General features: G+C 71.9%; 57 protein-coding genes (2 of these 57 only partly in view). 33 read left to right on the forward strand and 24 right to left on the reverse strand.

All coding sequences use genetic code 11. The annotated features are described in order from the left end of the window. Nucleotides 1–776, forward strand: the end of a protein-coding gene (locus tag AB0C02_RS07015) for a BTAD domain-containing putative transcriptional regulator (RefSeq protein WP_357542032.1). 2,353 nt of this gene lie to the left of the window's left edge; the window shows 776 of its 3,129 coding nt (coding positions 2,354–3,129); its start codon lies beyond the left edge, outside the window; its stop codon occupies nt 774–776. Nucleotides 777–790: 14 nt separating this feature from the next. Here AB0C02_RS07015 and AB0C02_RS07020 read toward each other — a convergent pair whose 3' ends face one another. Both AB0C02_RS07020 and AB0C02_RS07025 read right to left on the reverse strand, forming a co-directional pair. Next, nucleotides 791–1,621: an ABC transporter permease gene (locus AB0C02_RS07020; RefSeq protein WP_357542033.1), complete on the reverse strand. Its 831-nt coding sequence runs from the start codon at nt 1,619–1,621 to the stop codon at nt 791–793. After that, entirely contained in the window at nt 1,618–2,574 is a 957-nt protein-coding gene (locus AB0C02_RS07025) for an ATP-binding cassette domain-containing protein (RefSeq protein WP_357542035.1), read from the reverse strand. Before AB0C02_RS07025 ends, AB0C02_RS07020 begins: the two co-directional genes overlap by 4 nt. A gap of 135 nt (nt 2,575–2,709) precedes the next feature. Here AB0C02_RS07025 and AB0C02_RS07030 point away from each other — a divergent pair, with 135 nt between their 5' ends. After that, nucleotides 2,710–3,228 carry a sigma-70 family RNA polymerase sigma factor gene (locus AB0C02_RS07030; RefSeq protein ID WP_357542037.1) on the forward strand — a complete coding sequence of 173 codons (519 nt, stop codon included), beginning with the start codon at nt 2,710–2,712 and terminating at the stop codon, nt 3,226–3,228. Then, the gene (locus AB0C02_RS07035) at nt 3,225–3,680 is read left to right on the forward strand and encodes a hypothetical protein (protein ID WP_357542039.1); all 456 of its coding nucleotides are present in this window, start codon (nt 3,225–3,227) and stop codon (nt 3,678–3,680) included. Before AB0C02_RS07030 ends, AB0C02_RS07035 begins: the two co-directional genes overlap by 4 nt. Before the next feature lie 57 nt (nt 3,681–3,737). On the opposite strand, the gene AB0C02_RS07040 is transcribed toward AB0C02_RS07035, so the two are convergent. From AB0C02_RS07040 to mgrA, 4 genes are all read right to left on the reverse strand, one after another. Beyond that, nucleotides 3,738–5,312 (reverse strand): MFS transporter, encoded by a 1,575-nt coding sequence (locus AB0C02_RS07040; protein ID WP_357542041.1) that lies wholly within the window; start codon nt 5,310–5,312, stop codon nt 3,738–3,740. 170 nt (nt 5,313–5,482) lie between these two features. Then, a complete protein-coding gene (locus tag AB0C02_RS07045; protein ID WP_357542043.1) occupies nt 5,483–5,986 on the reverse strand; it encodes a hypothetical protein in 504 nt (167 codons plus the stop codon). Between the two features lie 146 nt (nt 5,987–6,132). After that, nucleotides 6,133–8,163, reverse strand: coding sequence for a DUF4173 domain-containing protein (locus AB0C02_RS07050; RefSeq protein ID WP_357542045.1), 2,031 nt, complete (start codon nt 8,161–8,163; stop codon nt 6,133–6,135). 52 nt (nt 8,164–8,215) lie between these two features. Beyond that, on the reverse strand, nt 8,216–9,259 hold the full coding sequence (gene mgrA / locus AB0C02_RS07055) for an L-glyceraldehyde 3-phosphate reductase (protein ID WP_357542047.1): 1,044 nt from the start codon (nt 9,257–9,259) through the stop codon (nt 8,216–8,218). Nucleotides 9,260–9,310: 51 nt separating this feature from the next. Here mgrA and AB0C02_RS07060 point away from each other — a divergent pair, with 51 nt between their 5' ends. The 5 genes from AB0C02_RS07060 (at nt 9,311) to AB0C02_RS07080 (ending at nt 13,139) form a co-directional block, all read left to right on the forward strand. Continuing rightward, nucleotides 9,311–9,997, forward strand: coding sequence for a flavin reductase family protein (locus AB0C02_RS07060; RefSeq protein WP_357542049.1), 687 nt, complete (start codon nt 9,311–9,313; stop codon nt 9,995–9,997). A gap of 47 nt (nt 9,998–10,044) precedes the next feature. After that, entirely contained in the window at nt 10,045–10,542 is a 498-nt protein-coding gene (locus AB0C02_RS07065) for a hemerythrin domain-containing protein (protein WP_357542051.1), read from the forward strand. A gap of 55 nt (nt 10,543–10,597) precedes the next feature. Next, nucleotides 10,598–11,872 (forward strand): histidine kinase, encoded by a 1,275-nt coding sequence (locus tag AB0C02_RS07070; protein ID WP_357542053.1) that lies wholly within the window; start codon nt 10,598–10,600, stop codon nt 11,870–11,872. Next, on the forward strand, nt 11,869–12,564 hold the full coding sequence (locus AB0C02_RS07075; protein WP_357542055.1) for a response regulator transcription factor: 696 nt from the start codon (nt 11,869–11,871) through the stop codon (nt 12,562–12,564). The genes AB0C02_RS07070 and AB0C02_RS07075 overlap by 4 nt, the downstream gene beginning before the upstream one ends. A gap of 98 nt (nt 12,565–12,662) precedes the next feature. Then, a complete protein-coding gene (locus AB0C02_RS07080) occupies nt 12,663–13,139 on the forward strand; it encodes a hypothetical protein (RefSeq protein ID WP_357542374.1) in 477 nt (158 codons plus the stop codon). An 8-nt stretch (nt 13,140–13,147) separates the two neighbouring features. On the opposite strand, the gene AB0C02_RS07085 is transcribed toward AB0C02_RS07080, so the two are convergent. After that, on the reverse strand, nt 13,148–14,137 hold the full coding sequence (locus tag AB0C02_RS07085; RefSeq protein ID WP_357542057.1) for a helix-turn-helix domain-containing protein: 990 nt from the start codon (nt 14,135–14,137) through the stop codon (nt 13,148–13,150). Nucleotides 14,138–14,189: 52 nt separating this feature from the next. On the opposite strand from AB0C02_RS07085, the gene AB0C02_RS07090 reads away from it, so the two are divergent. Further along, entirely contained in the window at nt 14,190–15,485 is a 1,296-nt protein-coding gene (locus AB0C02_RS07090; protein WP_357542059.1) for an MFS transporter, read from the forward strand. 19 nt (nt 15,486–15,504) lie between these two features. Here the strand turns inward: AB0C02_RS07090 and AB0C02_RS07095 are convergent, their stop codons facing one another. Next, a complete protein-coding gene (locus AB0C02_RS07095; protein WP_357542061.1) occupies nt 15,505–16,218 on the reverse strand; it encodes an RICIN domain-containing protein in 714 nt (237 codons plus the stop codon). Between the two features lie 72 nt (nt 16,219–16,290). After that, a complete protein-coding gene (locus AB0C02_RS07100) occupies nt 16,291–16,761 on the reverse strand; it encodes a YbaK/EbsC family protein (RefSeq protein ID WP_357542063.1) in 471 nt (156 codons plus the stop codon). Nucleotides 16,762–16,854: 93 nt separating this feature from the next. Between AB0C02_RS07100 and AB0C02_RS07105 the strand changes: the two genes are divergently transcribed. The 5 genes from AB0C02_RS07105 to AB0C02_RS07125 all read left to right on the forward strand — a co-directional run bounded on the left by AB0C02_RS07105 (nt 16,855) and on the right by AB0C02_RS07125 (nt 22,075). Then, nucleotides 16,855–18,258 carry an FAD-binding oxidoreductase gene (locus tag AB0C02_RS07105; protein WP_357542065.1) on the forward strand — a complete coding sequence of 468 codons (1,404 nt, stop codon included), beginning with the start codon at nt 16,855–16,857 and terminating at the stop codon, nt 18,256–18,258. Beyond that, the gene (locus AB0C02_RS07110; RefSeq protein ID WP_357542067.1) at nt 18,255–19,598 is read left to right on the forward strand and encodes a class I SAM-dependent methyltransferase; all 1,344 of its coding nucleotides are present in this window, start codon (nt 18,255–18,257) and stop codon (nt 19,596–19,598) included. Before AB0C02_RS07105 ends, AB0C02_RS07110 begins: the two co-directional genes overlap by 4 nt. Before the next feature lie 138 nt (nt 19,599–19,736). After that, nucleotides 19,737–20,588 (forward strand): hypothetical protein, encoded by an 852-nt coding sequence (locus AB0C02_RS07115; RefSeq protein WP_357542069.1) that lies wholly within the window; start codon nt 19,737–19,739, stop codon nt 20,586–20,588. Between the two features lie 82 nt (nt 20,589–20,670). Continuing rightward, a complete protein-coding gene (locus tag AB0C02_RS07120; protein WP_357542071.1) occupies nt 20,671–21,231 on the forward strand; it encodes a helix-turn-helix domain-containing protein in 561 nt (186 codons plus the stop codon). Then, nucleotides 21,224–22,075: an SRPBCC family protein gene (locus tag AB0C02_RS07125; protein ID WP_357542073.1), complete on the forward strand. Its 852-nt coding sequence runs from the start codon at nt 21,224–21,226 to the stop codon at nt 22,073–22,075. The genes AB0C02_RS07120 and AB0C02_RS07125 overlap by 8 nt, the downstream gene beginning before the upstream one ends. 33 nt (nt 22,076–22,108) lie before the next feature. Here the strand turns inward: AB0C02_RS07125 and AB0C02_RS07130 are convergent, their stop codons facing one another. From AB0C02_RS07130 to AB0C02_RS07150, 5 genes are all read right to left on the reverse strand, one after another. Then, a complete protein-coding gene (locus tag AB0C02_RS07130; protein WP_357542075.1) occupies nt 22,109–22,627 on the reverse strand; it encodes a hypothetical protein in 519 nt (172 codons plus the stop codon). Nucleotides 22,628–22,697: 70 nt separating this feature from the next. Then, the gene (locus AB0C02_RS07135) at nt 22,698–24,197 is read right to left on the reverse strand and encodes an alkaline phosphatase (protein WP_357542077.1); all 1,500 of its coding nucleotides are present in this window, start codon (nt 24,195–24,197) and stop codon (nt 22,698–22,700) included. Nucleotides 24,198–24,381: 184 nt separating this feature from the next. Further along, complete coding sequence (locus AB0C02_RS07140) at nt 24,382–25,584, reverse strand: sigma-70 family RNA polymerase sigma factor (RefSeq protein ID WP_357542079.1); 1,203 nt, start codon at nt 25,582–25,584, stop codon at nt 24,382–24,384. Nucleotides 25,585–25,588: 4 nt separating this feature from the next. Continuing rightward, nucleotides 25,589–25,918, reverse strand: a complete 330-nt coding sequence (locus tag AB0C02_RS07145) for a YciI family protein (RefSeq protein ID WP_357542081.1) — start codon at nt 25,916–25,918, stop codon at nt 25,589–25,591. Nucleotides 25,919–26,034: 116 nt separating this feature from the next. Beyond that, entirely contained in the window at nt 26,035–29,040 is a 3,006-nt protein-coding gene (locus AB0C02_RS07150) for a BTAD domain-containing putative transcriptional regulator (RefSeq protein WP_357542083.1), read from the reverse strand. Nucleotides 29,041–29,519: 479 nt separating this feature from the next. On the opposite strand from AB0C02_RS07150, the gene AB0C02_RS07155 reads away from it, so the two are divergent. From AB0C02_RS07155 to AB0C02_RS07165, 3 genes are all read left to right on the forward strand, one after another. After that, a complete protein-coding gene (locus AB0C02_RS07155) occupies nt 29,520–29,993 on the forward strand; it encodes a hypothetical protein (RefSeq protein WP_357542085.1) in 474 nt (157 codons plus the stop codon). Nucleotides 29,994–30,084: 91 nt separating this feature from the next. Then, nucleotides 30,085–31,164: a hypothetical protein gene (locus AB0C02_RS07160; RefSeq protein ID WP_357542087.1), complete on the forward strand. Its 1,080-nt coding sequence runs from the start codon at nt 30,085–30,087 to the stop codon at nt 31,162–31,164. Between the two features lie 46 nt (nt 31,165–31,210). Next, nucleotides 31,211–32,725, forward strand: coding sequence for a hypothetical protein (locus AB0C02_RS07165; protein ID WP_357542089.1), 1,515 nt, complete (start codon nt 31,211–31,213; stop codon nt 32,723–32,725). A gap of 1 nt (nt 32,726) precedes the next feature. On the opposite strand, the gene AB0C02_RS07170 is transcribed toward AB0C02_RS07165, so the two are convergent. From AB0C02_RS07170 to AB0C02_RS07180, 3 genes are read right to left on the reverse strand one after another with little or no spacing between them, the layout of a single operon-like run. Further along, entirely contained in the window at nt 32,727–33,161 is a 435-nt protein-coding gene (locus tag AB0C02_RS07170) for a hypothetical protein (RefSeq protein ID WP_357542091.1), read from the reverse strand. 13 nt (nt 33,162–33,174) lie between these two features. Then, nucleotides 33,175–33,384, reverse strand: coding sequence for a hypothetical protein (locus AB0C02_RS07175; RefSeq protein ID WP_357542093.1), 210 nt, complete (start codon nt 33,382–33,384; stop codon nt 33,175–33,177). 47 nt (nt 33,385–33,431) lie between these two features. Continuing rightward, entirely contained in the window at nt 33,432–33,818 is a 387-nt protein-coding gene (locus AB0C02_RS07180) for a DUF2089 domain-containing protein (RefSeq protein WP_357542095.1), read from the reverse strand. A gap of 193 nt (nt 33,819–34,011) precedes the next feature. Between AB0C02_RS07180 and AB0C02_RS07185 the strand changes: the two genes are divergently transcribed. From AB0C02_RS07185 to AB0C02_RS07205, 5 genes are all read left to right on the forward strand, one after another. Then, nucleotides 34,012–36,333: an EAL domain-containing protein gene (locus AB0C02_RS07185; protein WP_357542097.1), complete on the forward strand. Its 2,322-nt coding sequence runs from the start codon at nt 34,012–34,014 to the stop codon at nt 36,331–36,333. 127 nt (nt 36,334–36,460) lie between these two features. Beyond that, a complete protein-coding gene (locus AB0C02_RS07190) occupies nt 36,461–37,099 on the forward strand; it encodes a hypothetical protein (RefSeq protein ID WP_357542099.1) in 639 nt (212 codons plus the stop codon). Between the two features lie 143 nt (nt 37,100–37,242). After that, nucleotides 37,243–38,001: a MerR family transcriptional regulator gene (locus AB0C02_RS07195; RefSeq protein ID WP_357542101.1), complete on the forward strand. Its 759-nt coding sequence runs from the start codon at nt 37,243–37,245 to the stop codon at nt 37,999–38,001. Between the two features lie 90 nt (nt 38,002–38,091). Beyond that, entirely contained in the window at nt 38,092–38,706 is a 615-nt protein-coding gene (locus tag AB0C02_RS07200; protein WP_357542103.1) for an IS607 family transposase, read from the forward strand. 71 nt (nt 38,707–38,777) lie between these two features. Further along, nucleotides 38,778–40,676, forward strand: a complete 1,899-nt coding sequence (locus AB0C02_RS07205; protein ID WP_357542105.1) for a zinc ribbon domain-containing protein — start codon at nt 38,778–38,780, stop codon at nt 40,674–40,676. Here the strand turns inward: AB0C02_RS07205 and AB0C02_RS07210 are convergent, their stop codons facing one another. Next, nucleotides 40,677–42,191, reverse strand: coding sequence for a gluconokinase (locus AB0C02_RS07210; protein WP_357542107.1), 1,515 nt, complete (start codon nt 42,189–42,191; stop codon nt 40,677–40,679). A 168-nt stretch (nt 42,192–42,359) separates the two neighbouring features. On the opposite strand from AB0C02_RS07210, the gene AB0C02_RS07215 reads away from it, so the two are divergent. After that, nucleotides 42,360–43,514: a hypothetical protein gene (locus tag AB0C02_RS07215; protein WP_357542109.1), complete on the forward strand. Its 1,155-nt coding sequence runs from the start codon at nt 42,360–42,362 to the stop codon at nt 43,512–43,514. Between the two features lie 4 nt (nt 43,515–43,518). Here the strand turns inward: AB0C02_RS07215 and AB0C02_RS07220 are convergent, their stop codons facing one another. After that, nucleotides 43,519–44,091 carry a hypothetical protein gene (locus AB0C02_RS07220; RefSeq protein ID WP_357542111.1) on the reverse strand — a complete coding sequence of 191 codons (573 nt, stop codon included), beginning with the start codon at nt 44,089–44,091 and terminating at the stop codon, nt 43,519–43,521. Nucleotides 44,092–44,211: 120 nt separating this feature from the next. Here AB0C02_RS07220 and AB0C02_RS07225 point away from each other — a divergent pair, with 120 nt between their 5' ends. The 3 genes from AB0C02_RS07225 (at nt 44,212) to AB0C02_RS07235 (ending at nt 46,733) form a co-directional block, all read left to right on the forward strand. Beyond that, a complete protein-coding gene (locus AB0C02_RS07225) occupies nt 44,212–45,393 on the forward strand; it encodes an aminoglycoside phosphotransferase family protein (RefSeq protein WP_357542376.1) in 1,182 nt (393 codons plus the stop codon). Between the two features lie 87 nt (nt 45,394–45,480). Next, nucleotides 45,481–46,350 (forward strand): hypothetical protein, encoded by an 870-nt coding sequence (locus AB0C02_RS07230; protein ID WP_357542113.1) that lies wholly within the window; start codon nt 45,481–45,483, stop codon nt 46,348–46,350. Continuing rightward, nucleotides 46,347–46,733: a GntR family transcriptional regulator gene (locus tag AB0C02_RS07235; protein ID WP_357542115.1), complete on the forward strand. Its 387-nt coding sequence runs from the start codon at nt 46,347–46,349 to the stop codon at nt 46,731–46,733. The genes AB0C02_RS07230 and AB0C02_RS07235 overlap by 4 nt, the downstream gene beginning before the upstream one ends. Before the next feature lie 3 nt (nt 46,734–46,736). On the opposite strand, the gene AB0C02_RS07240 is transcribed toward AB0C02_RS07235, so the two are convergent. Beyond that, nucleotides 46,737–47,597, reverse strand: a complete 861-nt coding sequence (locus tag AB0C02_RS07240) for an AraC family transcriptional regulator (RefSeq protein WP_357542117.1) — start codon at nt 47,595–47,597, stop codon at nt 46,737–46,739. A gap of 204 nt (nt 47,598–47,801) precedes the next feature. Between AB0C02_RS07240 and yidD the strand changes: the two genes are divergently transcribed. Then, a complete protein-coding gene (gene yidD / locus AB0C02_RS07245) occupies nt 47,802–48,179 on the forward strand; it encodes a membrane protein insertion efficiency factor YidD (protein ID WP_357542119.1) in 378 nt (125 codons plus the stop codon). Nucleotides 48,180–48,201: 22 nt separating this feature from the next. Here yidD and AB0C02_RS07250 read toward each other — a convergent pair whose 3' ends face one another. Beyond that, complete coding sequence (locus tag AB0C02_RS07250) at nt 48,202–48,567, reverse strand: VOC family protein (protein ID WP_357542121.1); 366 nt, start codon at nt 48,565–48,567, stop codon at nt 48,202–48,204. Nucleotides 48,568–48,840: 273 nt separating this feature from the next. Between AB0C02_RS07250 and AB0C02_RS07255 the strand changes: the two genes are divergently transcribed. From AB0C02_RS07255 to AB0C02_RS07275, 5 genes are all read left to right on the forward strand, one after another. Further along, nucleotides 48,841–49,359 (forward strand): SigE family RNA polymerase sigma factor, encoded by a 519-nt coding sequence (locus AB0C02_RS07255; RefSeq protein WP_357542123.1) that lies wholly within the window; start codon nt 48,841–48,843, stop codon nt 49,357–49,359. Then, complete coding sequence (locus AB0C02_RS07260) at nt 49,356–50,453, forward strand: hypothetical protein (RefSeq protein WP_357542125.1); 1,098 nt, start codon at nt 49,356–49,358, stop codon at nt 50,451–50,453. The genes AB0C02_RS07255 and AB0C02_RS07260 overlap by 4 nt, the downstream gene beginning before the upstream one ends. 125 nt (nt 50,454–50,578) lie before the next feature. Continuing rightward, nucleotides 50,579–51,829 carry an RNA polymerase sigma factor gene (locus AB0C02_RS07265; RefSeq protein WP_357542127.1) on the forward strand — a complete coding sequence of 417 codons (1,251 nt, stop codon included), beginning with the start codon at nt 50,579–50,581 and terminating at the stop codon, nt 51,827–51,829. Between the two features lie 77 nt (nt 51,830–51,906). Beyond that, on the forward strand, nt 51,907–52,569 hold the full coding sequence (locus tag AB0C02_RS07270; RefSeq protein WP_357542129.1) for a DUF998 domain-containing protein: 663 nt from the start codon (nt 51,907–51,909) through the stop codon (nt 52,567–52,569). Between the two features lies 1 nt (nt 52,570). Further along, a complete protein-coding gene (locus tag AB0C02_RS07275) occupies nt 52,571–52,945 on the forward strand; it encodes a YciI family protein (protein ID WP_357542131.1) in 375 nt (124 codons plus the stop codon). Nucleotides 52,946–52,982: 37 nt separating this feature from the next. On the opposite strand, the gene AB0C02_RS07280 is transcribed toward AB0C02_RS07275, so the two are convergent. From AB0C02_RS07280 to AB0C02_RS07290, 3 genes are all read right to left on the reverse strand, one after another. Continuing rightward, nucleotides 52,983–53,597, reverse strand: coding sequence for a TMEM175 family protein (locus tag AB0C02_RS07280; RefSeq protein WP_357542133.1), 615 nt, complete (start codon nt 53,595–53,597; stop codon nt 52,983–52,985). 77 nt (nt 53,598–53,674) lie between these two features. After that, entirely contained in the window at nt 53,675–54,997 is a 1,323-nt protein-coding gene (locus tag AB0C02_RS07285; protein WP_357542135.1) for a hypothetical protein, read from the reverse strand. Further along, a complete protein-coding gene (locus AB0C02_RS07290; RefSeq protein WP_357542137.1) occupies nt 54,994–55,500 on the reverse strand; it encodes a SigE family RNA polymerase sigma factor in 507 nt (168 codons plus the stop codon). Before AB0C02_RS07290 ends, AB0C02_RS07285 begins: the two co-directional genes overlap by 4 nt. A 131-nt stretch (nt 55,501–55,631) precedes the next feature. On the opposite strand from AB0C02_RS07290, the gene AB0C02_RS07295 reads away from it, so the two are divergent. After that, a protein-coding gene (locus AB0C02_RS07295; RefSeq protein WP_357542139.1) for a PadR family transcriptional regulator crosses the window boundary here: on the forward strand, nt 55,632–55,741 show its 5' end (the start). The gene runs 415 nt beyond the window's last position; 110 of the gene's 525 nt are visible here — the first part of the coding sequence; the start codon lies at nt 55,632–55,634; its stop codon lies beyond the right edge, outside the window.

The following is a 55,741-nucleotide window of genomic DNA, read 5'->3' on the forward strand; positions in this document are numbered from 1 at the left end:
CCACGAAGGAGCTGCGCGTGGTCGGCGAGCGGTGGAGCCTGTCGGCGGCCCTGGCAACGTACGCCGATGCGCTCATCAAGCGTGGCGACTTCGAGGCGGCGACGGCCGCGCTCGAGGAATCGGCGCGACTCTCGCGCGAGCTGAACCCCGCGCAGGAGCCGGGGTTCCAGGTGATCCTGCTGGCGACCATGCGCGCCCGGTCGGGTGACGTGGCGGGGGCCAAGGAAAGTCTGCGCCGGTTCGTCGCCGACCAGGTGACCGACCGGGCCGTCCAGGACGCCGCGTTCGGGCTGATGATGCTCGGCGACATGGCCCGGCTGGAGGGCTCGCTGGACGAGGCGCGGGAATGCTTCGCCGAGGCGACGCGCCGCCTGGAGGGGGTGCCGATGCTCGCACCGCAGGTGCGCGGGTTGCTGCTGGCCGGGATGGCGCATCTCGCGCTCGCCCTCGGCGACGCGGCAACCGCGCGCCAGCGCGTGTCCGAGGCCGTTGACTGTGGTGTCGCCGCCCATGACATGCCGGTCGTCGCGGTCGTCACGGTCGGGTGGGTCGCCATCGCCGCCGCCGAGGGCCGGTTCGAGCTGGCCGCCCAGCTGCTCGGCACGTCCGACTCGCTGCGCGGCCGGCCCGACCGGTCCAACATCGACGCGCAGCGGCTCACCGAGCAACTGCGCGCGGAGTTGGGCGACGAGGCGTACGCCGCCTCGTACGCCCGTGGGTACGGCCTGAGCCGAGCCGATGCCCTCGCGCTGGTGGGCACCGACCCGGTTCGTTGAGCCGTCCGGGTGGCTCAGGCTCGGCGTCGGTACGCCCGCACCGCGAGCGGCGCGAACACCGCGATGATCGCCACGATCCAGATGAGCGACTGGGTCACCGGCTTGGCGACGGGGCCGCCGATGATCAGGCCGCGGGCCGCTTCCATCAGGTCGGTCACCGGGTTGATCTTGACCCACGCCTGCAACCAGCCGGGCAGCGTGCTCGTCGGGACCATCATGTTGGTGCCGAACGTCAGCGGGAAGAACACCAGGAAGGCGGTGCCCTGCACGGCGCCCGGGCTGCGCATCAGCACGCCCAGCAGCACGCCGATCCAGCTGACGGCGAACGCGAACGCCATCGCCAGCAGGCAGGCCGCGATGGTCGACAACGGATTGGTGCCGATCCGGAAGCCGATGGCGTAGCCGAACGCGAACAGCACCACGATCGAGACCACGAACCGGATGAGGTCGCCCACCACCGAGCCGACCAGCGGCGCGGACCGGGCGATCGGCAGGCTGCGGAACCGGTCGAAGACGCCCTTCTCGACGTCGGTGTTGAGGCTGACGCCGGTCGCGATCGACGCGAACATCAGGGTCTGCACCATGATCGCCGGCAGCAGGTACTGCAGGTAGGCGTGCTGCGAGCCGGAGATCGCACCGCCGAGCAGATAGACGAAGATCACCACGAACATGATCGGCTGCAGGGTCACGTCCAGCAGCTGCTCGGGCGTACGAATGGTTTTGATCAGGCTGCGGACGGCGAGCGCGAGGCTGTGCCGGACCAGCCCGAAGGGGCGCTTCTGGCCGGCGGCCCTGGGGGTACGGGTCTGCTGCGGCGGCCCGGCCGGGCGGGTCATCGTCGTCATGCCGCCACCTCCTGACGGTCGTCGGCACCGTGGCCGGTCAACGTGAAGAACACCTCGTCGAGGCTGGGCAGTCGCAGCGCCAACTCCATCACCCCGATGCCGGCCTCGTCGAGCCGGCGGACCACCGCGGTGAACGGCGCGTCGCTCTCGACCGGCACGGTGAGCAGGCCCGGCTGGGGCAGTTCAGGCTCGTTTCCGGTCGAGGTGCGCAGGATGTCGGCGACGTCGCCGACCCGGGCGGGGTCGGTCGGCCGGACCGCGATCGTCTGGCTGCCGGCGATCCGCTTCAGCTCGGCCGGCGTACCGTGCGCGATCACCCGGCCGTGGTCGATCACCGAGATCTCGTCGGCCAGCGCGTCGGCCTCTTCCAGGTACTGCGTGGTGAGCAGCACGGTCGAGCCGTCGTTGACCAGCGAGCGGACGACGCCCCACATGTCCTCACGCTTGGCCGGGTCGAGACCGGTCGTCGGCTCGTCCAGGTAGATCACCTCCGGCCGGCCGACCAGGCTGGCCGCAAGGTCCAAGCGGCGGCGCATGCCCCCGGAGTACGTCTTGGCCGGCCGCCCGGCCGCGTCCGTCAGGTCGAACCAGGCGAGCAGCTCGGCCGCGCGCGCCTTGGCCTCCCGACGGGTGAGGTCGAGCAACTGGCCGATCAACACCAGGTTCTGCGTGCCGGTCAGGTCCTCGTCGACCGAGGCGTACTGCCCGGTCAGCCCGATCATCCGGCGCACCTGCGCGGCATCGCGGACCACGTCGTACCCCCCGACCGTGGCGCGCCCCTCGTCGGCGCGCAGCAATGTGGCGAGGATCCGAACCGCGGTGGTCTTGCCGGCGCCGTTCGGCCCCAGCACACCCAACACGGTCCCCCGTCGTGCGGCGAGGTCGATCCCGGCCAGCGCGGTCGTCGTACCGAACCGCTTGACCAGGCCCTCCGCCTCGAATGCGTAGCTCATGGCACTCATCATGGCCGGGGCCGCTGACAGCGCACGCACACGACGCTGACAGCGGTACACCACGGCTCGTACGGCCTTGGACGAGAAGTGAACCTGTACGGCGTGGGTCGCGACTGAACAGGCGAAGGAGGGCAGATGGCCGATGAGTTGTTGGTGATTCGCTGCCAGTTGGGCGAACGCGACGCCTTCGCCGAGTTGATCCGGGCCTGGCATCCGGCGATCGAGCGGTACGTGGGGCGGATGCTGACCGGGCCCGACGACGATGTGGTGCAGGAGGTGTGGCTGGCGGTCTTCAAGGGGCTGCCGCGGCTGCGGCAGCCGGACCGGTTCGCCCCCTGGCTGTTCGCCATCGCTCGCCGGGCTGTGATGAACCGGCTGCGTGACGTCTACGCGCGTCCCGAGCCGGAGTTGGTCGACGACGTGCCGGGAGCCGACGAGGCGGAGGCAGTGGTCGATCGGGAGACGGTCGGTGGCGCGTTGGCGGCGCTTCCGGCCAGGGAACGGGAGGTGCTGCTGCTGTTCTATCTCGAGGATCTACCGCTGGACGCGTGCGCGCAGATCTGCGCTGTTCCGGTCGGCACCATCAAGTCGCGGCTCAACCGGGCAAGGAAGTTGTTGCGCCGCGAGTTGGCGCGGAAGGGATACGAGGCATGACGCCCGAAGACCTGCTCAAGCGGCTCGACGCGCCGCTGTCGCTGCGGAAGAGGATCGGATACGTGACGCTGGCGCTCACCGGGCTCGCCGGCAGCGGCCTGATCGGGCTGCTGTGGGCGACCGAGCCCGGGCTGCCACCACGGACGACGGTGGCGCTCGCGGTACTGGCGGCGATCGGATTGTGCTGGGCGGCTTTCGGTGGCTGGGCCGTGACCCGCAGGGCGCCGATGTTCGCTCAGGATCGCGTCGTGGCCGGCTGGCTCGGACTGGGCGCCTGGCTGCTGTTCACCGCCGGTGCGCTGGTCATCACCACCCTGCGGCACAAGCTGGAGCCGTCGTTGGTCGTCGTGGTGCTGGGGCTGGGCGTCCTGGCCATCGTCAATCTGCGTGCCGCCCGCCGTGCGAGGGCGGCCCTGCTGCGCCGCAAGGAACAGCTGAACCGGCTTCCATGAGCCGTGGGCCACGCTCCCATCCTGCCCGGTGCCCCCGCCGTGATTGGTCGGGAACGATCATCCCTGCGGGGGTGAGACGAAGTCCTTTGAGCGGATCAGGAGGAAGGACAGGACTCCGGCGGCCAGGGTGACGATCGCCGCGATCCACAGGATCTCGTCCAGGGCGCTGGCGAAACTACCGCGCGCGATCTCGACGAGCAGGCCGCGCTCCTGCGGTGGGGTGGTCATGAACAACCGGCTCACGTTGCCATTGCGCAGTGCTGTGGCGATCTCGGCGCTGTGTGGCGCGAGCGGGGTGCCGGCCGCCCGGGACTGCACCAGGGCGGTCAGCCGGTTGGCGAACAGGGTGCCCAACAGCGCGACGCCGGTAGCGAGGCCGACCTGCCGGAAGGTCAGGTTGATACCCGAGGCCATCCCCGATCGCCGGGTCTCCACGACCCCGACCGCGGTGGAGGCCAGCGGTGGGTTGACGAACCCGATGCCCACGCCGGCCACGATGAGCCCCGGGATCAGGTGTGTCCACGAGGAGGCCGCGGTCAGGCCGCGCATGAGCCACAACCCGACGCCGGTCAGGACGAGCCCCGGACCGATGAGGGCGCGGATCGGCACCTTCTCGCTCAGCCGTCCCGCCACGATGCTGGCGACCAGGACGCCGACGGAGAGGGTGAGCAGCCGCACGCCGGTCTGCAGGGCGCTGTATTCGAGCACGTTCTGCAGGTAGAGGACCACGTAGAGCAGCATGGCGAAGATGCTGAAGGAGAGGCCGAACGCGGCGATGCCGCCACCGACGAAGGTGGGGACCCGGAACAGCCGTAGGTCGAACATCGGGTGCCGACTTCGGATCTCGAGCAGCAGGAAGACGATGAGCAGCACTGCGGCGGCGGCGAAGCAGGCGATCACCGGGGTGGCCGTGAAGCTGCTGCGTCCGGATTCGATGAGCGCGTAGATCAGACTGGCCAGTGCCCCGGAGAACAGGACGAAGCCCGGCCAGTCCGGTCGGGTGGCCTGCTCGTCGCGCGACTCGACGACCCGCACCATGGTGAGCGCCAGCGCGATGGCTCCGATGGGCACGTTGACGAAGAAGATCCATCGCCAGGACAGGCCGGAGACCAGGACGCCGCCGACGATGGGTCCGACGGCTGCGGCGACGCCTGCCAGGGCGCCCCAGACGCCGAAGGCCAACCCGCGTTCCGCGCCATGGAACGCGTTGGCCATCAGAGCCAGCGAGACGGAGAACATGATCGCCCCACCGATGCCCTGGAGGCCGCGGGACAGTTCGAGCATGAGCGGGGACTGGGCGATGCCGCACAGCGCTGAGGCGGCGGTGAAGACGACCAGGCCGACCAGGTACAGGCGGCGGCGGCCGTAGAGGTCGGCCAGCGACCCCGCGGTCAGCAGGAACGCGGCCAGGGTCAGCGCGTAGCCGTCGACCACCCACTGCACGTCGGAGAGGGAGGCGCTCAGTGACGCCTGGATGTCCGGCAGCGCGACGTTCACGATCGTCAGGTCGACCAGCAGCATGAACGTGCCCAGAGAGACCGCTGCGAGAGTCCACCATTTCGGGTCGACTCCTGGGTGTGGCGACCCATGCGCCCGTGCGCCCGCGGCGCCGGTCCGGCTCGGCTCGCTCATAGCCGAGAGAGTATCGAGACGTGTGCCGCTACACGCGTTTTGGTGAGTAAATGACCGCTTCGGGTGGTAGAGCCAGATAAGCCTCGGCCGGCGCGCAGTCTGCGTGCGGACTGCGCGCCGGGCCGATGGGCGCCGTCGGCTCCTCGGCGTGCGTACGGGCTGTTCAGGCGTCAGCAGCCGCAGGTGTAGTACAGGATGTCCCAGTGGTTGCCCTCGTCGGTGTAGAGGTTGCCCGACGGGGCCCGATACTGGTAACCCCAGCCGGATATGTAGCCCATGTACGTGTAGGCACTGGTGATCCAGTTGGCGACGCAGGTCGTCTTGGCGATGTCGACCTTGTAGCCGTTCCAGTGGCTGTACGTGCCGCTGGCGTGCCCGGTCTCGGTGCCGCCGGTGATGGTGATGGCGCAGCCGCTGGCCCGTTTGAAGGTGATGATGCCGTCGATCGTGGCCTGGCGGATGCCTTCGAACGAGGTGCACGTCGATGTGTTGCGGTCGCTGCAGTTGCCGCTTGAGACCCAGCCGATGCCGGCGGCGCTCAGCTGGGAGGTGGCGCTGGCGTGGCTGACGGCGAAGGCGGGGGTGCCGAGGCCGAGGGTGGTGCCGATCGCCGCGACGCCCGCGAGGAGCAGGGTGAGCATGCGGCGGCGCACTACATGACGGGTCGTTGACATGGCATCTCCTGATTCGCAGCAGGGAAAGATGTTTGCGAAACGGAGGGCCGGCCCGTGAAATTTCTACCACGTATCGATGTCTGTGGATAGGGGTCGTTTGGTGGCCGGGGGCCGGACCGCGCTCGGCGTGGCCCGGCCCCCGACCGTCAGCGGGTGTGGCGGGTCTTGGGCAGGTCGAACTGGTCGGCCTTGCGGCAGTCCTTCGGCCCGCCGATCGCGCCCGGGCCGAGTTGGTCGAGCGCCTGCCGGGCCCGGTACCGGCCCAGGTTCCAGGCGTACCAGGGGTCGGATCCCTTGAGGTCTTTGGCGATCCAGCTCAGGGTGCAGCGGCGTACCGGATCGGGCAGCTTCGCCAGGGCCGGGGTGGCATCGGCGGAGAGGGCCCGCAGGTACCAGGCGTCGATCTTGCCGGCCTGCTCGTACCGGAGGATGTTGCGCCGCGCGGCGTAGTCCTCGGGGTTGAGCACCGCCAGGCCGAGCAGCATCGCCACGGCCAGCGCCACGGTGGTGCCAGGGATCCACCGACCCCGCCACCGGATGCCCGCCGCCAGGATCAGCAGGAAGACCGCGCCGAGCAGCAGTTCGAACGCCATCACGAAGATCCGCTCGCCGGTGAAGCTGTAGACCTTCTGGTACGTCCACATGCGGGACAGGGCCGACGCCACGATCACCACGCTGAGCGTGCTGAGCAGGCCGAGCATGATCCGCAGCACGACGCGCTCGACCGGCTGCTCCCGGCTGGCCCAGCGGCTCACCCCGCCGAGCACGGCCAGCGTGAGCAGGGTGACGAACAGCAACTGCCAGAAGCCGCTGCGGGCGTATTCGGAGTAGCTCAGCCCGGCGACCTCCTGGACGTGCCGCTGGCCGCCGAAGAGCACGGCGAACTGCACCACGACGAAGCCGGCGAAGAGCAGCGTGAGTGCCCCGATGGCCGGGGCCCACTCCAGCAGGCCGACGCGGCGGGTGCTCGGCTTGTCGACGGTCGACAGGTCGGGCGGGGCGGCCAGGGTGTAGACCGCCGCGACGGCGATCAGCCCGCCGACGGCCGCCAGGAAGATCCAGCGGAACATCGAGCCGCCGTCGGTCTCGGGGACCGTCGCGCCGAGCAGCTCGGAGAACTTCGCGTCGGCCGAGGCGAGCAGGCTGCCGAAGATCACCAACACCAGCACGGTGACGGCCGCCGAGCCGGCAACCCGGCGGACCAGACCGGCGTTGGGGGAGGCGGTGATGTGCCGGCGTACCCAGGGCAGCCCGCGGAACGCCGCGAACGGCGTCGCGACCAGGCCGAACAGGATCGAGCGGACCAGCCGGCCGCCGACGATGGCCAGCGTCGCGCAGCCCAGTGCGCCGAGGACGCAGAACGTCACCAGCCACCACGCGTTGCGGAAGGCGAGGACCGCGAGCAGGGCCAGGGCCGCGGCGGCCCAGCCGCCGCGGATCAGGCGCTCGGTGCGGGGCAGATCGGCGGTACGCCGCCACACTGCCGGCAACACGCCGAGGGTCAGGGTGAGCCAGCCGAGGAACCAGCCGATGCCGACCCGGCTCAGCGGCACAAAGGACGCCGTGCCGAGCGCGCCGGCCAGCACCGCGAGCGGCGCGGCTCGTCCGGTCTCCTGCTTCGGTCCGGGCCAGCGCGCGCTGAGGAACGACATGCGGGGCGTCGGCGGGCGGGGCCCCCAGCCGCCTCCGGGGTGCAGCACGGGCCGCGTCACGGCGTACGGGGGCATCGGCGGATAGCCCGGGGGCGGGGTCACCGCCGGCTCGGCGGTGGGCTGGTCCGGCCCGGCTGGCGGGGCGGCCTGGTCGGCTGCCGGGGTGGCTTCGACGGTTGCCGGGGCGGCCTCGACGGCCGGCGGTGCCGCCTGGGCGGGCACGCCGGGCGCGGGCTCCGTGATCCGGGGCGTGGCGGACTGCCCGGGGTCGGCGACCGGTTGGTCCTCGCCCGCCGGCAGCAGCGGCACGAACACCGCATAGCCGCGGGTGCCGGGCGGCACGGACACCGGGATCGCCCACGCGGGCTGGCCCTCCTGGCCGGGCCACACCATCCCGGGCGGCGCTCCGTCCATGCTGGGCATGACGAGCAGGTACGGAGTGACGTCGGCGGGGAGGTCAGCGCCCGTCGGCCCGGACGCCGAGGCGGTCCGGGGGGAGTCTGACGACGACGGCGGCTCGGACACGGCACGCTCCTTGATCGGCTGTCGACACTCTAGAGCCTGAGCTCCGCTGCGGTCAGCCCAGATGGCCGTCGATCTCGGTCAGCTCCTCGGCGGTGAAGTCGAGGTTGTCCAGGGCGGCCACGTTCCCCTCCAACTGCGCCACGCTGCTCGCCCCGATGATCAGGCTGGTCATTCGCGGGTCACGCAGCGCCCAGGCCAGCGCGAGCTGGGCCAGCGACTGGCCGCGCCGTTCGGCGATCGCGCCGAGCCCCCGGATGGCCGCCATCCGCGCCTCGGTGAGGTCGCTCTCGTTGAGGAAGACGCTGGTGCGTACCCGGGAGTCCGCCGGGATCCCGTGCAGGTAGCGGTCGGTGAGCAGGCCCTGGGCGAGGGGGCTGAAGGCGATGCAGCCCGCCCCGACCTTCTCCAGCGTGTCCAGCAGCCCGTCGGCCTCGGTCCAGCGGTTCAACATCGAGTACGCCGGCTGGTTGATCAGCAGTGGCGTACCGAGGTCGCGCAGGATCGCCGCGGCCCGGGCGGTCTGCTCCGAGTCGTAGTTGGAGACGCCGACGTAGAGCGCCTTCCCGGAGCGGACGATGGCGTCCAGCGCGCCCATCGTCTCCTCCAGCGGCGTGTCCGGGTCGAAGCGGTGCGAGTAGAAGATGTCGACGTAGTCGAGCCCCAACCGGCGCAGCGACTGGTCCAGCGACGAGACCAGATATTTGCGGGAGCCCCACTCGCCGTACGGGCCGGGCCACATGAGGTAGCCGGCTTTGCTGGAGATGACCAGCTCGTCCCGGTACGCCTTCAGGTCGGTGGCGAGCAGCCGGCCGAAGTTCTCCTCCGCCGAGCCGGGCGGCGGGCCGTAGTTGTTGGCCAGGTCGAAGTGGGTGATCCCGAGGTCGAACGCGCGCCGGACGATGTCCTGCTGCCGCTCGTGGGGCCGGTCCGGCCCGAAGTTGTGCCATAGCCCGAGTGAGATGGCGGGTAGGCGCAGGCCGCTCCGCCCGCTGCGCCGATAGGTCATCGAGTCGTAACGCTGTTCAGCGGCGAGGTAGGTCACGATCGGGAAGCATATCGACTGAAGTTGTCGTCCGGTTTCCGCCAGCCACAGCATGTGACGCCTGCCAGAGTTGCCGGCGGCAATCCCCAGCGGAGGGCGGCGTCCATGCATCGCGTCATCGAGCCCCGGGTGCTCTATTTTGGTACCCCGGTTGTCCTGATCAGCACCTGCAACGAGGACGGCTCACCGAACCTGGCGCCGATGTCCTCGGCGTTCTGGGTCGGTCAGTCGGGCATGCTCGGCTTGGACGAGACATCGCAGACAACCCAGAACCTCGCCAGCAGCGAGCAGTGCGTGTTGAATCTCGCGCACCCCACGCTCGTATCGGCGGTCGACAGGTTGGCGCTGTTGACCGGGAGCCGGATCGTGCCGCCGCACAAGCGGGCCAAGGGCTACCGGCACGAGGCGGACAAGTTTGCCGCAGCTGGCCTGACCCCGGTCCCCTCGGACAAGGTCACTCCGCCACGGGTCGCGGAATGTCTCATCCAGCTTGAGGCGACGTTGAACCGGATGCACGCCTTCGGCGAGCCGGGCTCCGGCGTCGTGGCGGTCGACGTTCAGGTGGTCCAGGTGCATGTCGAGGAAGGCCTCCTCGTGCCCGGCGCCAACCGCTATATCGATCCGGACAAATGGGATCCGCTCATTATGAAATTCCTTGAGTTCTACGGCGGGGGACCCAACCTGCACCCGTCCCGCCTGGCGGAGGGCTGGGGCGCTCCGCGGCGGATGAGGAGCGCCGGGCCAGTGCGCCGGGACGGCGGAACAGGCGTGCCGGCCGGTCGCTGCGGGTAGCTTCAGGCCATGCGCCTCGTGCCGCTCGACCCGGAGGTGACCCTGTCATGGACGACATCACCGCGCTGATCCTGGACGACCACGCCGCCTTCCGGCGGGGTTTCGCCCGGCTCGACGACGCCCGCGACCCGACCGAGCTGCTGGCCGTCTGGGATGCGCTCGCCCTGCACCTGGACATCCACGCCGAGGCGGAGGAGGCGATTCTCTATCCGCACCTGGTGCGGCACGGCGACGACGGCGAGGAGGAGACCGAGGACGCCATCGGCGACCACAACAAGATCCGCGACGCGATCGCCGAGTCCAAGCGCCACGAGGTCGGCTCGGACGCGTGGTGGGCGGCGGTGTGGCGGGCCCGCCGGGAGAACAGCGAGCACCTGGCCGAGGAGGAGGACGAGGCGCTGCCCGACTTCCGCCGGCACGCCGGCGTCGAGCTGCGCGCCGAGCTGGGGGCGCGCTGGCTGCGGTTCTACGGCGAGCACAAGAACGGCCGCAACCTGCCCTTCCTCGACAAGGACCCGGAGAAGTACGTGCGGGAGCACCGCTGAGGATCTCCCCGACGAGGGGGAGGTGGTAGGGCGGGCCGGGCGGGAGAATGGCGGGGTGAGGGTCGGCGGGATGCTGGGGCCGCTGGTGCAGGGCAGCACCTGGCGGCGTGCCGTGTTCCTGCTGCTCGGCGGGGTGCTCGCGCTGCCGTACGCGCTGCTTGCGGCGGCCTTCGCCCAGATACTGGCCGTCGACGACGTACCCCGGGCGGTGGTTTTCGGGCTGCTGCTGGTGGCCGTGGTGCTCGCGGCGGTGCCGGTGTTCCTCTCGGGCAGCCGGGCGCTGGAGATCGCCGCCGCCCGGGCGTTGCTCGCGGTTGACCTGCCCGAGCCTGCGGCGGGCCACCGGATCGACCGGGAGACCCGGGTACGCGCCGCGCTCTGGATCGCCCTGCACCTGTTCACCGGCGGTCTGGTGTTGTTCGCGGCGATCAGCGCCTTCCCGATGGCACTGGTCTTCCTCGCCGGGCCGTTCGGTGTCGACCCGGGCGCGGTCCCCGACGACGGGTTCGGGGCGCTGATCGCCAACCCGGTCGGGGCGACGTTGACCGGGGTGGTGCTGCTGGTCGGGCTCGGCTACGCGGTGGCCGGGCTGGGCGCGCTCGCCGCGTCGATGGCGCCGGTGCTGCTCGGCCCCTCCCAGGGCGAGCGGATCGCCGCGCTGGAGGCCCGGACGGTCCGGCTGGCCGAGCGAAACCGGCTGGCCCGCGAGTTGCACGACTCGGTCGGGCACGCGCTGACCGTGGCCACCCTCCAGGCCGGTGCCGCCCGCGAACTGCTCGACGCCGACCCGGAGTTCGCTCGGCGGGCGCTGCGCGCGATCGAGGAGACCAGCCGGCACGCGATGGACGACCTGGACCATGTGCTCGGGCTGTTGCGCGAGTCGGAGGACGCCGGCCGGCCGGCCCCCACCGCCCCGCAGCCGACGCTGACTCGGCTGGACCGGTTGGTCGCCGACACCCGGGCCGCCGGCCTCGCCGTGGACGTGCGGGTCAGCGGGGCGGTCGGGGAGTTGCCCGCGGCGGTGTCCCGGGAGGGCTACCGGATCGTGCAGGAGGGCCTGACCAATGCGGCCCGGCACGGCGAGGGCGCGGTGACGGTGCGGGTGGCCGTACCTGCCCAGGCGGCGGCGCCGAGCGAAAGTTGTCGAGGGTTGGAGATCGAGCTGGTCAACGGCCTGCGCGGCGGGACCGGGCCGGGGCGCGGCGGGCGCGGGCTGGACGGCATGCGGGAGCGGGTGCTGTTGCTCGGCGGGCGGCTCACCGCCGGCCCGGAGGGCGAGCGGTGGCGGGTTCGGGCGTTCCTGCCGGTGCCGAGGGGAGAAGCCGGGTGAGCATCGACGTGGTGATCGTCGACGACGACGAGCTGATCCGGTTGGGGCTGCGGGCGATCATCGACGCCCAGCCGGATCTGCGGGTGGTCGGCGAGGCGGCGGACGGGGCGGAGGTGCCGCCGCTGGTGGCGAAGCTGCGTCCCCGGGTGGTGCTGATGGACGTCCGGATGCCTGCCATCGACGGCATCCAGGCCACCCGGCGGCTGCTCGCCACCTCCGCCGACCCGCCCCGGGTGCTGGTGATCACCACGTTCGCCAACGACGAGTACGTCTACGACGCGCTGCGCGCCGGGGCCAGCGGCTTCCTGCTGAAGCGGGCCCGCCCGAGCGAGGTGGTGGAGGCGATCCGGGTGGTCGCGGCGGGGGAGTCGCTGCTCTTCCCGGCGGCGATCCGGCAGCTCGTCGGGGCGTACGGGGGTCGGGGCGGGGACGGGCTGCGCTCGGCGCGGCTCACCGACCGGGAGGCCGAGGTGCTGCGGCTGATGGCTACCGGGCTGTCCAACACCGAGATCGCCGGGCGGCTGGTGGTCGGGGTGGAGACGGTGAAGACGCACGTCGGGAACGTGCTGGCCAAGCTGGGCGCACGGGACCGGACCCAGGCGGTGATCGCCGCGTACGAGTCGGGCTTCGTGGTGCCGAGCCAACCGCCCGGCGTCGGCCGCGAGTCCTCCCTTCGCACGCTGTCGAGCTGATGTCGCAGACGACTCACGTGCCCTCGTCCGGGTGAACCGGGCACGGTAGGCACCGTGTGGTGGGGTCGCGGCGGGGTTGGATGCGGTGCGTGGACGGGGTGGACGCCGAAGCGCTGCGGCGGGCGTACGGGGCGGTGCTCGCGGAGTTGGACGCGGGCGGGTTCGGGCCGCCCGAGGATGGTGAGCTGAGCGCCGAGCAGATCGTCGCGCACCTGGCGGCCAGCGACGAGTTGATGAGCGAGGCCACGGAGGCGGTGCTGGCCGGTTCCCCGTTCGCGTACTACGACCTGGAGACCATCCACCGGCCGCAGCTCGACGCGCTGATCTCCGAGTACGGCGGCCTGGACGGGCTGGCCGCGCTGCTGCGGGCCACCAGCCAGAAGCTGTGCACGCTCGCCGACCGGCTCGGCCCGGCCGCGGAGACCCCGGTCGACACCGTGCTGCGGGAGGGCTTCGACCTGGACGTGGACGGGTCACTGCCCTGGGGCCGTGCCCTGGACCTGCACACCCGCGTCCACCTGCCCATGCACCTGGCCCAACTCCGCGCCCTCCGCCCCCGTCCCCACCCCTCCTGACGGCTGGGTCAGCAGTTCCGGTGGAAGGCGCGGCGGTAGGCGCTGGGGGCGACGCCGACGCGGTGGTGGAAGTGTTGGCGCAGGGCGGCGGCGGTGCCGAAGCCGGCGTGGCGGGCGATCTGGTCGACGGCCAGGTCGGTGGTTTCCAGCAGCAGCCGGGCGTGGTCGGTGCGCTGCTGGAGCAGCCACTGCGCCGGGCTGAGCCCGGTCTCGGAGCGGAAGCGACGGGTGAAGGTGCGGACGCTCATCTGGGCGTGCGCGGCCAGGTCGCGCAGGGCGACCGGCTCGTGCAGCCGCTGCCGGGCCCACTCGCGGGTGGCCGCGGTGCCGGTCCCCGTGGCGCGGGGAATCGGGTGCTCGATGTACTGCGCCTGGCCGCCGTCGCGCCACGGTGGCACCACGCAGCGCCGGGCGGACCAGTTGGCCACCGCGCTGCCGTGGTCGGTGCGGATGACGTGCAGGCAGAGGTCGAGGCCGGCGGCCACCCCGGCCGAGGTGAGCACCCCGTCGTCGATGAAGAGCACGTCCGGGTCCAGTTCGATGTGGGGATGCAGCCGGCGGAACTGGTTCGCGTACGCCCAGTGGGTGGTGGCCCGGCGGCCGTCGAGCAGCCCGGCGGCGGCCAGCACGAACGCGCCGGTGCAGATCGACATGATCCGGGCGCCCCGCTCGTGGGCGGCCCGCAGCGCCGCCGCGACGGCCGGGTCGACGGTGCCGTCGATCAGCGGCGAACCGCCGTGGATGCCGGGGACGACCACCGTGTCGGCGGCCTCGACCAGTTCCAGCCCGTGGTCGGGGAGGACCCGGAAGCCGGCCGTGCTGCGGACCGGCAGACCGCCGCTGGTGCAGGTGTCGACGCGGTAGAGGGACGTCCCGTCCTCGGCGCGGGCGGTGCCGAAGACCTGGGACGGGGTGCCGAGGTCGAGGCCGACCACCTGGTCGACGGCGAGCACCGCGATCCGGTGCGGAACGACGGCCATGGCCCGATTATTGCGCATGATGGCTTTCCGGCCACTCGTCGCCTCGGCCGCCGCCCCCGAGACTCGGTGCGTGACCCGACACCGTCTCCACCCGGCCTGGACCGTCGCCGCCGTCGCCTTCGTCGCGCTGGTCGGTGCCGCCGGCTTCCGTGCCACCCCCAGCGTGCTGCTGCACCCGCTGCACGCCGAGTTCCGCTGGCCCCTCGCGACCATTTCCGCCGCCGTCTCGGTCAACCTGCTGCTGTACGGGCTGACCGCGCCGTTCGCCGCCGCGCTGATGGACCGGTTCGGCATCCGCCGGGTGGTGGCGAGCGCGCTGGTGCTGGTGGCCCTGGGCAGCGGCCTGACCGTCGGGATGACTGCGAGCTGGCAACTGATCCTCTGCTGGGGCGTGCTGGTCGGGTTGGGCACCGGCTCGATGGCCCTGGCGTTCGTGGCGACCGTGACCGGGCGCTGGTTCGTCCGTCGGCGGGGCCTGGTCACCGGCGTGCTCACCGCGGGCGGGGCGGCCGGGCAGCTGGTCTTCCTTCCGCTGCTCGCCGTGCTGGTGCGCGCCCACGGCTGGCGGGTGGCGGCACTCGTCGTCGCCGGGGCCGCGCTGGCGGTCGTACCCCTGGTGGTCTGGCTGCTGCGCGAGCACCCGGCGGAGCTCGGCCTGCCCGCCTACGGCGCGACCGAGGTGGTGCGCCCGGCCCCGCCGGCCGGTGGGGCGGCGGCCCGGGCGGTCGGCGCGCTCACCGCCGCCGCGCGGACCCGGCCGTTCTGGCTGCTCGCCGGCGGCTTCGCGATCTGCGGCGCGACCACCAACGGATTGGTCGGCACCCACTTCTTGCCGGCCGCGCACGACCATGGCATGCCGGAGACCACTGCGGCGGGGTTGCTCGCCCTGGTGGGCATCTTCGACATCGTCGGTACGGTGGCCTCCGGCTGGCTCACCGACCGGGTGGACAGCCGCCTGCTGCTCGGCGCCTACTACGCGCTGCGCGGCGCGTCGCTGCTGGTGCTGCCCAGCCTCTTCGCCGGCACCGCCCAGCCCAGCATGCTGGTCTTCATCATCTTCTACGGCCTGGACTGGGTGGCGACCGTGCCGCCGACGGTGGCGCTGTGCCGGGAACACTTCGGCGCGTCCGGTGCGGTGGTCTTCGGCTGGGTGTTCGCCGCCCACCAGGTCGGCGCGGCGGTGGCGGCGACCGGTGCCGGTCTGGTCCGCGACCAGCTCGGCGAGTACACCCTGGCCTGGTACGCGGCCGGTGCGCTGTCGATCGGCGCGGCCGGGCTCTCGCTGCTGCTGCGCCGGCCGGGCAGCGCGGCACCGGTCGCGCTGCCCGTCGCTGTCGGCCGCCGGGCCTGGAGCTACCGGGGCTGAGCCGCCCGCCGTGCAGTGGTCAGCCCAGCGCCCACTGCTGCTCGGCAGCGCCGGTGCAGGTCACCTGTTGCAGCTGGGCGCCGGGCTCGGTGCTGGCGTCGGTGACCTGCGCGCACTTGCCGCTGTGCACGGCGACCAGCAGCACCGGGCCGGCACCGGCCGGGGCGAGCCGCCACTGCTGGTTGGCCTGCCCGTTACAGGACCACTGCTGCACCCCCGCACCGTCGTCGGTGCTCTCCCCGGCGACGTCCAGGCACATGCCGCTGCCCGCGTTGACCAGCGTGAACACGTCGTCGGTGACCGGCGTGGCCACCCACTGCTGCTCCGCGCCGCCGGTGCAGTCGGCCAGCGCCGCCAGCGCGCCCTCCGGGTTCTCGCCTGTCACCCCGAGGCAGCGGCCGGACGGCACCCCACGGAACACCGCGGGCCCGCCTGCGGGGGGCGGAGGCGGCGCGTCCGTCGGCGAGGGCGCTTCGGTGGTGGGTTCCGTGGTGGGCTCGGCCGGGCTCGACTCGCTCGCCGTCGGGCTCGACACGGCCGCCGCGGGCACCGGCCGGTCGCGGTCATCACCGCCCCCGGCGAACACGCCGGTGGCAAAGACGACCCCCAGGAGTACGCCGACCACCGCGACGCCCAGCGCGATCCGCATCAGCGGGTCCTGCGGCAGGCGCAGCAGGAGGGCCCGGCGGGTGCCGTAGACGGTGCCGGGCGGGTCGGTGTGTGGCTCGGACATGGGGGCATCCTGACCCACGGCGACCGCCGATGGCCAACCACCCCGACGCGAGCGTGACTCAGCCGACGTGCGTCAGCGGGCCGGTTCCGGGTCGGTGACGTCGGCGACCGTCGCGCCGAGCGCGGTGAGGGCGGCGTCGGCGTCGATCGCGACGGCGACGCCGTGCTCGCCCGCGCCGAGGGTGATCTCCTGGCCGCGCAGCCGCTCGTCGGCGACGACCGGCCAGGCGATGGTCGAGCCGAAGGGGGTGATGGTGCCCCGTTCGTAGCCGGTGGCGGCCCGGGCGGCTTCGGCATCCGGCATGGACAGCCGGCTCACCCCGAGCAGGGCGCGTAGCTTGGGCCAGGAGATGACCCGGTCGCCGGGGGTGAGCACGAAGAGGTGGTCGTCCTCGCCGCGGCGTACCACGATCGTTTTGACCACGTCGGGGACCTCGACGCCGCGCGCCCGCGCCGCCTCGGCGAGGCTGCGGACCGGGCCGTGCCGGATCACGCGGTATGGCAGCCCGGCGGCGTCGAGGGCGGCGATCGCGGGGGACGGCATGCCCGAAACGGTAACCCGCCGACCGGCCGGTGGATGCGAAACGGCCACGGTGGACACCCCGCCAACCTGGCGGAGCAGGCGTAATGTGATCTCATGCGTGCGCAGCGTGTGGATCATCCGGTTGACCATGATCAGGCGGTGGACACGCTGCGGCGGTCGTACGCCGCGGTGCCCGCCGGCGAGCCCGTGCGGCTGGCCAAACGCACCTCGAACCTGTTCCGGCCGAGATCGGCGCCCCGGGTGCCGGGGCTGGACGTCAGCGGCCTGACCGGGGTGCTCTCGGTCGACCCGGCCGCCCGCACCGCCGACGTGCAGGGCATGTGCACCTACGAGGATCTGGTCGACGCGACCCTGCCCCACGGGTTGATGCCGCTGGTCGTGCCGCAGTTGCGCACGATCACCCTGGGCGGCGCGGTGACCGGGCTGGGCATCGAGTCCACCTCGTTCCGCAACGGGCTGCCCCACGAGTCGGTGCGCGAGATGGACATCCTCACCGGGGCCGGTGAGATCGTCACCGCCCGGCCCGAGGGCGAGCACGCGGAACTGTTCCGGGCCTTCCCCAACTCGCTGGGCAGCCTCGGCTACGCCACCCGGCTGCGGATCGAGCTTCAGCCGGTCCGCCGGTACGTGACCCTGCGCAACATCCGGTTCACCCGGCTCGAGGAGTTGACCGACGCGATCGGCGAGGTGGTCGCCAAGGGCACCTGGGACGGCGACCCGATCGACGCGATGGACGGGGTGGTGTTCAGCCCCGGCGAGGCGTACCTGGTGCTGGGGACCTTCACCGACGAGGCCGCCACCGCACGCCCGAGCGACTACACCGGCCAGGACATCTACTACCGCTCGGTGCGGCGGCTCACCCGGGACGTGCTCACCACGTACGACTATCTGTGGCGATGGGACACCGACTGGTTCTGGTGCTCGGCGGCGTTCGGGGTGCAGCATCCGGCGGTCCGTCGACTGTGGCCGCAGCGGTACCGCCGCAGCGACTTCTATCACCGGATCGTCCGATTCGAGAATCGCTACCAGGTGGCCGCCCGGGTCGACCGCTGGCGGGGGCTCCCGGCCCGGGAGCGGGTGGTGCAGGATGTCGAGATTCCGCTCGACCGCACCGCCGACTTCCTGCGCTGGTTCGCGCAGGCGGTCAGGATGAGCCCGGTCTGGCTCTGCCCGCTGCGGCTGCGCGAGCCGGCCGGCCCCGGTGCCGCCCGTTCCTGGCCGCTCTATCCGCTCCGACCGGGCGCGACCTACGTGAACGTCGGCTTCTGGGGGAGCGTGCCGATCGCCGAGGGCGCGGCGGACGGCGACGTCAACCGCGAGATCGAGCGCAAGGTGTCGGAGGTGGGCGGGCACAAGTCGCTCTACTCCGACGCGTACTACGACCGGGCGGCGTTCGACCGGCTCTACGGCGGGGAGACCTGGCGTGCCGTGAAGGACCGCTACGACCCGGACCACCGGCTCACCGGACTGTATGAGAAGGCGGTAGCGCGAGCATGAGTCTGATCGACCGTGAACAGGGGGCGGCGAGCGCCCCGGCCGACCCGCCGGCGGGCGGCCGACGCACCGGACCGACCGTGGCGGATGTGATCCGCGCGGTCACCACCGGTGATCTGCCCATCCGCATCACCGGGTACGACGACAGCGCCGTCGGCCCGGCCGACGCCGGCATAACCCTGGCCATCCATTCCGAGCGGGGGCTGTCCTACCTGCTGACCGCGCCCGGCGACCTGGGCATGGCCCGGGCCTACGTCAACGGCGACCTGGGGCTGGAGGGGGTGCACCCGGGCGACCCGTACGAGGCGTTGAAGGTGGTCAAGGACGAGTTGCGCCTGCGGCTGCCGTCCATGGGTGAGGCGGTGGCGCTGGTGAAGGGGCTCGGTTGGGAGCGGCTGATGCCGCCACCGCCCCCGCCGCAGGAGGCCGCGCCGCGCTGGAAGCGGCTGATGGACGGGCTGCGGCACTCCCGGTCGCGGGACAGCAGCGCGATCTCCCACCACTACGACGTCTCGAACGCCTTCTACGAGAAGGTGCTCGGCCCGTCGATGACGTACACCTGCGCGGTGTTCCGCAGCCCGGACGACACCCTGGAGCAGGCGCAGCGGGCCAAGTACGACCTGGTCGCCGGGAAGCTGGCGCTCAAGCCGGGGATGCGGCTGCTCGACGTGGGCTGCGGCTGGGGCGGCATGGTCCGGCACGCGGCCCGGGAGTACGGCGTCAAGGCGCTCGGGGTGACCCTGTCCCGGGCGCAGGCCGAGTGGGCGCAGGCGGCCATCGAGCGGGAAGGGCTGGGCGACCTGGCCGAGGTGCGCCACCTGGACTACCGGGACGCGCCGCGCGAGCAGTTCGACGTGATCTCGTCGATCGGGCTGACCGAGCACATTGGGGTGCGCAACTATCCCGCATACTTCGGCGTGCTGCGGGGCCGGCTCAAGCCGGGCGGTCGGCTGCTCAACCACTGCATCACCCGGGCGGACAACCGGGCGCCGCACCGCTCCGGCGCGTTCATCGACCGGTACGTCTTCCCTGACGGGGAGCTGGCCGGGCCGGGCCGGCTGATCAGCGAGATCCACGACGCCGGGCTGGAGGTGCACCACGAGGAGAACCTGCGGCAGCACTACGCGCTGACGCTGGCCGGCTGGTGCCGCAACCTGGTCGAGCACTGGGACTTCTGCGTCGGCGAGGTGGGCCCGGGCACGGCCCGGGTGTGGGGGCTCTACATGGCTGGCTCCCGGCTGGCGTTCGAGCGCAACGAGATCCAGCTGCACCAGGTGCTCGCCACCCAGAACGGCCCGCAGGGCGTGAACGGCTACCCGTTGCGCCCCGACTGGACGCCCTGACCTCCCGTACCGCCACGAAAGGCCGCGCGATCCGCGCGGCCTTTCGTCGTCGTCGGTCCGTTTTCTGACATTTTTTCGGGTCGTGCAACCAAACGTCGGTCCCCGTTCGTGGTCCTTGTGGCGACGAAAGGAGAGCCGATGCGGCGAAAGAACCGCATGGTGGGGCGGCGCACCGCGTTGCACCGCACGGCGTACGCGGCCGGCGTGGTCGGGGTGGCCGGGGCGCTGGCTGCGGCTCTGACCGTCGGCCCGGGCGGCCCCGGCCCGTCCGGGTCGGTCGCCGAGCGGCCCGCGGCCGCGACGAATCCGGAGTCCCCGCAGCTGCGGCTGGCCGCGGCCACGGCGGCCAGCGAGAACATCAGTTACCGGGTGGAGGTCACCACAGACAACAAGGACAAGGTCCCGCCGAGGGGCGAGCTGCCCGAGCCGCCGGCCTGGAGTTGGGTGACGAAGGGTGCGTTTGATCCGGCGACGGCCACGGGTTACCTGGACTTGTTGTCCCCCGGGGTGGTTCCGCCCGGTTCGATCGGCTGGGAGCACGAGCGCCTGGTCAATGGCGTCCGGTACGTCGGCGGCACCGCCCGCGACGGCGGAAAGATCGTGTGGGTCCAGTATCAGGAGGGCAGGCAGACGAGCTTGAACTTCGACGTCGCGCTGGGCGGCAGGCTGGGCGCCTCGACGGATCCGCAGCGGCTGTTCGGGATGCTGCGGCAGGCCGCGGCGAAGGTGACCCAGAACCCCGGGGGCGGCTACCACTTCGAGGTCACGGTGCAGGACCTGACTGAGGGAGTCACCGCCGACAGGCTGGTCGGCGACGTGACGATCGGCGCGGACAAGCGGATCAGGACGGTGGCCTACGACCGTACGACGCGGGGGAACGGCCCGGGCGGGGACTTTGCCTACGACCTGCACGTGCTGGTGGAGCTCTCCGACTACGGCCTGCCGGTGAAGGTCGAGGCGCCGGCCGACGACTTCGCTGTCGGCACCTAGGCGCGAAAGGCCGCGCGATCTGCGCGGCCTTTCGCCGAACCCATTGACAAACAAATTTTGTACGTACAAACTGATTTTTGCCATGAGAGACGTCCTGTACCTGGAAGAGCGCGAGCAGGCCGAGGCCCTGCTCAAGCCGCAGCGCATCGAGGTGCTGCGGCAGCTCGCCGAGCCCCGCACCTGCACCGAGGTCGCCGCCCGGCTGGAGCAGACGCCGCAGCGCGTCTACTACCACGTCAAGCAGTTGGTCGCGGCCGGGCTGGCCGAGCAGGTGTCCGAGCGGCGGGTGCGCGGCATCACCGAGGGCATCTACCAGGCCGTCGCCCGCTCGTACTGGCTCTCGCCCCGCCTCGTTGGGCGAATCGGCGGGGCACGCCGGGCGCAGGACGAGCTGAGCCTGGGCTACCTGCTCGACCTGATGGAGGAGGTCCAGGCCGACATCGCCGCGCTCGACCGGACCGCGCCGGAACTGCCCTCGATCGGGGTGTCCGGCGAGATCCGGGTGCCGGCAGAACGCCGGCAGGAATTCCTGCACGACCTGCAGTCGACGCTGCAGGACCTGTTCACGCGCTACGGGGGCGCCGATGGAGACGCCTTCAAACTCGCCGTGGCGTGCTACCCGAAAGGTGACGACCATGAGTGAACCGCTGACCGTCAACGTCCGCCTCGCGGCCCCGGTGGACGCCGTGCGCCACGCCCTGACCGACCCCGCCGAGCTGCGGATCTGGCTCGCCGAGCACGCCGAGGTCGAGCTGCCGCACCGGTACGAGTTCTGGGGCCGCTTCACCCCCGAGGGCGACGCGCCGCACCAGCGGCTGCTCCAGGCCGACGAGCACGTGCTGCGCTTCGCCTGGCTGCTCGACGGCGTGGAGACGACCACCGAGTTCACCCTCACGCCCGAGGGGGAGAACACCGTGCTGACCCTGCGGCAGAGTCACTTCGACTTCGCCGAGGCGATGAGCGGCAGCAGCATCCGCGGGGTGCTGCAGACCTTCTGGGCGCTGTCGATCGCCAACCTCGCCGCCCGGCTGGAGGGCGCGCCGCTGCTGCCCCGCACCGACTTCACCGCCGCCGAGCTGCGCGCCGAGGTGATCATCGACGCCACGACCGAGCGGGTGTGGACGTCGCTGACGGATTCCGAGCAGGCCAGCGCCTGGTTCGGCTACCCGATCGGCATCGAGCCCTGGGTAGGCGGCCGGTACGCGATGGGTGGCTTCGAAGCCGGGTACGCCGCCAAGGTGGTCGACCTGGAGCCCGGCCGGAAGCTCTCCGTCGACTGGGGACCCACCGGCGTCGGCACCTGGGAGCTGGCCGACTCCGACGGCAAGACGAGGCTGACGCTCGTGCAGAGCGGCTTCGACGAGGGCAACCCGCCGTACGGGGCGTGGACCGGCGTGGTGTCCAGCCTCTTCGAGCTGCGCCGCTTCCACGAGATGGCCGACTGGCAGCCGATCTGGCTCTCCGTCGAGATGCCGGCGAGCGCCTGACCCTGCCGGTCACGCATCCCGGGGATGGTCGGGCTATTCGTTTACCAGGACGGGAACTCCCACCGCTGCGGATACCACCCGGTCGCGGAGCTGGCTGGGGATGGCGATGCTGAACGACTCCCGTTCCTCCGGTGCCCCGTGGTCGTGCCCGTCCTCGCCGCGGTGGTGGACGAACCGGCCGGTGTGCAGCAGTTGCCCGCTGCTGTCGTAGAGGCCGGCAACGACCTGCAACTCCAGGATTTCACTGACATCGCTGGTGACCACGACCCCTCCGCTGACCGCATCACGGTTGAGGGTCAGGCCGGTGAAGTCGAAGCGGTCGTCGAAGGGGCCGGGCACCGTCACGACGGTACCGGGGGCAGGATGCCGTTGACTCAGCCCGTCCAGGGTCGGCTCGCCGGAGGCAGGCGTCAGCCCGGGAAACGCGGTCTTCACCGCCGCGGCAGGGGCCGGAGGCTGCTCGGCACCGCGCTCGTCGGAGCAGGCGGCGGTGGTGACAAGCGCTGCGGCGACCAGAAAACCGGCCAGGGCGTGAGCGTGTCGGTTTTGCACGGGGTTCTCCTCAGCGGAACGGGTGGGTCGGAAGCTTGTGTAGCTTCCGACCCACCCGCGGTAGGGATTCTCAGCCAGCCAGGCCGAGGGCCCGGCCGACGATGTTGAACAGGTCGGTGTTGTCGATGCTGCCCGCCATGGCCTCGGCGCCCGAGCCGTAGGCGAACACCGGCACGTCGGCGCCGGTGTGGTTACCGGACAGGTAGGTCAGCCACAGGCTGGCCTCCGGCGACCCGTCGCGCACCGTGGCGGGGTCATCCGGGGTGCGGAACGTGGCCGGGGCGAAGTTCCGCGAGTCCGAGGCACCGGCGCCGTTGACGATGCCGGTCGACCGGCTCGGGTCCTTGACGTTCCCACCCGGCCGGGTGGGGGTGGAGTTGTTGGCCGTGTTGCCGCCATCAGTGTTCACCGGCGGGGCGGCGGCCTCAGCGTTGGTGAAGGTGCCCTTCTCGATGATGTTGAAGCCGGCGCACTCGTGGTCGGCCGTGACGATGACCAGGGTGTGCCCGTCACGCTTGGCGAAGTCCAACGCCACCTTCACCGCGTCGTCGAACGCCTTCATCTCCTCCAGCGTCTGGGCGGCGTCGTTGGCGTGCGACCGCTTGTCGATCAACGCGCCCTCGACCTGCAGGTAGAAGCCCTTGCCGCCGCCGTTGTTCCCGGCGAGCAGGTCGATGGCCCGGCTGGTCATCTCCGGCAGCGACGGCTCCGCGGCCTGCGGCGACTCCGGGTGCTCCCGCTTGTACTTCTCGATGGTCAGGTTGCCCGTGTTGAACAACCCGAACACCTTGCTGCCCCGCGTAGCGGCCAGATCCCCGCGGGTGGCCACCTTCTGGCTGGCCGGCGAACCCAGCACGGTGTAGCCCTGCTGCTGCAGGGCCTTCTCGTCCGCGGCGTCGAACCGGGCCAGGCCGCCACCGAGAATGACATCAGCGGTGCCGTTACGGGCGATCTGGTCCGCGATCGGGGTGACCCGAATATCGGACGTGGGCAGCAGGGCGCCGGTGACGGTGGTGTCCTGGCAGGCCGCCTCGGAGTAGCTGGGGCCCTGGCAGCCGCGGGCCAGGGCGTGGCTCATCTGACCGGCCGGGGTCGCGTCGGTGATCTCAGCGGTGGACACGTTCCCGGTGCGGTAGCCGGCCTGCTTGGCAAGCTCCATCACCGTCGGAACGACCTTCCCCTTGGCGTCGATGCCGAGGGCGGCGTTGTACGTCTTGACCCCCGACGCCCACGCCGTCGCCGCCGACGCGGAGTCGGTGACATAGTTCGGGACAAAGTCAGCGGCACCCGGCTGGCCGGACTTCTTCTCCACCGCGTACGTGCTGACCTGCCCCACGACCGGCATGGTTTCCATCGCCAGGTGCCCGGCGGCGCCGTAGAAGCGCTCCCGGGCGGCGGTGACGTGGGTGCGGCCCATACCGTCGCCGAGCAGGTAGATGACGTTCTTGATCCGACCGTTGTTGCCGGCCGCGGCGGTCGCGGACGTGCTGCTGACCACGCCGGCGCCGACAGCACCAGCCAACAACACGACCGCCGCCGCAGCCGAACGCGTGCGGATTCGAGTGGACATGAACTTCCCCTCAGAGCAGGACCAGCGCCACTCGGCGCCGAATCCGGAAACTAGGCCGGGTCAACAAACACCCGCGGGTTCTCGAATGACCGGAACCCGAGCGCACGATGAACTCGCAGTTGCCGAACGACCCGCACCGCTGCCTGGCATCCACCGGCCCCGTGAACCGGTGGATGCCGGCGGCTTATCCGGCCAGTGCGGCGGCCCGGCGCATCAGCGCCCGCCGCTCGGGTTCCGAGCCCACCGCTTCAGCTGCGGCCCGGAACAGGGCGGCGGCGCGGTCGAGGTCGCCGTGCCGGGCGGTCAGCTCGGCCTCGGCCGCCAGCGCCGGCGGGTGGCCGTCCAGCGCGCCGCCGGAGCGGGCCTCGGCGAGCAGTGTGAGCCCGGCCGCTGGACCGTGCGCGTAGCCGTGGGCGACCGCCCGGTTCAGCCGTACCACCGGGGTGGGATGGAGCCCGACCAGGCGGTCGTACCAGCCGGCGATGGCGGGCCAATCGGTGTCGGCGGCGGTGGGGGCGGTGGCGTGGCAGGCGGCGATGCGGGCCTGGAGGGCGTACGGGCCGTCGCCGGCGCGAGCCAGCAGCGCCACACCGTCGGCGATCTGCACCCGGTCCCACCGGGAGCGGTCCTGCTCGTCGAGGGTGAGCAGGTTGCCGGCCGGGTCGCGGCGGGCGGCGCGGCGGGAGTGGTGCAGCAGGAACAGGGCGAGCAGTCCGGCCGCCTCCGGCTGGTCCGGCATCAACTGATGCAGCAGTCGGGCCAGCCGGATCGCCTCGTCGGCGAAGGCCGGCTCGCCGTCCGCGTCGTACCCCCGGGTGAAGAGCAGGTAGAGCACGGCTAGGACGCCTGGCAGCCGCTCGACCAGCGCGGGCCCGGCCGGCACCCGGTAGGGGACGCCGGCGGTGGCGATCCGGGTCTTCGCCCGGGTGAGCCGGCGGGTCATGGCCGATTCGCTGACCAGGAAGGCACGGGCGATGTCGGCGGTGGGCACCCCGGCGATGGTGCGCAGGGTCAGCGCGACCCGGTCCGGTAGCGCCAGCGCCGGGTGGCAGCAGGTGAAGATGAGCCGTAGCCGGTCGTCCACCACGTCTCCCTCCGGTGGCGCCGGCTCGGGGTCGGTGAGCAGCGCCAGGTCGCGCAGCTTGCGGCGTTCCACGGTGGCCCGGCGCAGGGTGTCCAGCGCCCGGTTCCGGGCGGCGGTCATCAGCCAGCCGCCTGGATTACCCGGTACGCCGTCCCGAGGCCACCGCTCCAGCGCCGAGGCCAGGGCCTCCTGGGCGCAGTCCTCGGCGAGGGTCCAGTCGCCGGTGATGCGGATCAGGGCGGCCACGATCCGCGGGTACGCCTCGGCACCCGCTCCGGCGACCGCCCCGGCCGCAACGCTCATCTGGTCAGTCGTCCATGAGGGGACGCAGTTCGATCCGCCCGGCGTGGGCCATCGGATGGGCGCGGGCCACCTCGACCGCCTCGTCCAGGTCGGCGCATTCGAGCAGGTCGAAGCCCACGATCACCTCCTTGGTCTCGGCGAACGGGCCGTCGGACAGCAGCAGTTCCCCGTCGCGTACCCGGACGGTGGTGGCCGCCGACGGGGGCGCGAAGCGGCTGCCCGTCACGCGCTGGCCGTTGGCGTCCCGCTCGGCCACCCACTTCTCGATGTCGGGGGCGGCACTCGGGTCCTTGTCCGGCTCGGTGTCGGTGCAGACCAGCATCATGTACTTCATCGGGCGCTCCTCAGTGTCGCGATCTCACCCACATGACGAACGGGTCGCGTCGTTCCGGACACCCGCCTGCGAAGAATTCTGAACGTGCCCGGCTCGCTTCGCCACGGCGGTCAAGGTCAGGCGGCGTCGGTGTGGGCGATCCCGGCGAGTTCGGCCCGCACCCGGGCCGCGTCGGGCAGTCCGAGCTCGTCGAGGAGCGGCAGGGCCGCACGCCACGCCTGCTCGGCGCGTTCGTCGTCGCCGACGGCGTGGTACGCGTCGCCGAGGCGGGCGCCCGTGCCGGCCTCGCCGTACCGGTCACCGTCGAGGCGGAACAGCTCCAGGGCCTGCTCGTGGTACGCGACTGCGCGCCGCTGATCGCCGAGCCGGTGGTGTGCCAGGCCGAGCGTGTCCAGCGCCGAGGCCTGGCCGTGCGCGTTGTCGAGCTCCTGGTGCAGGCGCAGTGCCATGCCGCAGTGCACGATGGCCCTCCGGTGGTTGCCGAGCTGCTCGTGGACCCAGCCGAGGTTGTTGATCGCCCGCGCCTGACCGTCGCGGCGGTGCGCCGCCCGGTACAGCTCGAAGGCCCGGTCCAGCTCCAGCACCGCCTGGCCAGGGACGCCGATCCGATACAGCACCCAGGCGAGATCGATGCGTACCCGTGCCTCGCCGGCGCGGTCGGCCATCGACTCGAAGAACGCCAGCGCCGCGCGGTAGCGCCATTCGGCGTCGTCGTGGCGGCCCAGTTGCACCGCGGCGCGCGCCGCGCCGTAGTGAGCGTGCGCCTGGCCCAGGGTGTCGCCCACTCGTCGCGCGGACCGCAGGCCGATCGTCTGCACCTCGGTCAGTTCCGCCCACAGGCCGTGCCGGTCGAGGTTGTCGATCAGCGTCCAGGCCAGCTGCCACGCGTGCTGGTGAAACCCGCTGTCGGCGGCGTGCCGCACCAGCGCCAGCAGGTTGGCCCGTTCCGTGCCGAACCAGGACAGCGCCGTGTCGTGGTCGGTCAACCGCTGCACCGTCACGCCGTCCCGCACCGGCGTCAACTCGATAGGGTCGCGGTGCGGGTTGATGATCCGGGCTGCCGCCCAGGCGGTGTGCAGGGCGTGGTCCAGCAGCCGAGGCAGAGGTCCGGCCGGTTCGTCGCTCGGATCGGTGTCGGCGGCGCATTCCTCGCTGTAGGCGCGCAGCAGGTCGTGCATCCGGTACCGGCCCGGGGCCGTTTCGGTGATGAGGTGGGCCCGGGCCAGTTCGACCAGCCACGGACGTACCCGGTCGACCGTGGCCCCGAGGATGCTCGCCGCCATCGGCACCGTCAGGTCGGGGCCGCGATGCAGGCTGAAGAGCCGGAACATCCGCGCGGCCGGCGGGCGCAGCGAGTCGTAGGACCAGGAGAAGATCGTCCGGATACCGATTCCTGTCTCGCCCGTGTCGAACGGGTCGAGGCCGCGCTGCCGGCTCAGCTCCTCGGCGAGCGCGGCGAGGGGGAACCGGGCGTACGAGGCGGCCCGGGCGGTCACGATCGCCAGCGCCAGCGGTAGCCCCGCGCAGCTGTCGATGATGTCGGTCACGGCGGTGGGCTCGGCGGCGGTGCGGGCGGGGCCGAGGCGCTGGTCGAGCAGCTGTCGGGCGTCGGCGGACGGCAGCGAGTCCAGCGTCACCGGGCAGGCGCCGTCCGCCACCAGGCCGGGTAGCTGGCTTCGGCTGGTGACCACCACGGCGTTGCCGGGGCCCCCGGGTAGCAACGGCCGTACCTGGTCGGCGTCGCGCGCGTTGTCCAGCACGATGAGCATTCGCCGGTCGGCCAACAGGCTGCGGTACAGGCCGATCTTGCCGTTGGCCGAGGTGGGCATCCGTCGCCCGGGCACGTCCAGTGCCTCAAGGAACTGCCGCAGGACCTCCGTGGGCAGCAGCGGGTCTCGCCCGGGGCCGAAGCCTTGCAGGTCGACGAAGAGTTGACCGTCGGGAAACCGGTCCCGTACCCGGTGCGCCCAGTGCGCGGCGAGGGCGCTCTTGCCCACGCCCGGCGGGCCGGACACGACGCAGGCGGGTGGCGCCTGCTCGTTGGACAGCATCCGGTCCAGGCGGGCGAGGTCGGCGCGTCGTCCGGCGAACCCCGCGACCGCGCGGGGCAGTTGGGCCGGGCGTACCGGCAACGCGGGCACGTCCGGCGTCACCTGTTGCCGCAGGACTTTGAGGTTCGCCGACGTCAGCTCCGGGCCGGGGTCGACCCCCAGCTCGTCGCGCAGTCGCGCGCAGAGTTGGGCGTAACGGTCGAGCGCCGTGGCCTGCTGGCCCGCCCCGGCCAGGGCCAGCAGCAGCCGCGCGTGCAGTGACTCGTGCAGCGGCTCCTCGTATGTCAAGGGGTGCAGCATCGTGACGACGTCGTGGTGGTGGCCCAGCGCCAGGGCCGCGTCGGCGTACCGGAGCGCCGCGGTGAGCCTGCGCTGACCGGCGGCCACCGCAGCCGGATGCGCCCGGAGCCGGGGTTCCGCGTCGGCGAGCACGGGACCCCGCCAGCGGCCCAACGCCGCGGCCAGCAACGCCGCCTCCCCCGACGGGTCCCCGGCGTCGCGGTCGGCGTCCGCCAGCGCGGCGTCGAAGTCGTCGAGGTCGATGGCGCCGGTGGGCACGTCGAGCAGGTAGCCGCCCGTGGCGGCGAGGATCGTCGCCGCCGGGGCGTGCGGTGCGCGGCCGGGCTCCAGCAGCAGGCGCAGCCGGCCGACGTACCCGTGCACCAGGTTCAGGCAGCTTCGCGGCGGGTTCGCTCCCCAGAGCAGGTCGACGATCTCCTCCCGCAGCACCGGCTGCCGGGCCCGCAGGGCGAGCAGGCCGAGGAGGGTACGCGGCAGCCGCGCCGGAACGTCGACGGCCGCTCCGTCCTGCCGTACCCGCAGTGGGCCCAGCAGTTCGATGCGCAGCCCGCCGCGGCCGGGTTGCAGGGCGGGTTCGCGCAGGCCCAGCGCGGTGGCCAACCGGTCGACGGTGGTGGCGTGCAGGCGTCCCGCCGCACCGCGTTCGATGGCGCGGATGGTTCGGATGCTCACCTGGGCGCGCTCGGCGAGCTGCTGTTGAGTCCAGCCGGCCTGCCGGCGCAGCGCCGGCAGCGAAGCAGCCAGGGCGGCGGCGATCTCGTCCCTCCCCACCGGCCAGATTTTGCCGGGCCGGATCCAGCGGGGAGCGGGCGGGCCCACCGTGTCCGCAGGGCACCGGGTTCGGCGGGGCGCGATGGTGGGCGGCAATTGCGCTCACGTCTCGCTCACGTCGGGCACCACCTGGGGTGAATAGCGTGATCAGCGGTCGTTTGGACCGAAGGTAGGGGGAGAGTTGCGGAAGCTTGCTCAACGGACGCTGGTGACGGCCGTGGCATCGGCGGCGGCGGTGACCATCACCGCGGGGACGCCGGCGCGCGGACGCTCATCGCCGCAGGCCCGCCGGTCCAGGATGGAGCCACCCCGTGGCAGTTGGGCGAATTCCGGTGCGGTGCCGCGCGGGCGTACGCGCGCCCACTGACGTGCCCCTACGCCCGCCGGACACGGGGGCCGGTGGGTAGGGGAATTATTCTCGGACGTCGATGATCGGCGACGAGAGCACCCGTTCCATCTCTACGAATTGTGGGAGCAACATGGGCAAGAACCTGCGGAACTGGTTCGGGCGGCTGGGCGCGGTCGGCGCTGCGGCGGTGCTGCTGGCGACGGTTGTCGGCGCGCCGGCGCAGGCAGCGACCAACCCGTACACGGGCGCGTCGGCGTGCAGCAACGATTTCGGCGGCAGTTGGAGCTCCACGACCGACGGCCACCGTTCGCTGACGACCCCCGGCGGCGCCAAGTGGGGTGACGTGTACCTGATGTACAACAGCGCCACGGGCTACAACTGCGTCGCGACCATCAAGACCGCCTTCGTGGGCACCGCCACCTACATCAAGGCCTGGCTCCAGGTGGAGGGCGTTCCCGCGAAGATGGACGCCAAGAACTACGCCTACTACGCCGCGGTGCAGCTGCCCGCGCGTGGCAAGTGCGTCGAGTACTGGGGCTGGGTCGGCAACGCGCAGATGGATCTGGCCGGAGGCGGCCGCCTCGAGTGGGGCAACTGCGGCTGACGTCGACGCCACCCCTCGGTCACGCCCGGGCTCGCGTCGGCGGGCACGGTTACCGGGGGGTGGCGGCGGTGCCCGGCTATCGTGGCCTGTCGTGACGGACACCGCGCAGCGCCTGGCCGAGATCCGGGGTGGCGTGCCGCCCCGGCGGCACAACGCCCGCACCATCGCCGCGTTGACCGGCAACCCGGGCTGCACCCGCCGGGCGGTGCTGGACAGCGCCGGGGTGGACAAGCCGAAGCTGGCCGAGCGGATCGACTTTCCGGCCGGCTTCGGCCAGTCCCGCTTCGCGATCAGCCGGGGCAACGCGTTCGAGGCGCAGGTGAAAGCCGACGGCGGGGTAAAGCTGCTGCGGCTGGTCGCGCAGCGGCTGGGCGTACCGGTCCCGGCGGCGGCGACCTGGACGGACCTGGGTGCCGACGAGGACCGGCCGGAGCGGTCCCGCGTCGCGCTCACCGCGTCCGGCGAGGGGCCGGCGCTGTTCGACCATCCGCTGCTCGGGCTGGACGTGGCGGGCCGGCGGGTGCACCTGGAACCGGACCTGGTCGCCGCCCGGCTCGACGGCCGGTTCCACGTGGTGGAGATCAAGTCGTTCCCGGTGATCGACGGCCAGGCCGACCCGGCCAAGGTGTCCGCCGCCGCGATCCAGTCGGCCGTCTACGTGCTGGCGCTGCGCGAGCTGGTGGCCGCCGAGGGCGGCGACCCGGACCTCGTGTCGCACGAGGTGGTGCTGGTCTGCCCACGCGACTTTGCCAACGAGCCGGTGGCCAGCCTGCTCGACGTGCGTAAGCAGTTGCTGGTGCTGCGCCGCCAGCTTGACCGGATGGCCCGGATCGACGATCTGCTCGCCGAGGTGCCGGCCGCCTTCACCGCCGACCTGAGCGCCGACCCGGCGACCCTGTCCGCCGCGCTGGCCACCGTGGCCGCCCGTTACGCCCCGGAGTGCCTGGCCGCGTGCGAGTTGGCGTACTTCTGTCGGCACGAGGCGCGCGACCACAGCACCGCGCTGGGCCGGCCGGTGCGGGAGGCGCTGGGCGGTATCGCGGACATCGGGGAGGTGCTGGCGCTGGCCGACGGCGTCCGCGCCCCTGAACCGGAGCAGGCGGAGGCCGCCGCGCTGCTGCGCTCCGCCGCCCGCCTGCGCGCCGACGCCCTCGCCGGGAACCCCGCGTGAGTACGCCGCGCCGGCCCGACCGACCCGTCCCGTCCCGGAGGTCCCGGTGAGCACACTGCGCGCCCTGGCCAAGGCGCAGGCGGTCGCCGCCGGGGTGGCCCAGCCGGTGGCCACCGTGCGGCACCTGCACCTGTCGGACCGGCCGTTGGTGCTGGTGCCCCTCGCCATGGCCGGCGAGGCCAACGCCCCGCTCGCCGCCATGGTCGGCGCCACGCCCGACGCGGCGCGACTGCTGGTCGTGCCGCAGCCGCGCAACCGCGACCAGCGTTTCGCGTTCGCCGCCGAGCTGGCCGCGATCGTGCTGCCCTACCTGGACTCGTTCCGCGGGGTCAGCGAGGCGGTGCCGGTCGACCGGGGCCGGGACGTGCGACACCGGTACGTCGACGCGCCGCAGCTGCTGGTGCCGAACCTGGCCGGGGTCGGCTTCCTGCGGCTGTTCGGCCGCGCCACCCGGTTCCGCCGCCCGGACGGCGACCATCCGGTGCACCCGTCGGTGCCGCTGCTCGGCCGCTGGCTGACCTTCTTCGCCGAGCGCGCCGAGCATCCCGGCTCGGCGGCCCTGGTCGCGGTGAGCGAGGCGTTGACCCTGCACTGGGCGACCGGGCAGAGCGCGGTGGAGGATCTGCATCTGCCGGCGTTGCTCGGTTGGATCGACCCGCCGCCCGGGTGTACCGGGGCAGCGGCGGCCGCCCGGGCGGAGGACCCGGGGCGCTGCCCACCGTCGGGTCCGGCGACCGACCCGGACTTCGACAACCGTCGGCTGGCCCCGGCGATGGCCGCGTACGCCGAGACCGAGGACGACGCGGAAGCCCGGGCGGGCGCGTACGCGGAGCTGGAGCGGCTGCTGCGCGACCAGCTTGCGCCCACCTGGGAGCTGATGTGGCGCGGCGTGGGGTTGCTGCGCGCGCTGCCGCCCGGCGCGCGGGTGGCCGGGCGGTGGGACGGCGACAAGGACGCCTTCACCGGCCACGCCGAGCACGTCGACGCCGGGGGCAGCCCGCAGCCGCGCCGGGACGGTGCGGTGGCCGCCGCGGTGCGGCTGCACCGGCTGGAGCGGGCCATGGCCTCGTACGCGGTGCAGCGTGCCTACGACGACCCGATCGTGATGGCCGAGCACCGGCTGACCGGGGAGGCGTTCGTCGGCGAGGTGACCCTGGCCGACCCGAAGCGGGTGGACGACTCGGGCAAGCGGCCGGTGCTGCGCCCGCGTGTCCAGGTGGTCACCGCCGAGCCGGTGGCGGTGCCGGTCGGCGCGACGCTGTATTCCCCGGCCCGGCCGAGCCAGAAGGCGAAGGTGGTCTTTCTGACCCCTGGCGCGGACGGCAAGACCGAGGTGGTGCTGGAGCTTTCCGGTGGAATGGGACGCGGGTTGACCGCGCCGCCGGGCACCGTGCCGGAGGTGGGGGAGCGGCTCTGCTTCACCACCCTGTCGGACGCCTTCCTGCCGGCCGGGAACTTCCCTGCCGCCGAGGAGACCCCGTGGACCCACGGTGGTCCGCCGGCGGTCGCGCCCGAAGCGCTCCCGGCGACCGAGAGCGCTTCGGCGGAGGAGTGGTCCTGACTCAGTCGCAGAAGACCTGCACCTTGGCGTCGGGCTGGTCGACGTCGACGGTCATCTCGGTGAGGTGATCGATCAGCTCCTCGATGTGCTCCGGCTTCAGCTGGGTGAGGTCGATCGGCACACCCGACTTGGCCAACTCCGCGTTGGCCTGGCTGAGCGCCTGCGGTGGGATCAGGCTGGCCAGCCGTACCCCGGCCCGCAGCAGCTGCAGCGGGACCCGGACGTTGACCTTGCCGGGTCCGTCGCCGCCGAAGTTCTCCGCCGAGTCCACCACGACCCGGAGGTACTTCGGCCGAGGCTTCTGCCCCGGATCGACGTCGGACGGCGAAGCGCTCGGCTGATCCCGCTCCAGGGCGGCGATCAACCGCTCGGCCTCGTCCGCGGTGATCTTTCCGTCGGCCAGCATCTGCAGGATCTGCCTGCGTTGCTCACTCATGACTACTCCCTTCCTACCTGATGTTGAACATGAAGGCTGCGTGGTTCTGGTCGATTTCGATCCGGGTGCCGCGCAGCGCGCACAGCAGCCGCCAACTGCGGTGCAGCGCTTGGAGCGCGTTGATCCGCCAGACCAGGCAGGCGACGACTGCGACCGCCAGCGCGAGCAGCAGCACCGGCGACAGGATCAGCAGCACCGGGAGGACCGGGATCCACAGGCGCATCCGCCGACCTCGTTCGTTGCGGATTCGTACGCTCACCAGCTGCGGCATCATTTTGGCGCCTCCAGTTCCCGTAGTGCCTCCTGTGCGCTGATCTCGCCGCGCTGCAGTCGGTCGATGACGTCGGCCCGCGATGGAGCCGGATCGGTGTCGACGAAGTCGAGCCCCTGTGCGATCCGGTTGAGCCGGGACTTGATCGTCGGATAGCTCACCCCGAAGATCCGTTCCATCTCCTTGATCGAGCCGTGGCAGCGGACGAACGCGGTGACGAACACCTGGTCCTCGATGCTCAGTTGGGCGAGTTGCGGGGGTTCGAACTCGCCCTCGATGGCGACGCCCCGAGCGGTCAGGCGCACCCGTTCGACCACGAACGGCTGACCGCCCGTGAGGTTGGTCAGCTCCTGCCAGTCCATCCGTTGCTCCGCTCGCTCGTCCACTGTCGATGTTTAATTTGTACCTTGACTTTCTTGAGCTATCAAGCAGTGAAGCTTAATTTTTTTGAGCCGACGCTGGACTGGTCGGGCGAGGGCGGCCAAATTGCCGACACTGCTGCGCTCTGGCGGCGGTACCGGGCGGTAGCTAGGCTTGCGAGCGTTCGCCGTCCGCAGCCGGTCCTCATCGTCGAGGCGCATGTCTGGGAGAGAGCCGGAGCAGAGTTTTGTGCCTCAGCAGGACGCGAGCCGTGCCGTGACGGCGGTGGCCCGTCGCCCGCTCTCCGGCCGCGTCGGGCCCGTCGCGGCCGCGCTCGTCGTACTCGGGGAAGCGTCCTGGCTGATCGCCGGCCTGCCGGGCGCGGCCCTGGTCAGCGACCTCGGCGCGATGGCGGTGTCGAGCTGGGCGGCGTTCGCCTGCGCCCGAGCCGCCCGGCGGCATCCGCCGCCGCTGCGGCTGTTCTGGACGCTGCTGACCGTGACCATGGCGCTCGCCGGGGTCGGCCGGATCCTGTGGACGGTCGCGCGGCTGGGCGGGCCCGGCCTGCCGAACACCCCACTGGTCGGCGGGATCTTCACGGCGGGGATCGTCACCGGCACGGCCGCCCTGCTCTGCTCGCTGGCCGCCCCGCGCAGCCTGGTCGGGCAGGCCCGGACCCTGCTCGACGGGGTGATCGTCGGGCTCGCCCTGATCCCGATCGGCTGGGTGGTGGTGTTCCGCGACATCGCCGCAGCCGACCTGGCCGACCCGCTGCGCACCTTCGGGCTGCTCTACCCGATGTTCGACCTGATGCAGCTGACCATCCTGGTGGCGGTGGCCGCGCCGGCCCGCCCGAGGTGGCGGGCGCTCGCCCTGATCGGGGTGAGCCTCGGCATCCGGGCCACCGCCGACGCGATCTACGTGTCGCTCGTCGCGCACGGCAGCTACGCCCCGGGCCATCCGATCGACGTCTGGTGGCCGCTGAGCTACCTGCTGATAGGCGCCGCCACCGGCTATCCGCCGCCGCCCGGCTGGGAGGAGACCGAGGAGACGACCGAGTCGCCGCTGCCGCCGTGGTGGCGGGTCGCCATGCCGTACCTGCCGGTGGGCGGGGCGATCGTCGCCGTGGTGCTCGCCCGGCAGCCCACCGGGCAGAGCCCACACCTGATCTTCGTCGCCATGATGGCGCTGCTCGGGGTGCTGGCGCTGCGTCAGGGGCTGGCCGCCAACGAGAACCTGCGGCTGGCCGCCCGGCTGCGGCGGCTCGCCTACACGGACCAGCTCACCGGCCTGGCCAACCGGCTGACGTTCAACCGGCGGCTGCGGCGGGCGCTGCGCGCCGGCGGCCCGGTCGCCGTGCTGCTGCTCGACCTCGACGGCTTCAAGCAGGTCAACGACCGCTTCGGGCACGCCGCCGGGGACCGGCTGCTGACCACCATCGCGGAACGGATGCGGGACGCCGTCGGCGACGACGGGTCGATCGCCCGCCTCGGCGGTGACGAGTTCGCGGTGCTGATCGACGGCGACCGGGTGTCGCCCGAGCAGCTCGCGCAGCGGCTGCTCGTCGCCCTCGAACCGCTACCCGGCGAGGAGGACCTCGGCGCGCACCCGTCGGCGAGCATCGGCATCGCCGAGTACGGTCCGCAGCACGCCTCCCACACCGACCTGCTCCGCGACGCCGACATCGCCATGTATGCGGCGAAAGCGGCCGGCAAGTCGGCGTACCAAACCTGCACGCCGGGGCTGCGCGAGTCGGCGGTGAGCCGGGCCGAGCTGATCGCCGACCTGCGCCGCGCGGTCGACGAGGGACAGCTGCTGATGGAGTTCCAGCCGATCGTGGACCTGGCCACCGGCACGGTACGCAGCGCCGAAGCGCTGGTGCGCTGGCGGCATCCCCGCCTCGGAGTGCTTCCCCCGGCGCGGTTCCTGCCGTTGGCCGAGGAAACCGGGCTGATCCTGGCGATCGACCGGTGGGTGATCCGCCAGGCGTGCCGGGCCGCGGCGACCTGGCGGCCACACGCGCCCGAGGTGACCGTCGCGGTCAACATCGCCGCCGCTCACCTGCAACGCCCCGACCTGATCGCCACGGTCACCGGGGCCACCTCGGCGGCCGGTCTGGCGCCCCGCGCGCTCACCCTCGAACTGACCGAGTCGGCGCTGATCGAGGGCAGCGAGGTGGTGCTGGAGCGGCTGCACCAGCTGCGCGAACTGGGCGTGCGGATCGCCATCGACGACTTCGGCACCGGCTACTCGTCGCTGAGCTACCTGCACCGAATCCCGGCCACCGAGCTGAAGATCGACCGCTCCTTCGTGTCCCGGCTGGACGCCGGTGACCCGCGCGCGTACGCCACCGTGGAGATGGTCAACCGGCTGGCCGGCGCGTTCGACCTGGCCGTGGTGGCCGAGGGGGTGGAGACCGGCACGCAGCACGAGGCGGTGACCGCGATCGGCTGCCTGCACGGCCAGGGCTGGCGGTACGGCCGCCCGGCCACCCTGTCGGAGTTGCTCGCCATGCTCGCCCCGATCGACGCGGCCCGCTGACCGGCCCGGTCGGTTGGGGGCCGAAGGTCCCGTACGGGACAGGGGGTTCGGCCCTGCTGTCGATTGCTGCCCGACCGCGACGATGAGACAGACAACGACAAGCGGCCACATTCATACGGGAGCAGTCATGAAGCGTCGGACCCTGGATCTGCTGTTCAGCATCGGCGGGCTCGGCCTCGCGGTCCTGCTGCTCGTCGTGGGCATCGTCCTGACGACGAACGCCAACTTCGCGAACGACTACGTGCACGACCAGCTCGCCGCCCAGCACATCAACTTCAAGCCGGCCGACCAGCTGACCGACGAGGAGAAGAAGTCGGACTGCCTGCGCGAGTACGCCGGCCAGGCGCTGACCACCGGCAAGCAGGCCGAGTGCTACGCCAACGAGTTCATCGGGCTGCACCTGACGACGATGTCCGGTGGCAAGACGTACGCCGAGCTGGGTGAGCCGGAGTCGGCCCTGAGGGCGCAGGTCGCCGAGGCCGAGAAGAACAACGCCGCGAACGTGGACGACCTGAAGCAGCAGCTCGCCCAGGCCAGCGCCCTGCGGGAGACCGTGTTCAAGGGCGAGTCGCTGCGCGGCATGCTGCTCACCTCGTACGGCTTCAGCGAGTTCGGCCGCAAGGCCGGGCAGGGCGCGCTGGCCATGTACCTCGGCGCGGCGCTGCTCCTGCTGCTGTCGATCGCCGGCCTGGTCCACGCCTTCCGTACCCCGGCCAGCGAGGCGTTCGCCGCCCCGGAGAACGCCCGGAAGCCGGTCAACGCCTGACCCGGCCGCGTCCCGATCCGACCGCCCCGGTCTCCGCTACCCCCGAAGCGGAGGCCGGGGCCGGTCGCTTTTCGGCACGCTGGAATCGGGCTTGACCCTCACGCAGCGGGAGGCGGCAACCTTGGTGGCGGAAGGGAGGGACCATGGCGTACACGGTGGGTCAGGTGGCGCGGGCGGCCCGGGTGACGGTCCGGACGCTGCACCACTACGACGAGATCGGGTTGCTGTCGCCGAGCGGACGCACCCCGGCCGGCTACCGCCGCTACTCGGACGCGGACCTGGAGCGGTTGCAGGTCATCCGCGCCTACCGTGAGCTGGGGTTCCCGTTGGAAGAGATCGCCAAGATCCTGGACGACCCGGCCGGGGACCCGGTGACGCATCTGCGCCGGCAGCACGAGCTGCTCACCGGACGCATCGGCAAGTTGCAGGAGATGGTCGCGGCGATCGAACTCGCGATGGAGGCGAGACGAATGAACATCGGGCTCACGCCGGAGGAACGGTTCGAGGTGTTCGGGGACTTCGACCCGGACGCGCACGCCGAGGAGGCGGAACGGCGCTGGGGCGGCACGGACGCGTACCGGCAGTCCGCCGAGCGGGTCGGCCGGTACTCGAAGGAGGACTGGCGGCGGCACAAGGCGCAGAACGAGGACTGGGGCCGGCGGCTCGCCGAGCTGATGGCCTCGGGCGCCCCGGCCGACTCGCCGGAGGCAATGGCGCTGGCCGAGGAGCACCGGCAGCTGATCAGCCGCTGGTTCTACGACTGCTCGTACGAGATGCACACCGGGCTGGCCGACATGTACCTCGCCGACCCGCGGTTCACCGCGTACTACGAGAAGATCCGGCCGGGGATGGCCGCGTACCTGAACGAGGCCATCCACGCCAACGCGATCAACCGGGCCTGAGCGGCTCAGGCAACAGCGGCGGTGCGTGGCGGCTCCGGCGGCAGGCTCACTAATTTGGTTAGACATCCTTAGTGGACATAGGGTGTTCGGGTGGAACTTCTTCGGCTGGCGAAGGCCGCTAGGCGTTTGGGTGTTCATCCGGTGACGCTTCGTTTGTGGGCTGATGCGGGGAAGATTCCGGTGACCTGGGTGGGTCGTGAGCGGCGGTTCTCCTCGGTTGATGTCGAGGCGATGAAGGTTTCCACTGGTGGTGTGCGGGTCCGTTTGGAGGGCCTGTACGTGCGTGTGTCCGGCTCCAGCGGGCAGGAGTTCTCGCTGGAGGCGCAGGAGCGTGAGTTGCGGGCCACGTCCGCCGGCGAGGTGGTGAAGGTGTTCCGTGACCGGTCGTCGGGTTTGCGGGAGGACCGGCCCGGCCTCAATGCGTTGCTGCGGGCTGTCGCTGATGGAAGTGTGACGGTGGTTCGGGTCACGCATGAGGACCGGCTTGCGAGGTTCGGTGTCGGCTGGCTTAACCACCTGTTGGGCGTGCATGGTGCCGCCTTGGAGGTGCTGCATCCGAAGAAGCTCGGCGGGCGGGAGGAACTCCTCGAGGACTTCGGCTATCTGGTCACGACGTTCGCTGGGCGTTTGTACGGGATGCGGTCGGCGCAGAATCGGGCTCGTCTGCTGGCCGAGTCCGGGCAGTGTCAGGCTGGTGGCCGGTGAGCCGGAAGCAGCCCCGGCGTGAAGGCGAGACCTCTCGTACCGCGTGCGTCCGCGCGTTGTTGCGGACGGGCGTGGACGAGGGGACTGGTGAGGTGCTGTCCCGGGCGGTGCTGGCGCGGCGGGTGGGCTGGTGTGCTGATCTGGTGGCGGGCATGGTGGGTGCCCTGATCGGGGAGCACTGGAACGCGGTTGACGTTGAGTTGCTCGCCTCCGGCGTGGATTCGGGTGGTCGGAGGCTGCCGTCGAACGCGTGGATGGCGTTGCGGCGGCTGGGTTGGACGGCGACCGTCCCGGCGGGTGTGAAGGTCAATGACCGGATCATGCGAATGGCACTGGAGCAGGCGGGGCGTGTCCTGCGGTCGGTGAAGTGGCGTGCCGATCTGACCGCCGGGGTCCTGGCGACCTGGCCGGCCGACCCGCGCCGGCGCGCCCCGATGGAGTGGGATCAGGTCCGCGCCTCGATCCCTGGCGGGGAGGGTCTGCCGTCGAGCGTCATCAAGGGCCGGACCCGGCAGGCCGCGAAGTTCCTCGCCGAGAATGGTCGTTTGCCGGTGGATGTGTTCGAGCTGGAAGGTGTGCCGAGGGTTGCGCGGATGCTGTTGTTGGCCGCGTGTGACCGGCAGCAGGCCACCATCGAACGTGGCGACATCGACCCGGGCAGGGTGCTGTTGCGTGTGCAGCTTCCCTTGCGGCCGGATCCGCGAGGGTATCGGGACTGGACGTGGGTGGCCTGCCCGATCAGCCTGCCACCCACCGTCCCCGCCTCAGCGGTGCTGCACCTACCCACCCTCCGCGTTACCGGCGGCACGGTGCACGCCGACATGGCGTACTCGCATCCGGTGCCGAAGGCCCGCCGCGCGGGGCACGAGGTGGCGCTGGGCGTGGACTGGGGGCTGAACACCCTGCTGTCCGCCGGAACCGTCTGCCTCGGGCCCGAGGGTCGGATTACCGCGCTCGGTGCCGGTGGCCAGTTCCGCGCCGCTGGTGTCCTAGCCAAGCAGCACCGGCTGCGGCGCCTGTCAGAGCGGCTGCACGCCAGGGCCGACCGCTACCAGCAGCTTATCGACGGTCGCCCTGACGAACATCTGCAAGCGAAACACGCGGTCCTGCGCGACGAGATCCAGTACGTGTCCGCCCGCCGCACGAACTTGAACGACGCGCTCGCCTGGGCCGCCGCCCGCTGGACGGTGGACCAGGCCATCGCGGCCGCCGCGACCGTGATCTATCTGGAAGACCTGCGGTCGATGGAAGCCAAGGGTATGGGCGCCACCATGAACACGCGCCTCTCCCAACAGGTTCGCGGGAAGATCGCCGACCGTATCCGGCACCTCGCCGCCGAGCAGGGCATCGCCGTGGTCACGGTCCCCGCCCGCAACACCTCCAAACACTGCCCGCAGTGCTTGGCCCCGCTGCAGCACCGTAAGGCCCCTGACCAGCCGACCGTGGCGGGCTGGAAGTGGGCCGTCTGCCCCCACCAGTCCTGCGGTTGGCAGGGCGACCGCGACCACGGGGCCTGGCGGCGTATCGCCGCCCGGGGCCTCACCCACCAGAACAAGACCATCATCGACAAGACCAGCGGGCACATGGTGATCCGGTCGGTCGTGGACAAGCTCGAAGCCGCGGCCGTCGTCACCCCCACCGCTTCCAAGATCAGTCGGGTGGACCGGTCGAAGACCGGCCCCACCGCGCGTAAGTCATCACGCCCTGCGCCCAGGCGACGCAGGGCACCCTCCCCCACCCGGCCGCAGGGCCGGGCGGGCAAGCGTCCGGAGGGACACGCACCAACGGACCGGCCCCGGCTGCCCCGCGCAGCTCACCGGCACCAGAACGTGACCACGATCAGCACACCCACCACCGGCCACCAGCCACGAGGAGCAGCGCTGGGCGCAGGATTCCATCTCCACGCCCACGCCACCCCACCCAGGTGGGAAACGATCCCGGAAGCACCATCCGACCTAAGGATCGCTTAGCTAATCTGAGACGCTCGGCGCCAGCCGGCGCAGCGACGCGTACGTGGGCACGAGCGCGTCCTGCAGCTCGGAGAAGAGCGGCAGCAGGGCGGCGTAGGTGGCGGCGGAGGCGGGGTCGGGGCGTACCGTCTCGTCGACCTTGACCAGGTCGGCGGCGATGTCGATCGACTCGATCAGGCCGAGGGCCTGCAGGCCGAGCAGGGCGGCGCCGAAGCTGGACCCCTCGTGGCCGGTGGCGAAGCGGACCGGCATGCCGAGCACGTCGGCGAGGATCTGCCGCCACAGCCGGCTGCGGGCGAAGCCGCCGCCGGCCCGGACCTCACCCACCTCGTTGCCGGCGGCGCGCACCGAGGCGAGGACCAGGGCGAGCTGCTGGCAGACGCCTTCCAACGCGGCCCGGACCAGATGCTCGCGCCGGTGGCCGTGGGTGAGCCCCACGTACGCGCCGCGGGGCAGCGCGCTCCAGTGTGGTGCCCGTTCGCTGAGCAGGTACGGCAGCATGAGCAGGCCGGCGGAGCCGACGGGCGCGTGGGCGGCCAGGTCGAGCAACCGCTCCTCGGCATGCTCCCCGAGGTCCGGGGCGAGGGCGTCGCCGGCCCACTGCAGGACGATGCCGCCGTTGTTGATCGCGCCGCCGACCACCCAGCGGTTCTCGGTGAGGGCGTAGCAGAAGACGCCGCCGAGCGGGTCGACGCCGGGGCGTTCCACCACCACCCGCATCGCGCCGCTGGTGCCGATGGAGCAGGCCACCTCGCCGGGGTGTACCGCGCCGAGGCCGAGGTTGGCCAGCGGGCCGTCGCCGGCGCCGACCACGATCGGGGTGTCGGCGGGCAGGCCGGTGGCGCGGGCCGCGTCGGCGGTCAGGCCGGGCAGGACGTGGGTGGTGGGGACGAGCCGCGGGAGCTGTTCGGCGGTGATCCCGCCGAGGCCGAGGGCCTCGGCGTCCCAGGCCAGCCGGTGGATGTTCATCAGGCCGGTGGCGGAGGCGACCGAGTGGTCGGTGACCAGGGCATCGGCCAGCCGCAGCAGCACGTACTCCTTGATCCCCACCCAGTGGGCGACCCGTTCGTGCAGCTTCGGCTGCTGCTCGGCGAACCAGACGAGCTTCGACAGGGGCGCCATGGGGTGTACGGGGGTGCCGGTGCGCCGGTGCAGGGCCAGCCCGGACGGTGCGGCGCGCAGCCGTTCGGCCTGGGCGCTGGCGCGGGAGTCGGCCCAGATGATCGACGGGGTGAGCGGGGTGCCGTCGGCGTCGAGGCCGATGAGGCTGTGCAGGGCGGTGCTGAACGACAGCCCGGCGACCGGGCCGGGCAGTTCGTCGACCACCGCGCGGATCGCGCCCACCACCGCGTCGAAGAGCACCCGGGGGTCCTGTTCGGCGTATCCGGGGTGGGATTCGGCGAGGGGGTTGCCGATCGAGTGGGCGGCGAGTTGCCGTCCACCGGTGTCGTACGCGACGGCCTTGGTGCTGGTGGTGCCGATGTCCACGCCCACCACGACGGCCGATTCGCCCACCGGCGAACCATGCCATGCGCCCCGACCGGCCGCTGACTTTTTGGACCGTATTGCGGTGGTCAATCACCCGATCGGTCGGATTGTCGGTGCTCGCGTGTCTATCCAGCCCTTCACGACAGTTGACAGGTATGACAAACCCAGGTGGGCTCGCGCGGCAGAGGAGTCGGCGTGGCGATGACTGATTCGACGGGTTCCACATGGCGCTACCGATGGGCGCACCGACAGAACGACCGGCGGCTGCGCACCTTCCATGCGGCCGACGAGGCGTGGCGACACCGCGACGACGAGCTGCGGCGGCTGCGTACCCTCGCCGTCTCCTTCCACGGCTCGGCCGAGGCCGGCGCGGGCCTGCCGATGGAACTCACCCCCGGCGAAGTGGTCTTCTGGACGCTGCCGGCCGCGCAACTGGTCGAGGTACGGCACAGCGCCGTGCTGCCGGCCCCCGAGCTGACCGTCGAGCCCGACCCGCCGGTGCTGCGCCCGCGTCGCCCCGAGGGGGTACGGGTCGCCGATGCCGGGCTGGCCGTGCTCACCAACCGGCGGCTGGTGCTGCTCGGCGGGCGAGGCCGACGCGACTGGGCGTACGGGAGGATGACCGGGCTGTCGCACGACCCGGGCGCGCCGGTGACGCTGATCCAGGTCCTGGACCGGCGGCGTACGTCCGGGCTGCTGCTGCCCACCGGCGCGGTGGCCGACTTCCGGTTCAAGCTGACCCTGGCCTTCGCCGACGCGATCGAGCAGCGGGCGGCGGTCGTCGCCCAGCTCGACGAGCTGATCGAGGAACACGCCGCGGCGCAGCCGGCCCGGCCGGCCATCCTCACCCCGGCGCAGGCCCGGATCACGGCGCGGGTACCGGGCGGCCGGCGTACCGTCGCGGTCGGCGCGGCCCTCGCGTTGATCGTGCCGGCGATGCTCTTCGAGTCCGACCCGCCGGTGCGGCCCGGCTCCGAGCGGGCCGCCGCCGCCACCCCGGCGTCCACCGCCGCGCCCGCCCCGCCACCGGTCGCCCCCGCGGTGCAGGTCGACAAGAGCACCTCGCCGAAGCCCCACCGCAGCCGCGCCGCGCCCACGGCCGAACCGTCGCGACCGGTCGCCGAGTCGCGCTGCGGCGCCCCGGCCAACCCCTACGGGTACGACTTCTGCGGCGGTCAACGGATCCGCATGCCGGCCCGGGAAGTCTGTGACTGGTTCGACTGCGTACCCGACTTCTGGTCCGGCCCTGGCTGGCTGGTGCAGTGCCACGACGGGACGGTCAGCCTGACCGGTGGGCAGCGCGACTCGTGCACCGGCCATCGGGGCTTCCGCCGCACCGTCTGGACCTGACGGCTCAACGAGGTCGGGAACCGCCGAGGGGGAGCACGCCGGCGAGGACCAGGGCGGCGCCGACCGGCAGCAGGTCCAGCTTCACCGCGATCGCCGCGAACCCGACCAGCACCAGCACCGGGCTCCAGACTGGCAGCAGCCGTACGAAGGCCGCGCGAAACAGCAGGGTGAGCAGGCCCAGCTCGAACAGCATCGGCCCGCCCGTCAGTACCAGGCCGGGCGGGTTCACCGCGTCGGCGAACCGGGGAAACAGGTCGCCGAGGATCACCCATCCGAAGCCGACCCCGCCGATCAGGCCGGCCACCGCCGCCACGTCGTCGACCGCCCGCAGCGGGGACGAGGTGGCGCGCAACAGCCCGTGCAGGCCCACGATCACCGCTCCGAACGCGACGATGCCGAACAGGAACAGGGTGTGCCCGATCATCCAGGGCCACGCCGACTTGTCGCGGTGCCCGCCCAGGCCACCGATCAGACGCAGTACGCCGTAGCCGAACAGCAGCAGCGACGCGGTCACGGCCACCGGGCGTAGCCAGAGGTACGCGGCACGCCCGGCCGGCCGGGCATCGTTGAGGGTCATTTCCTCAGGCTGTCAGCGGGACGCGTGCCGGACATCCGGGTCCGCCCCCTACCCGTCCCGGAACGACGACCCCCGATGCGGCTCGGGGGCGGCCCCCGCTACCGTCGCGTCGTGTCCCGCATGATCACTCTCGTCCTGGTCGACGATGCCGGCGCGCCGCTCGGCGCCCTGCCCCCGTTCGAGGTGCCGGAGCCGTGGTGGCAGCAGGTCGGCGCGATCGTCGGCGGGGTCCGTCACCACCACGGCGTCGACGTGGCCGTGCTGCGGCTGCTCGCCGCTGACCGGCCCGAACCGCCCGGCGGCCACCTCACCTACCTCGGCCAGGTCACCACGCCTCCGGCCGTACCCCTGGAACCGGTGTCGGTGGACCTGTCACCGCACCCGCTGCGCGCCCCTTGGGCGCAGCCCGGCGGCCCGGCCCGCAGCCTCGCCTGGGCCGCCGGCGAGCTGCACCGCCTCGGCCGGCCGGTGACCGCCACCGCCCAGCACCGCACCTGGAACCTGTCGGCGATCTGGCGGCTCGACGGCGAGCACGGCAGCGCCTGGCTCAAACAGGTGCCCGGGTTCTTCCGGCACGAGGCCGCCGTGCTGCGCTGGCTCGCCACCACCGTGCCCGGCACCGCCCCGGCCCTGCTCGCCGCCGACGACACCGGCCGGATCCTGCTCGACCACGTGCCCGGCGAGGACCGCTACGCCGCTGACGACGCCGAACGCGCCGCCATCGCCGCCGACCACCACGTGCTTCAACTCCGCGCCGTCGACCACGCCGACGCGCTGGTCGCGGCCGGCGTACCCGACCTGCGCGGGCCGGCCCTGGCCGCCTGGATCCGCCGTTGGCTCGCCCCGCACGACGTCTCCGTCGTCGCCGACCTGCTCGCCGACCTCGATGAGCGGCTTGACCAGGTACGCGACTGCGGACTGCCCGACACCCTCGTCCACGGCGACCTGCATCCCGGCAACGTGCGCGGCGACGGCCGGCGGCAGGCGGTCATCGACTGGGCCGACTCGTTCGTCGGGCACCCCGCCTTCGACATCCTGCGCCTCACCGAGACCCTCGCCCCGTCCGCCGCCGCGCCGCTGCTCGACGCCTGGGCCGCCCGCTGGCGGGCCGACCTGCCCGGCAGCGACCCGGAACGCGCCGTCGATTTGCTCCGCCCGGTCGCGCCGTTGCGGCTGGCCGCCGTGTACGCGATGTTCCTCGCCGGCATCGAGCCGAGCGAGCACCCCTACCACGCGGCCGACGTGCCCGCCTGCCTCGGTCGGGCCGCCGCCGAGGCGGACCGGGTGTGCCTGCCTGACTGACGCCTCTTGTATCAACTCCTTGACACAAACATGCCGTCCGGTCATGCTTTCTTGTGTCAAGCGTTTGATACAAAGGGGAGTGTCGTTGTGCCGGTCACGGTGATTCTGGGACTTCTACTGCTGCCACTGCTCGGCGTCGCGCTGGCCGGCCCGTCCGCAACGGGCGAACCCGCGACCGAGCACATCCGGCGCACCACCCGGCGCTGGCGGTGGGCCGGCCTGACCGTCGGGGCGACGGTCGCCGCCGTCGCCGCCGGCCAAGACCCACTGGGACGCGGCGTTCTGCTGGCCGCGCCCCTGTTCGGGCTCTGCGTGCTGGCCGGGGTGGTGGCGGGCGAGAGTCGAGTCGTCGTCCGCCCCGCCGGCGCCGCCCGCCAGGCCGCTCTGGAGACCCGGCAGGTCCGCCACTACCTGCCACGTCGACCGATCCGGGCGGTGACCGCCGCCGCCGGTGCACTGGCCGTCCTGCTGATTGCGACCACCGCCGCCGGCTCCGCCGACGACCTCGGCCGCGCCGGGCGCTCCCTGGCTTACGACTGCGGCGAGTTCGCCGGCGGCTCCCACGGCCCATGGGCCGGCTCCTTCTACAGTTTTCCGCTCGCCCTGGTGGTCGGCCTCGGCGTGCTGATCGCCGCGCTGGCGATGTACCGGCTCGTCGGGCGTCCCCGCCCGCAGGACCCCGCCGGTGACCTGCTGCGCGACGACGCCGAGCGGCGCCGCTCCGCCGCCGCCGTCACCGGCGCCTGCGGCGTGCTGGTCACCATCCCACTCATCGGGGTCTCCCTGTTCACCGCGTCCGGGCTGCTGTCCAACCCGTGCCGGCCGGCATGGTGGACGGCCACCGCCTGGGTGCTGTTCCTGCTCATCCCGGCCTGGACCGCCCTGCTGGGCTGGAGCGCGGTCGCCGTCCTGAACCCCGGCCCCCACGCCGACCGGCCCACCCCGGTGCCGGCGTGAGCGCCCCGACCCTGCGCGTCGACACGCAGGACCCCACACCCCCGTACGAGCAGCTACGCCGACAACTGGCCGACCTGATCCACACCGGAGCCCTCCAGCCCGGCGACCGGCTGCCACCGCTGCGGCAGCTCGCCGGCGACCTCGGCCTCGCCGTCGGCACCGTCGCCCGCACCTACCGCGAGCTGGAGACCGCCGGGCTGGTCAGATCCCGGCGCGGCGGCGGCACCCGCGTGGCGGACCAGGCACCCGCGTCGTCCGCCGACGAACGCCGCCAAGCGCTCGACCGGCACGCGGCCGCCTACCTGCGGCAGGCGCGGCTGCTCGGCGCCGACCAGGAAACCGCCCTCGACGCCGTACGCCGCGCCTGGCCCGCCGACGAGTGATCGTCAGACCCGCCGGACCGGAATCCACAACTCCGCGTCGGCCTGCGTACCGTCCGCCGCCACCCGCACCTTCGAGAGCTCCGGGCCCGGGCGGCTCTCGTACGGATTGGACGGGAACCACTGGGTGAACACATCCCGCCACAGATACTGCACCGCCTGCGGGAACGCCCCGGAGGCCTGGAACACCGCCCACGAGCCGGCCGCGACCAGCAGGCCGTCCAGGTCCTCCGGTGCGTCCGCGCCGGTCACCACCCCGAACCAGTAGTCCAACTCGCTGCCCTCCGCCCGGTCGCCTGCCAGGCCGTCGCTGACGTTGACGACGCCGTGCGGCTCCTGGTCCGACAGCGCCTCGATCCGGCGTACGGTCTCCCGGTCGATGCCCTTGACGAACGCCACGATGGCCGGATTCATCCCCTCGTGCACAAGCGGGACCCTGGCCTTGCGCCCGACCAGGCGGAAGGCGTCCTTCTCCACGATCCGATACTGCATGCTGCTGCTCCCTTCCACGATGAGCCGGAAGGACATCCGGGGCTGCGACCGCAGCGTCGCCCCCGTACGTCGGGCCTCGCCCGGGCCTACGCCGTGCACGGCCCGGAACGCCCGGGCGAAGGCCTCGTTCGACCCGTACCCCCAGCGGACCGCGACGTCGAGCAGCGGCACCTTCCCGGCGAGGACCTCCGCGCCGGCGACGGTGAGCCGCCGCCGGCGCACGTACTCCGAGAGCGGGATGCCGGCCAGGGCGGAGAACAGCCGCCGGAAGTGGTGCTCCGACACGCACGCGATCCGCGCCAGGTCGGCGACCTCGACCGGCTGGTCGAGGTGCCGTTCGAGGTGGTCCATCGCCTGGTTCAACCGCTCCAACACCCGATGCTCCTTCCTCTTCCACCACCGACGCTAGGGGGCACCGAGGCCCTGAACCCGATCTCATCGAGCCCGATTCAGTCGGCTCGGCGGATGATCATGAGGTGTGTTTGCGTGGACACGAGCGGCCAGGCCGAACCAGCTGCCTGACGTCTTGCCGCTGCCACGCCACCCTGGACGGTGGCACCGGTGTCGCATCATGTCGGCGTGTTCAGCCTGGAGCGCAAACAGCGCGACGAGAAGAAGGAGTTCACCGAGCCCGACATCTGCGATGTCTGCGACTGCGACGGCCCGGACTGCTGCGATTTCGGCTTTTTCTCGCTGTTGCTGACCCTCGGCTCGGTCGCCGCCACCACCACCCGCACGCCCGCCGTGGACCGCGCGGGCCGGGCCGCCATTCTCGGCTACCGGCGGTGGCTGTCCCACCGCTGGCCCGGCCGGTGCCGCTACAGGCCGACGTGTAGTGCGTACGGGCTCGCGGCGGTGGAGAGGTACGGCCTCGGGGTGGGCGGGCGGATGGCCGCCGACCGGGTACGCCGCTGCAAGCCACATGTGCCGCGCGGCACCCACGATCCGCTGCGGTGACCGCCCGCAGGCCCGCTGTCGACTACTCCGGGCGGTGGCAGACGGCCTCGACGTTGTTGCCGTCCGGGTCCCGGACGAACGCGCCGAAGTAGGCCGGGTGGTACTCCGGCCAGACCCGGGGCGCGTGCAGCACCTCCGCGCCGGCCGCGACCGCAGCCTCGTGGAACGCCTGCACCGCGGCCCGGTCCGGGGCGGTGAAGGCGATGTGCGCCTCCAGCGGCTCGGTGCCGGCCGTTGCGGGCACCAGCCAGAAGTCGGGGCGGTCGACGCCGTAGCCGATCGGGCCAGGTTCCATGATTCGGCGGCCGCCCAGCGGGGCGAGCACCTTGTCGTAGAAGGCGGCGCTGGCCGGCAGGTCGCGCACCTGAACGGAGAAGTGGTCGAGCACGTTGCCCCCTGTAGTTCGTCGGACCGGGCCAGGTTAAGAACGACCTACGACACTTCAATGCCGCTGGGGCATGTTCATGCCTCAGCGGCATATCGCTTCTGCCCGTTATTCAAAGGCAAGCCCGTCAACTGCCCCGGTGCCGGTCGTGGGTGCGTCAGAATTTTTCGTCGCCGAGCAGCAGCAGCGACGGCCCGGCCGGCGTCTGTACGGGCATGAACGAGCAACGCGAGCACGGGTGCGAGCGTGCGGATAGGCACCTTGGGCGGGGGTCAGATGGACGTTGAAACCGAGCGGGACTTCGTCTCCTTCGTCGAGTCCCGGTCGCACGTGCTGTTCCGCACGGCACTGGCCCTGACCGGGAACCGACACCAGGCGGAAGATCTGCTCCAGACGGTCCTGGCCAAGGCCCTTCGGCGCTGGAAACACATTCATGGGTCGCCGGAGGCGTACCTGCGCAGCGCCATGTACCGCCAGCAGGTGAGCTGGTGGCGGCGGCCGGGGCGCGGCCGCGAACTGACCACGGACCGGGTCCCGGACAACCGGTCGGCGCCGGACCGCACCGCCCAGCTCGATCTGAGCATGGCGTTGCAGGACGCGCTGCGCCGGCTCGCGCCGAAGCAGCGTGCGGTGCTCGTGCTGCGCTATTTCGAGGACGTTCCCGACGACGAGATCGCGCGGCTGCTCGGCTGCAAACCGGCGACAGTCCGCAGCCAGATCGTGCGGGCCCTCAGTCGGCTACGCACCCTCTGCCCAGACCTCAACAGCCTTGACTTACAGGAGACCAGGCGATGACCACCCAGCTGGATCAGGCACTGCGCGACGCGTTCGAACAGATCAGCGAGGCACCTCCACCGGTCGGTGTCGCGCCCGCCGTCGTACGCCGGGTCCGTCGTCAGGGCCGCGTGCGCGTGGGCCTGACCACCGGCGCGCTCGTGGCGCTCGTCGCCGCCGCAGCGCCGTTGGGGATTCGGGCGGCGGGCGGGCAGAACGAGCCGCTCAGGGCTGGCTCACCGGGCGGGCAGAACGCACAGTTCGGCGTCGGCTCACCGACCTGTTCGCAGGTCGTGACCGCCTACAGCTTTACCGGCGCGCAGCCGCCGCGGGACTCGCTGCTGCGCGACGATGCGACCGGCGAGTACGTCGAACTGCCATACCGGACCGTGGTCCCGTCTCCGGACGGATCCCGGGTGCTGGTCCGCCGGGGCGAGGACACGCCGGCCAGCCCGTTGCGCTGGGGGATTCTCGATCCGGCCAACCTGGATCGCGTGCGGTGGATCGACAGCTACGGCAGCGACGAGGGCAGCTGGTCGCCCGACGGCAAGGAAATTCTGTTCACCGTACGCGAGCGCCAGCACGACAAGGGCTTCGCGATCGTCGACGCGGCGACCCTGAAGGACACCTTCGTCAAGCTCAACTTCTACGCCGGCGGCAACACCGGCGCACAGGACTTCGTCTGGGCGCCCGGCGGTAACGAGGTCGCGCTCACGGTGTCGCGGAGCGCTGGCAGCGAGAGCCTGCCCGACCAGGTGACCGAGATCCGCTTCTACAACCGCTCGGGGAAGCTGAAGCGCACCATCCCGGCGACCGCCGTGCTTTATTCGGCGCAGGCGTTCTCCCCTGACGGGACCCGGATCGCCCTGCAGGACCTTCGCCAGGATGCCCCTATCAGGATCGTCGCGACGGCCACCGGCGCCGCCCAGCAGACCATCCCGTTCTCCGGCGAGTTCATCGCCTGGGCCGACGACGAGCATCTCGTCCTTCGCAACTGGCTTGACGATCGCAAGGGGTCGGGGGTGCAGGTCGTTGACCTGGCCGGACGCGTCACCCAGGTCGTACCTCTGCGCGCCGACGCCGTGAACGCGATCATCTCCGTCGCCTGCAGGTAGCCGACAGGGGTGGAGGCCGGTGCCGACGCCGTGATGGCGTCGGCACGGCCTCGCGGTCATCCTCACCCGGCGACACGTGGACTGCGGGTGCCGACAAACGTCGGACGGGCTGGTGTGATGGGCTGATGGGTGAGTCCGAGGTACGGCGCACCGTCGAGGCGGTGTGGCGGATGGAGGCCGGGCGCGTCGTCGCCGGCATCGCGGCGATCGTTCGGGACGTCGGCCAGGCCGAGGAGTTGGCCCAGGACGCCCTGGTCGCCGCCCTCGAACAGTGGCCGCGCGACGGGGTGCCGGCCAATCCCGGCGCGTGGCTGATGACCGTCGGCAAGCGCCGCGCCGTCGACACGCTGCGCCGCCGGCAAACCCAGCAGCGTACGCTCGCCGAGCTCGGCCGGGACCTCGACGAGCAGGTCACCCCGGACTTCGATGCTGCCGTCGAGGATCGGATCGAGGATGACCTGCTGCGGCTGATCTTCGTGGCCTGCCACCCGGTGCTCTCGCCGATCGCCCGGGCGGCGCTGACCCTGCGGCTGCTCGGTGGCCTGACCGCCGGCGAGATCGCCCGCGCCTTCCTCGCCTCCGAGTCCGCGGTGGGGCAGCGGATCACCCGCGCCAAGCAGACCCTCGCCACCGCCCACGTGCCGTTCGAGGTGCCCGGCACGGCCGAGCGCGCCGAGCGCCTCGACTCGGTGCTCGAGGTCGTCTACCTGATTTTCAACGAGGGGTACGCGGCCACCGCCGGGGACGACTGGATGCGCCCGGCCCTGTGTCAGGAGGCGTTGCGGCTGGCCCGGCTGCTGCAAGGGCTGATGCCCGAGGAACCCGAGGTGCACGGGCTGGCCGCGTTGTTGGAGATCCAGGCGTCGCGTACGTCCGCCCGCACCGGCCCCGACGGCGCGCCGATCCTGCTCAACGATCAGGACCGCAGCCGCTGGGACCAGCTGCTCATCCGGCGGGGCCTCGCCGCGCTCGACCGGGCCCGCGCCGGCGGCCAGCCCGGCCCGTACGTCGTGCAGGCCGAGATCGCGGCGTGCCACGCGCGGGCGCGTACCCCGGAGGAGACCGACTGGGCGCGGATCGCCACCTGGTACGCGGAGCTGGCCCGGCTGGTGCCCTCACCGGTGGTGGAGTTGAACCGGGCCGTCGCCGTCGCCCAGGCCGACGGGCCCGCCGCCGGTCTGGCCCTGGCCCACGCGTTGGCGGACGACCCGGCGCTGGCCTCCTACCACCTGCTGCCCAGCGTGCTCGGTGACCTGCTCGCCCGGCTCGGCCGGCACGACGAGGCCCGAGTCGAGTTCGAGCGGGCGGCGTCGCTCACCGGCAACGCCCGCGAGCGGGTGCTGCTGCTGGACCGGGCGGCCGCCTGTCGTTCGTAAAAAATCTTGAAACGGGATGTCGGATCCGGGGCGACCCGATCGACGTGTCAGTGAGAACCGATGACAGGGAGATCGAGATGACCAGTGTGACGCTGACGCGGGCCGGTGCGACCCGGCGCGTTCCGACCGCCAGGCTGCTTGCCGCAGGGGCCGCTGCTGGGCCGCTGTGGCTGGGGTTGTCCTTCGCGCAGGTGCTCACCCGCGACGGCTTCGACGTGAGCCGGCAACCGCTGAGTCTGCTCGCCCTCGGCGACTACGGCTGGATCCAAATCGCCAACTTCGTCGTATCCGGGCTGCTGGCCCTGGCCGGTGCCGTCGGGCTACGGAGGGCGTTGCGCGGCGGTCCGGCGGAGACATGGGGGCCGTTGCTGGTGGCGGTCTACGGCGTCGGGCTGGTCGTGGCCGGGGTGCTGCGGGCCGACCCGAGCATGGGTTGGCCGGCTGGCGCCCCCGAGGGCGCCCCGGAGACGATGAGCTGGCACTCCGTCGGCCACGGCGTCGGGGCGATGCTGGCGTTCGGGTCGCTCACCATCGCCTGCCTGGTGTTCGCCCGCCGCTTCCAGCGGCTGCGCGAGCGGGGCTGGGCCCTGTGCTCGGTGCTGTGCGCGCTGGCGACCGTGGTCGTGATGGCCTGGCCCGACGAGGGCAGCATCAGCATCCGGATGGTCATTGGCTCGGTCTTCGTCTTCGGCTGGCTCACTGCGGTGTCCGTTCACACCCTTACCGAAAGGAATCACTGAGATGCGGTACATGCTGATGCACAAGCTGGACGAGAACACTCCGGGCGCCTTTGACCCGAGCCCCGACTTCATCAAGCAGATGGGCAGCTTCATCGAGGAGGTGGCCAAGGCGGGGGTGCTGCTCGCGGGCGAGGGGCTGTGCAAGAGCAGCAAGGAGGACGCGTCGCGGATCACCGCCGCCAAGGGCAAGACCACCATCACCGACGGGCCGTTCACCGAGACCAAGGAACTCATCGCCGGGTTCGCGCTGCTGGACGTGCGGTCGAAGGAGGAGGCGGTGGAGTGGGGCAAGCGCTTCATCCAGGTCTTCGTCGACCACGGCATCGACGTCGAGGTCGATGTGCGGCGGGTCAACGAGGGGCCGGGCGAGGCCTGAGCGCGGCGGGGCGGGCGGCACCTGCCGCCCGCCCCGCCTAGTCAGTTTTCTCGTGCTGGCGGACGACGCGGTCGATGCGGCGGTCGGGTACGACCCACATGATCGCCACGGCGATGAAACACGCCAGGGCGAGCCCGACTCCGATGCGCCCGCTCCGGTCGATCAGCAGGGCGCTGAGGATCCCGGCGACGTAGAGCACCGGGGAGACCTTGCCCTTGATGTCGGCGCCGATGGCCTGCCGCAGCACCGACGCCGGTCCCTGCTGCCGAATGATCACCGTCTGCAGCACGAAGTACGCGATGGCCGCGCTGAGCAGGTTCAGGCCGTAGATGACGACCGGGGTCGGTTCGAACCTTGAGTCGTCGAGCCAGGCCGTCGTCAACGGGAACAGCGACAGGCAGAACAGCAGCCCCAGGTTCGCCCACAGCACACCGCCACTGACCTGCCGTACCAGGTGGAACATGTGGTGGTGGTTGTTCCAGTAGATGCCGACATAGACGAAGGTGAGGAGGTAGGTCAGCAGCCCGACGCCGGTCGTGTGGATGAGGGCGGTGAGGTCGTGACCTCTTGGGACCTTCAGCTCCAGCACCATGATCGTGATGATGATGGCGAGCACGCCGTCACTGAACGCCTCCAGTCGGTTGGTCCGCACCGCGCCACCGTCCCTTTCGCCTTCAGCCATGCGACCGTGCGCCGCGACCTGGTAGGAGACAAGCACAACAGATGCCGCTACGGGCGGGTCCTGCGCCACACCAGGAACGCGGCGCCGAGGACGACAGCGGCGATGACGGCGTCCAATAGCAGCGGCCAGGGGCCGCGCTGCGGGCGGCCGGCGCTGCGGACGGTCAGGTCAGGCAGCAGGCCGGTGGCGAGGTGCAGGTCGGTGATCTGGCAATGCTGCATGCCCAGCTCGCAGGTGGAGCCGGTGTCGAAGCGGGACAAGGTTTGGCGGGTGCCGGTGTCGAGCTGCACCTCGACCAGCGCCGCGTGACCCGCGTCGTTGAAGACCGCGACGAGCACGCTGCTCGCCGAGCGCCAGCCGAGCAGTCGCGCGACGCCCCGGACCCCCGTCGGTGGCGCGCCGGCGTCGGCGAGGGGCACGAACTCGACGTCGCCGAGCTCGTAGAGGAAGGTGTGATGGGTGTCGCCGCCGTTGGATGGTCCCTCGGAGATCCAGGGCACGGTGGCGAGGAACGTGCCGTCCGGCGACCAGCCGACGTCGGCGGCCAGCTCGCGTCTGTCCTGAATGGGAACGGTGCCGTACTCGCTGCCGTCGAGGTCGATGAGGTGGGCCGTCTGACCGACCTGCACGGCGAGCCGGCGACTGTCCGGCGCGAACGCCGCCGTCCACGCCGGTTTGATCGCCGGCACCTCGGTGCTGCGCCCGGTCGACAGGTCGAGCAGCCGCAGCGTGCCGGTGCGGGCGACCTCGCCGTCGACGCTCTCGTACTCGTCGTAGTGGTGGATGGGCGCGGCGCTGTACGCGACGTGGCGGCCGTCGGGGGACCAGGCCAGCAGCCGTACGCCGACCGGGTCGCCGAGCGGGATCGACCGGCGCTTGCCGGTGGTCAGGTCGACGAGTATCAGGTCGCGGGTCGCGCCGCGATCGTCGCCGAGCAGCACGCGGGTGCCGTCCGGGGCGAGCAGCGTTGACGGGCCGCCCCGCTCCTCCATGGCGTCGACGCGCCGGTACGTGTCCCCGTCGGCCCCGACGACCAACGGCTGGAACATGTTGAACGTCTCGCCGTTGCCGTAGCCGTAGAGGGCGATCGCGCGGCCGGGCGGGGCCTTCGCGACGGTGCTGGTGAGCATCGAATACCCGGCGAAGCGGTCGGGCAGGCTCGGCTTCGCCGACGAGGCCGCGGTCTGGCCGGGAAGCGGGACGCCGGGTAAGACCAGCACGGCCAAGAGGAGTACGACGATCGTTGCTGCCGCAGCCGTGGCGACCCGCTGGCGGCGGACCGCGCGGCGGCCCCGGGTGAGCACGGTGTCCAGGTAGCCGGGCGGCAACGGCGGCGGGTCGTCCGGCAGGGTGACGAACAGTTCTCTCATAGCGTGTCCGACCCTCCCGGCAGGTAGTTCGGCAGCAGGCGGCGCAGCGCCGCGATGGCGTACGAGGTCTGGCTCTTGACGGTCCCGGTCGAGCAGCCCAGTGCGGCGGCGGTCTGCGCGACGTCAAGGTCCTCCCAGTAGCGCAGGACCAGCACCGCGCGCTGCCCTCGGGACAGCTTCGTGAGCGCGGCCAGCAGGTCGACCCGGTGCTCGGTGCCGGCCAGCGGTGCGGTCGGGGGGCCGGTCACGTCGGCCACGGGCCGAACCCGGCGGGTCCACGATCGCTCCCGCTCGGCCAGGTAGGCGTGCACCAGCATCGTCCGGACGTAGCCGTCGAGGGAATCCGCTGCCGATGCCTTGCGCCAATGGCGGTACAGCGCGACGAGGCACTCCTGTACCAGGTCGTCTGCGGCCGACCACTGCCCACACAACCGGTACGCCAGCCGCCGCAGCCACGACATGCGTGCCTGGACGTACTCGACGTACTCTCGTTCACTCCGCAACCCGGCCTCCCCCCAACACTAGGAGTGGCCCAGCACCCCTTTCGGTTGTGGCGAGTGGTAATCGACGTCGTGCAGCGGCGTGCACGCCGGGTATATATACGCGGGGTATACGCTCAGGGTAGGGTGTCGGCATGAGCGTACCCATGACCCTGCTCGGCCTGCTCGAACGCGAGCCCAGCCACGGCTACGACCTGAAACGCGACTACGACTCCTTCTTCAGCCGGGGCAAGCCGCTGCCGTT

Origin of the sequence: Micromonospora sp. NPDC048999 (genome assembly GCF_040649295.1) — a bacterium.
In the GTDB taxonomy this organism is placed as follows: Bacteria; Actinomycetota; Actinomycetes; order Mycobacteriales; family Micromonosporaceae; genus Micromonospora.

Coding starts and splice junctions, on each gene's coding strand:
- AB0C02_RS07020 (WP_357542033.1), bottom strand. CDS start 1,621: ATGACGACGATGACCCGCCCGGCCGGGCCGCCGCAGCAGACCCGTACC.
- AB0C02_RS07025 (WP_357542035.1), bottom strand. CDS start 2,574: ATGAGCTACGCATTCGAGGCGGAGGGCCTGGTCAAGCGGTTCGGTACG.
- AB0C02_RS07030 (WP_357542037.1), top strand. CDS start 2,710: ATGGCCGATGAGTTGTTGGTGATTCGCTGCCAGTTGGGCGAACGCGAC.
- AB0C02_RS07035 (WP_357542039.1), top strand. CDS start 3,225: ATGACGCCCGAAGACCTGCTCAAGCGGCTCGACGCGCCGCTGTCGCTG.
- AB0C02_RS07040 (WP_357542041.1), bottom strand. CDS start 5,312: ATGAGCGAGCCGAGCCGGACCGGCGCCGCGGGCGCACGGGCGCATGGG.
- AB0C02_RS07045 (WP_357542043.1), bottom strand. CDS start 5,986: ATGTCAACGACCCGTCATGTAGTGCGCCGCCGCATGCTCACCCTGCTC.
- mgrA (WP_357542047.1), bottom strand. CDS start 9,259: ATGCTGTGGCTGGCGGAAACCGGACGACAACTTCAGTCGATATGCTTC.
- AB0C02_RS07060 (WP_357542049.1), top strand. CDS start 9,311: ATGCATCGCGTCATCGAGCCCCGGGTGCTCTATTTTGGTACCCCGGTT.
- AB0C02_RS07065 (WP_357542051.1), top strand. CDS start 10,045: ATGGACGACATCACCGCGCTGATCCTGGACGACCACGCCGCCTTCCGG.
- AB0C02_RS07085 (WP_357542057.1), bottom strand. CDS start 14,137: ATGCGCAATAATCGGGCCATGGCCGTCGTTCCGCACCGGATCGCGGTG.
- AB0C02_RS07095 (WP_357542061.1), bottom strand. CDS start 16,218: ATGTCCGAGCCACACACCGACCCGCCCGGCACCGTCTACGGCACCCGC.
- AB0C02_RS07100 (WP_357542063.1), bottom strand. CDS start 16,761: ATGCCGTCCCCCGCGATCGCCGCCCTCGACGCCGCCGGGCTGCCATAC.
- AB0C02_RS07105 (WP_357542065.1), top strand. CDS start 16,855: ATGCGTGCGCAGCGTGTGGATCATCCGGTTGACCATGATCAGGCGGTG.
- AB0C02_RS07110 (WP_357542067.1), top strand. CDS start 18,255: ATGAGTCTGATCGACCGTGAACAGGGGGCGGCGAGCGCCCCGGCCGAC.
- AB0C02_RS07115 (WP_357542069.1), top strand. CDS start 19,737: ATGCGGCGAAAGAACCGCATGGTGGGGCGGCGCACCGCGTTGCACCGC.
- AB0C02_RS07120 (WP_357542071.1), top strand. CDS start 20,671: ATGAGAGACGTCCTGTACCTGGAAGAGCGCGAGCAGGCCGAGGCCCTG.
- AB0C02_RS07125 (WP_357542073.1), top strand. CDS start 21,224: ATGAGTGAACCGCTGACCGTCAACGTCCGCCTCGCGGCCCCGGTGGAC.
- AB0C02_RS07135 (WP_357542077.1), bottom strand. CDS start 24,197: ATGTCCACTCGAATCCGCACGCGTTCGGCTGCGGCGGCGGTCGTGTTG.
- AB0C02_RS07140 (WP_357542079.1), bottom strand. CDS start 25,584: ATGAGCGTTGCGGCCGGGGCGGTCGCCGGAGCGGGTGCCGAGGCGTAC.
- AB0C02_RS07145 (WP_357542081.1), bottom strand. CDS start 25,918: ATGAAGTACATGATGCTGGTCTGCACCGACACCGAGCCGGACAAGGAC.
- AB0C02_RS07155 (WP_357542085.1), top strand. CDS start 29,520: ATGGGCAAGAACCTGCGGAACTGGTTCGGGCGGCTGGGCGCGGTCGGC.
- AB0C02_RS07170 (WP_357542091.1), bottom strand. CDS start 33,161: ATGAGTGAGCAACGCAGGCAGATCCTGCAGATGCTGGCCGACGGAAAG.
- AB0C02_RS07175 (WP_357542093.1), bottom strand. CDS start 33,384: ATGCGCCTGTGGATCCCGGTCCTCCCGGTGCTGCTGATCCTGTCGCCG.
- AB0C02_RS07185 (WP_357542097.1), top strand. CDS start 34,012: ATGTCTGGGAGAGAGCCGGAGCAGAGTTTTGTGCCTCAGCAGGACGCG.
- AB0C02_RS07190 (WP_357542099.1), top strand. CDS start 36,461: ATGAAGCGTCGGACCCTGGATCTGCTGTTCAGCATCGGCGGGCTCGGC.
- AB0C02_RS07195 (WP_357542101.1), top strand. CDS start 37,243: ATGGCGTACACGGTGGGTCAGGTGGCGCGGGCGGCCCGGGTGACGGTC.
- AB0C02_RS07220 (WP_357542111.1), bottom strand. CDS start 44,091: ATGACCCTCAACGATGCCCGGCCGGCCGGGCGTGCCGCGTACCTCTGG.
- AB0C02_RS07225 (WP_357542376.1), top strand. CDS start 44,212: ATGATCACTCTCGTCCTGGTCGACGATGCCGGCGCGCCGCTCGGCGCC.
- AB0C02_RS07255 (WP_357542123.1), top strand. CDS start 48,841: ATGGACGTTGAAACCGAGCGGGACTTCGTCTCCTTCGTCGAGTCCCGG.
- AB0C02_RS07260 (WP_357542125.1), top strand. CDS start 49,356: ATGACCACCCAGCTGGATCAGGCACTGCGCGACGCGTTCGAACAGATC.
- AB0C02_RS07265 (WP_357542127.1), top strand. CDS start 50,579: ATGGGTGAGTCCGAGGTACGGCGCACCGTCGAGGCGGTGTGGCGGATG.
- AB0C02_RS07270 (WP_357542129.1), top strand. CDS start 51,907: ATGACCAGTGTGACGCTGACGCGGGCCGGTGCGACCCGGCGCGTTCCG.
- AB0C02_RS07275 (WP_357542131.1), top strand. CDS start 52,571: ATGCGGTACATGCTGATGCACAAGCTGGACGAGAACACTCCGGGCGCC.
- AB0C02_RS07285 (WP_357542135.1), bottom strand. CDS start 54,997: ATGAGAGAACTGTTCGTCACCCTGCCGGACGACCCGCCGCCGTTGCCG.